This is a genomic window from Clostridium sp. OS1-26 (genome assembly GCF_030915445.1).
GTDB lineage: Bacteria > Bacillota > Clostridia > Clostridiales > Clostridiaceae > Clostridium_AM.
In genome coordinates, this window is record NZ_CP133264.1 from 3,459,589 (window position 1) to 3,517,259 (window position 57,671).

A 57,671-nucleotide genomic window follows, 5' to 3' on the forward strand; every position below is an offset into this window, starting at 1 on the left:
AACAGGAACTAAATGTATTAATGTTATCATGTAGATAAATCGGGATATTTAAATAAGGGAGGCAAAAAATGAATTATTTATATGATTATCATATTCACACTACCTATTCAACTGATGGCAATAATACTATTTTTGAAGTATGCAAAAGTGCAGTAGAAAAAGGATTAAAGGAAATTGCTATAACAGATCATTTTGAACCAACACGAGGAAATGAAAATTATTCCGAATACAAACCTTATGATTATATATTAGAAATTGAAAAAGCAAGGGAGATATTTAAGGGAAAACTTAAAATAAAAATTGGTATAGAACTTGGTCAACCACATCACTATATGAATAGTTCTAAGGCAATAGTTAACTCAATACCTTATGATTATGTTATTGGTTCTGCTCATAAGCTTTCAGATGATACAGATTTTAGTGAATTTGATTATAATAATGTACTTTTAGAAAATGCCTGCAGCACTTACATTAATGAGTTAAAACAGCTTGTGAGTCGGGCTGACTTTGATTGTGTAGGTCATATGGATTTAATAAAAAGATACAGTACAGACATTTATAAAAGAAGAGTTTCCCTGCTTACACAGCAAGAATTATTAGAAGAAGTTTTTGATACTCTTATTTCAATGGGAAAAGGAATTGAGATAAACACCTCAGGACTAAGACAGGCGCCAAAGGAAACAATGCCTGGAATAGATGTATTGAAGTTTTATCGTGAATTAGGTGGTGAGATACTGACTATAGGTTCGGATTCACATTATGCACAGGATGTAGCTAAAGGATTAGATGTAGCTATAGAAAACGCAAGAGAAGCAGGATTTAAGTACCTAACTACATTTTCTAATAGGGTTCCAGAATTTATTAAGATAAGCTATAAAAATGATTTTTATTACATGGATAACAGAAAAATTATATAGAGTGCAAGGTCAGAAGTCTTGGGTAATATAGATATCTAGTTTGGATGTATATCTATATGTATTTAAGACTTTTTTATTAATAAGTACTATTTGATTTTACACAATGTAGATTATGTGTAATAATATGGTTGAAAATTTAACATGCTTATTTTATACTAAAGTAGATACATAATAAAGAGTTTAATTCTATATTTGAAGTTTGAAAGGAGTTTTACTATGACAAGAAAAGCTTTTAGTGCTGAAGGTGCTGTTGCCGTTGGACCTTATTCACATGCTGTTGAATCTGGTGATCATGTGTATTTTTCTGGACAAACCCCTATAGATACTGAAACTGGAAAGCTTGTAGAAGGAGATATTTCTGCACAAACTGAGCAGTGTTTTAAAAATTTATTCAATGTTTTAAAAGCTGCAGGTTTAACTTCAGATGAAGTTGTAAAAGTTAACGTATTTCTAACTGACATGAATAATTTTGCGGAGATGAATAAAGTATACTCTACAAAATTTTTTACGCCGTATCCTGCTAGAACTACAATCGGGGTAGCTTCACTACCTCTTGGAGCTCAAGTGGAGATTGAAATGGTTGCTCGAAGAAAAAAATAGATTAAAAGGCGGTCAATTAACTGGCCGCCTTTAGTACTATGAATTACATAACTCTTCGAGCGGTTAAGTAATCACTTCTGTTTAATGGTGAAACTTTGATGAAATCTCCTGTATGTGGTGCATGGATATATGCTCCGAAGCCTATGTACATACCTACATGATGAGGATCTTGCTTTGTACCAAAGAAAACTAAATCACCAGGCTTTAGCTTATCTAATGATACTTCAGTTCCATCTTTTATCTGATCATAAGTAGTCCTTCCGATATGAACTCCAAAATGTTCATATACATATTGAACGAAACCAGAGCAGTCAAAACCAGGGTCTGGAGAGGTTCCTCCCCATACATAACGAGTTCCTAAAAAACCAGAGGCATAGGCTATAATATTATCAGAAGTCAAAGTAGACTTCCCATTTGCAAAAGCGGCCACAGATGAATTATTTTTTATGTTTTCGATATATTTAAGCGCATCTGCTACTAGAGCTGGATCATCGGAGTATCCGGCAGTTTCAAATAAAAGTTTCTTTTGATCCTCTTTATCTTTATTTAACTGAGCTAACTCTTTTTCGTTATCTGATTTTAATGAAGCTAATATTTTATCTTTAGCGATTAAAGTTTCTTTTTGCTGCTCATTAAGTTTTTCTTATCTTTATACCTATTAATAATACTTGCATCTAAATCTACTATCCTTTTAACTGCATCTGAGTTCGAAATTAAATCTTTAACATCTTTAGATTTAAGTAATGTATGTAAATAGCTGTCAAAACCATTTATATACATTGCTCTTATTCTATTATTGAATAAGTTTTTTTCTTTGTTTAGATCACTTTCTACATCTTTAAGTTCCTCTTCTGTAACTTTAATATCATTTTCAGTATCTGAAATCTGTTTATTATTATCATCAATTTTTTTCATTACAGCTTCTATATTAGTATCTAACTTTTCAATATTTATTTGTATATTTTCAATATTTTTCACTGGTTCAGCATAGACAGTTCCAGTAAATAATAGCGATATCGTTAAAGTTAAAATAGACTGCTTTAAGAAAGTATTCAATTGTATCACTCCCAGAAGATATATATTGTTAAGTTTTTACAGAATATATTATACCACCAAGTTTAGGTAAGGAAATGAATATATTGTAAATAAAAAGTTAATAATTCAATGAAGTAGCTGACATGGAGATAAATAATAAGGGAAAAATTGGCGAAATTTGCTTTACAGAAATGTTAATGTATTGTAGTATTTAGTCAAAAGAAGAAAGATATTTATCTGAAGTAAGTTTAACTTTATGGAGGGTTTGATGAAAAAGATATTAAATATAATAGCGCAAAGACCAGATAGAACAGGAAGCGGAGTATATCTGCAGGCTCTTGTTAAAGAAGGTGATGAAAAACAATATAGACAGGCTGTAATTGCAGGGACATCAGATAACGATAGTAAAATTTGTTTTAATACAAAAATAGATGTCAAATTTTATCCAGTAGTATTTGATACGAAAGAATTACCCTTTCATATTGTAGGAATGAGCGATGTAATGCCTTATGAAAGCACTAGATATAGAGATTTATCTTTTGATATGTTTGAACGATGGAAAAATGCTTTTTCAAAGGTTATAAAGAGGGCTGTTGATGAGTTTGAACCGGATATAATAATATGTCACCACTTATGGCTTTTAACTTCACTGGTTACAGAAATGTATCCAGATAAAAATATACTAGCTTTTTGCCATGGTACAGATTTAAGACAGCTAGAATGCTTTAAACATATAAATAGTGAGTTTTCTAGAGGAGTAATTAAATATATTACAGAGAGCTGTAGGAATTTAAAGAAGATAGTTACATCTCATAATAGTGAAAAAGAGATGGTAAAAAAGCAATACGGCATAAGTGAAAATAATATAAAAGTTGCGGGGACAGGCTTTAACCCGGATATTTTTTATATTAATGAAAATAAGCCTCGCTCTGATAAGATAAAAATAGTTTATGCAGGAAAGCTGAGCTATTCAAAAGGAGTGCCAGCTTTAATTCATTCTATGAAATTATTAGAGGAGCATTATGGCAATATTGAGCTCTACCTTGTAGGTTCTGGAGCAGGAATTGAGGCATCAGATATAATAAATATGTGTAAAAATTATTCCGGCGGTGCTAACATACACGTACTAGGGGCGATAACACAAAAAGAATTAGGGGGGCTATTTAGACAATGTGATATATTAGTTCTTCCTTCTTTCTATGAGGGTTTACCATTGGTATTAATAGAGGCTATGGCCTGTGGGCTAAAAGTAGTTTCAACAGATTTGTCTGGAGCAAGAGAATGGATGGGAAGCATTATAAATAATAGTGAAATTATTAAATATGTACAACTTCCAAGACTAAAGGATATAGATGTTCCTTTCGATGAAGATTTACCGCAATTTGAAAAGGATTTGAGTATATCAATAAAAAAGCAAATAGAAAATGAATTGATAATCAGTGAGGGGCTTAAAAAGTCTATAAAGAAAAAGTCATGGAAAAGTGCTTTTGAAGACATAGAAAAGCTTTTTTAAATAGGAGCCTCATTAGGCTCCTACAATGCTTAAATGGCTTTGTATATATCATAAGGTAAGTTATTAATGACCTTATTGTAAATATCTATATGTTTAAATCCATTATCCTGACGTATGGCAGGACATACATTTCCTTCTTTTATTGCATTTATAAGATCTATTTCATCTCTTATTCCATCGGGGAATACAGTAGCATATGTTCCTATCTTTTCAATAACATGTGCATCGCTAGAGCCTATACATGGAAGATTAAGCTCAGTGGCTAGGGAATAGGCATATAAGTTTTGATGTGGCTCTGTACTTCCGTTAAAGGCTTCAACTCCATATAAACCTAATTCTTTTGCTTCTCTTATATAATTACCAAAGCCTCTATTGTTGTTTCTATATGGATGGGCACTTATGGCAACTCCATTATGAGCATGAACTAATTTTAATAAATCTTTAGCATGCATCATTTCTTTAGGCCAGTCCTTTAAACCAAATACTAATACATCCCCCTCAAAGGTTAGTATTTCAGCTCCAACTAATATTAAAAAACCTGTAGATTTTGAGAGAGCATGTGCCTCTTCTATAATTTCGTTACTTTCATGGTCTGTTATGCATACACCATCTAGTCCTATTTCTTTTGCTCTTTTTATTATATCATTTAAAGATATTTCACTATCTAAAGAATATTTGCTTTCATGAATATGAGTATCAATTAACATAAAGACCTCCAAATAGTAAGATTATCACTATAGTATCATAGTATCATTTTATTAGTGTGATTGTTGAATTATTAAATAAATTTATAGAAGATAAGAAAACTATAAACAGAATTTATTTAGCAAAGTTAAAAATTAAAAGAATCACTAAATAAGTTAGCTAAGACTTTGTATGCGTTGACAATATAAAGTAAGTGTAATATTATAACAGTGAATAAAACTAACGTTCTTATTTCAAACCTTATACTAAGGAGGATTTTATGCAGTTAGATTTAATAAAAGAAGTTTTGACTGGTTCCATAACAGGATATATAACAAATGCAATAGCTATCAAAATGATATTTAGGGAATATGGAATTGGCAAGCTTAAATTAGGTGGAGTAATAATAAAAACTAAAGATGAATTTATAAATAATATAAGCTCATTAGTAGAAAGAGATATAATTAATAGTCAGACTTTAAGCAGTGAGTTATCAAAGGAATCCTTTAAAGAAAGTATAAAAGACTTTGTAGATGACTTACTAAGTATACATATGTACAAAAATGCATCCAACATCACGTTAGGAGAATTAAATGGTTTTGATTCAACGATAAATAATGCTAAAGAATTTGTGCAGAGTTCAGCTAATAAACACTTAAACAGTGTTTTTGATAAGATGCTAGAGAGTATAAGTTTTAAAGATATATTAAGTGAAAAACAAATTCAACATATAAGTGGACAATTATATAGTTGTGTTTTAGAGGTATTAGATAGTAATGATTTTATAGATAAGGCTGTAAAGGAGTTTTATGAAGAAAATAAATCAGTAAGTTTTGGTGAGTTCTTCGAACAAAAATTATTAGAAATTATAGGCAACAATGTTGAAGATAATATTAAAAATTTTCATATAGACTTAAAAAACAATTTTGATAAAGATATAGATAAGGCTTTTGAAAATACTCTTGAAACATTAGAGGTTCATAAAATTCTAAGTTCATTAGAAGAAAAATTATTAGAAAAAAGAATAATAGATTTTATTAATAATAAAGACAATATTAATTTATCTAAAAGTTTAATACATAAAATTAAGGGATTTATAGAATCTAATGAAGGAAAAAGATTAATAAATAACTTTAGCAAAGAATTGCATAATCTTCTGAAAAATATTGATAAGCCTGTATTAGAGTTACTTTCTGATGATTTAAAAGATACCTTTGAGGAGTTCTTCAAGGATAAGCTACAATATGCAGTAAAAGAAATAATATTATGGATAGAAAAAAACAAAGGCGATATAGAGGGACTAATAGAAAAATCTATAGATGATACTATAGAATCTATAGATGATGGAATGAAAAAGAATATTTTAAATCTAGTTAGAGATAAGTTCTTAAATGATGTGGCAAATAAATTTGATATAGTATCAAAAATTACTGAGTATTTAGAGAATAATGCAGATATAGATTCTATAAGTAGAGATGTTACATCAATAATAATTACTTATCTTAAGGAAGAAAAGGTATCAGATATAATATTAAAGTTAGAAAAAAATAAGATATTTACAGAAGAAAGCTTTGCAAACTTTATAAATTATAATCTTGCTAACTACATTGATTATATACCAGAAGATTATTTCTGTGGATTCTTAAACATAAAAATAAAAGATATTTTCAGTTTAGATTTAGTTAATATCTTTGAAAAACATGTTAAAGAATCGATGACTAGTACTTTAAAATATAAATATCTATACACAGAAAAGGTTACTAAAACTATAAGTGAAGAGGTTACTAAAAGATTAAAAGATATTAACGATATGAAGTTTGATAAACTTATAGGCGAAGAAGCTTTATCTTCTAACTATCCTAAAATTAAAAAAATAGTTATAGAAAAAATGCAGGATAATAAAGATACCATAGTAGATTTATTTTCTGATAAACTAAAAAAATCTATTTATTCTCTTAATTTGCATAGTGGATTAAATGATGAGATTAAAAATAGCTTATTAGATGAATTGGTAAGAGAAGTATCTAATAAAGCGGAAAAAAATTTAGAGAATTGTGGAGAGATAAATCTAAAAATATTATGTGACAAAATAAATGATATAGAAGACGTTAATGACAATTTAGTAAATTCTATAGTTTTAATGTTGAAAAATAATCTACAGTATATATTAAATGGTAATATTAAAAAGGCTGTATCCACTAACTTAAATGATTTGAAAGATGAAGAACTTCAATTGATGATTGAAGAATTTATGGGTAAGGAAATGAAGCCAATTACTGTAATTGGTGCAATGCTTGGAGCTGTAATTGGTATAGGTATGTATTTCTTTGACACCTCAGTTACACAGTATAATTATTTAACAGCTACACTTATAAGTATAGTGGTCTATGGATTTGTAGGTTGGCTTACTAACGTTCAGGCACTAGCAATGCTTTTCAAACCTTATAATGAAAAAAGACTATTTGGAATTAAAATTCCATTTACACCGGGAGTTATAGTAAGTAGAAAGCCTAAGTTTGCAAAATCTATGAGTACTTTCGTAGACGAAGAGCTTTTGAAAAAAAGCAGCATGGAAGAGCTATTTAATAAAAATAAGGATGCTATCCATAATTCACTGAAAGAAGTAATTTCAAAGGATAACTATAAGATAATAGTAGATTTTTTAGATAGCCATTCAGATGCTATTAGTGATAAAGCTTTTGAATATCTAAAAGATCTAATTGAAAAAAATAAAAGTAGTATATCTGATTCTCTGACTAATAAGGCGAGCAATTTAGATATTACGAACATAGATTTTTCTGAAATTGAGAATCAATTAAAGGAAAAGATATTATCTAAAATAGGAAATTCTAATATGGAGATATATGATGCGTTAGAGGGTATTTTTGGATATGATAAAGAGATTTCAAGAATAATTCCAGAGCAGTTTAGAAAGTCTTTTGAGCAACAGCTGACTAACAAAGTTGAAGAAGAAATAGATAAGTTATTATCATATGCGAGCAGAGACGATAAAAGAAATGAGTTATTGATGATGCTCTCATACAAGTACGAAAATGTAATTAATAATTCAGTTAATGAAATGATCAGTCCAGAAAATGTTATCAAGTGGAAAAGTTATTTTGGAAAATTAATAAGTGATAAAGTTAGTTCAAAAGAAACAGGAACTAAAATTTTAAATTGTATAGAAAAAATCACATCAAGAGAACTCAATCCTAATAGGAAAATAGGGGAGTTATTTGGTGGAACTCTTACAAATATAATAGAAAGTAATTTTAGCTATATAATGGATAACATAGTAAAAGCTATTGTAAGTGGATTAAGCAATAACAGGCAGGTCATTTCAGAGGTTGCTATTACTACAACAAAGGAAAGTTTAAACTTTTTTGAACTAATGGGATACAACATGCTTGGTGGAGATAAAATAGTAGCTTCTGTTGTTGATGATCTTGTAAATGATAAATTCCCTGCTTTTATTGAATCTAAAAAAGGGGAACTTAATGAACTATTAGGTAGTTTTATTGACAATAAGATTTGCAACGGTACTGTTGGAAGCTTAAGTATAGGACTTCAACATAAAGAAGTTTTAGAAGTTATTAATAATTTTATTGATGAAAATGAATTTAGGTTAAATGATAAGATTATTAAAATTACAGACAGTATGTTTAATTGGGTAACAGATATTAAATTAAGAGAATACTTAAGCATTTTATCTATTAATAAAATTGAAGATATAATAGAAATTTTTGAGGAAGAATTGAACTTTATTTCCGGGGAATTAAAAGATAATGTTGTTGAAAAAAAGCAAAAGCTAACAGATGAATATACAAAGCTTATCTATAATATTTTAGAAGAGTTAGTATTATCAATAAAAGTTAATGCACTTGTAAAAGGAATAGATAAGGAATATGTTGAAGATTTATCCTATAAGATATGCACAACAATTTCAAATAGCAATTCTATAAGAAATAGCATTGCACAGTTTATACAGAAATTATCTGATGTGTTAAGACAAAAGAAAGGTGAAGAGTTATTAGACCTAAGGGAATTTAATGTATGTTCATTGAATGTCTTAGAAGATATACTGCAGAATAAGGAATTAGATGCAGGAATAAGAAATGAAGCACAGAACATAATAAATGATATTATAGGGAATGATTTAAATATTATTGATGCTTCTACAAAGGATAATCTATCTCAAATAGTAATTAACTCAATTTTAGACAGCGCATCACAGAATTTTTCTAAAGTTATAAGTACGATTGACTTTAGAGGAATTACAGAGCAGCAAATTAATTATATGGAACCTAGAGAAATTGAAGATTTATTTAACTCCTTTGCTAAAAAATATTTTAATAAGCTAAAGTTATATGGACTATGGGGAGCAGTCTTTGGCATTCATTGGATTGTAGGACTTGTTACTTGTGTTCTATATGCAACTAGTGCAGCAAAAGAAAAGATAAAGAGTTAGAATATATATAGGGGTTCAAGGAAGAAAATTGAGCCCTATATTAACTATAGTTATTGTGCTACTTTACGAAAACCCTCTGATAGCAAGGCATTCAGTGTAACAAGTAATGAGTGATAAATTAATAAGTATAATTACAAAAGGTATTTAATAACTTATATTGTGATATTAAAATTTGTTAAATATAATATATAATACTTGACAACAATGTTTTGACTATGTTATTATTGTCTTAGAAAAAATTACATAGTTATTTATGGGAGGTTAAGTTATGATAATTACAACAACACCGCAAGTTGAGGGAAAAAGAATAATAGAGTATAAGGGAGTAGTTTTTGGAGAGGTTATTTCAGGAGTAAACTTTATCAAAGACTTTATGGCTGGCATAAGAGATCTAGTAGGTGGAAGGTCTCAAACTTATGAAGATGAGTTAATTTATGCTAGGGATAATGCCATAGAGGAAATGAAAAGAAGAGCACAGTCCATGGGAGCTAATGCTGTAGTTGGAGTAGATGTTGACTATGAAGTTCTTGGTCAAGGTGGCGGAATGCTCATGGTAACAGTATCTGGAACAGCTGTAGTAATCGAATATTAATATTTAATTATTACATAGGCTTTGTTTTAAAGACAAATTGTATATAACTACTGAGAGAAATAGAAGTATTATAAAGCAAACACTATCAGCTTATCTAGATTGAATAAGCTGATAGTGTTTATTTTAATTTTTGTATGCATCTAAAGTTTAAATTTACCTATAGGAATTATAGATAAGAATTTTGATTATTATTTAGTTAGCATAAGAGAAAACCTTACTTGTAGACATATATTAAAATACAAAAATGCAAGTTTACACAATATTGATAAATAAAGCTAAGAATTTTATTTATATTTTTGATTAAAAAGATTATATATACTATAATGTATGTAATATGATTATTTATATATATTTATACTAAAGTCATGTTAAAAAACTTGAAAATGGAGGAACCGTTATGAAAGATCCAAGAATAATAACACTTGCAAAGAATTTAATTAATTACTCTTGTAGTATTCAAAAGGGTGAAAAGGTTTTAATAGAAACTATAGGAACACCAAATCCTTTGACTCTTGAGTTAATAAAGCAAACTTATTTAGCTGGAGGAATTCCTTTTGTAACCAATAAGTTACCTGAAATTGATAGAGAATTATATATGAGCTGTACAGAAGAACAATTGGAGATGATGGCAAAATATGAGGCAGCTAGAATGTCTGATATGGATGCATATATAGGACTAAGAGCTCCGAGCAACCTAACAGAAACCTCTGATGTACCTGGTGAAAATATGTCTCTAGTTATGAAAAAGTTTTGGCAACCAGTTCATGGTGATATAAGAGTTCCTAAAACTAAGTGGGTAGTTTTGAGATATCCAACACCAGCTATGGCTCAATCATCAGGAAGTAGTACAGAGGCTTTTGAAGACTTCTATTTCAATGTATGCAATTTAGATTATGGTAAAATGTCAAAGGCTATGGATGCATTAGTGGATTTAATGAACAAAACTGATAAAGTTCATATAAAAGGAGAGGGAACAGATTTAAGATTCTCTATAAAAGGATTAAATGCTATAAAGTGTGATGGAAAGTTAAATATTCCAGATGGGGAAGTTTATTCAGCTCCAGTAAAAGACTCTGTTAATGGATATATTACATACAATACTCCAGCAGTATATAATGGATTTACTTATGAAAATATAAGACTTGAATTTAAAGATGGCAAAATAGTAAAAGCTACAGCAAATGATACAGAAAGAATAAATAAAGTATTTGATACAGATGAAGGCGCAAGATATGTAGGCGAATTTGCAATAGGAGTTAACCCATATATATTAAAACCTATGAAAGAAACTTTATTTGATGAAAAGATAGCGGGATCAATCCATTTTACACCAGGAGCATCTTATGACGATTGCTTTAATGGAAATAAATCTTCAGTACACTGGGATTTAGTATATATACAAAGACCTGAGTATGGCGGTGGAGAAATTTATTTTGACGACGTATTGATAAGAAAAGACGGTCTATTTGTAGTTGATGAATTAAAAGGTCTAAATCCAGATAACTTAAAATAATTAGTATTTAATGCTAAAGGGCTGCCTAAAAGATAGGCAGCCTTATTCTAATTTGCCTTTAATCCAGCCCCACATAAAGGTAAGATTATTTTTCCACTGAATTTATCAACATTATTTTTATAGTAATCGAAGAAACCAGCAAAGGTTGCAGCAGTAGTTGGCTCTACATAGAATCCTCTTTCTGCTAGATAGTTTTGTGTTCCAATTATTTTGTCTTCAGCAGCAAGGATAATTTCTCCCTTAGTATCTCTTATAGCCTCTATTACTTGGTTACCTCTCATTGGAGCAGCAATAGCAATTCCCTCAGCTAAAGTACCTCTATTAATTGTTTCTTCAACGAAATTTTTATTTTCTTTAAAGGCAGTATATATAGGAGCACAACCTTGGGATTGAACAGCAATAATTTTTGGCATTTTTTCAATTAGTTTTGATTCCAATAATTCTTTAAAACCGTAATAACAACCTAAAACTAGTGTACCATTTCCGACGGGAATCACTAGAACCTCTGGAACTTCACCCTTTAACTGTTCGTAGATTTCGTATGCATAAGTTTTTGTACCTTGGTAAAAGAAAGGGTTATAAACATGGCTGGCATAGAAGCCCTCTCCTCTTTCTACGGCCATTAAAGCTGCCTTTGCAGTAGCTTCTCTAGTACCAGAAATCACATGAACCTTTGCGCCATGAGAAGAAATCATTTTAATTTTTTTAGATGAGGTGCCTTCAGGAACATATATGTCGCATTCAATTCCTGCTCTACTTGCATAGGCAGCTACGGAATTGCCAGCATTACCGCTGCTGTCTTGGATAACTTTTTTCACTCCCAGCTCCTTTGCTTTAGCAATTAGAACAGCAGCGCCTCTGTCCTTAAAGGATAGTGTAGGCATCATATAATCCATCTTTACTAATAAATTTCGATTATCTTTATCAAGCGAAACAAGAGATGTTAAACCTTCACCCATAGTGATGTCCTTCCATAAAGTAAAGTTTTCATCAAAAGGAAGGGCCTTTAAATATCTAAATAAGCTCCATTCATTATCCAATATATCTTCTTTAGTAAATTTAAAATCAAACTTTTCAAGGTCTAGCATTCCTCCGCAGTCACATCTGAAAATAAGTGTTTTTGGATCATGTTTTTTTCCACATTTATTACAAACATAATTAATTGACATATGATCATCTCCCATCCTCAATCTTTTTTATTTCATCTAAATAACTATATACAGTTACTTTAGATATATTTAATTTCTCAGCTACTTTTTCAATTGCCCCTTTAATAAGGAATATTCCTTTTTTGTCCATAAACTTAATTAAATCAATTTTATCCTTTCTTTTCAGAGTATCAACATCATTAGTATTGATAATTTTATCTGTTAAATCATCTACTATTTCTATTACGTTATCAAAGGGCTCCACATCCTCTTCAGTCTTTTCTTGTTTAACGCTCATAAAGTCTTCTAGAAAGCCTTGAAAATTTCTCATTATTTCCAAGTCATAATTTATACATAGAGCACCGATTACTTTTCCTTTGGAATCTCTAATAAGAGCAGTAGAGGATTTTATTTCTCTACCATCTCCAGTAATGAATTTGTAGTTTGCGGTATAATCTTCATGAAATTCCTTTGATAATAGAACATCTTTAACTAAGTGATCAAAGGATTGGCCAACTTCTCTTCCGGTTACATGGTTATTAACTGCATAAACCACTGAATTTTGAGGTGTTGATAAATCATGAATTACTACTTCACAGTTTTTGCCAAAGGTTTTAGCTATCAGGTTAGCCGTTGGAATAAATTTTTCTAGATCTTTATTCAATTTAACCAATATAATCAACTCCATATATAAAATTATATTTAAAATTATTTTTATATAAAAAATTATATAAGTTTTGTAATGTTATTAGTATTTACCTTAAATTATATAATTTTTTATATAAAAATCAATACTAAGTATAAAAAATATATAAAAACTTATATTATTGATTTACTTGAGAGTTTAATATATACATTAATGCTTAAATATTAGAAAACTTTATTAATTGCAAGGAAAACAAAGGAAGCATATAATACATTGTTATTACAGTAAAAAGTGGTATAAAAAAGAAATGTTTTAGAGAAACAGGAGCTTGATTAACAAATATTATGATGGTAAAATATCGTTATTACAAATTTAAAAAGTGATATTTGATACCGCATGGAGGTGTTTGCAATGGATGATAACATTAAATTTCAAATTAAAGAGCAGGATGGCGTTCAGATAGTAGAAAATCTTGATGAAGTAGAGAGGCTTCCAAAAGAGAAAAGCAAGAAGGGTAAGTTAGCAGGATTAGGAGTTGCTGGGGCACTATTAGCTAAATTTTTGGTTAAGCTTAAATTTCTATTTGTTTTCCTTAAGTTAGGAAAAATATTGTCAACTTTTGGATCCATGATTCTTATGATTTGGGTATATGCTACAATTCATGGATGGATGTTTGCAGTAGGGTTTGTACTATTATTATTTATGCATGAAATGGGACATTATTTTGCAGCTAAAAAAGCTAAATTACCAGTGTCTACACCAATATTTATACCTTTTGTAGGAGCGTTTATTTCTATGAAAGAGATGCCGACAGATGCATCTACTGAAGCATTTGTGGCTATAGGAGGTCCTGTTCTTGGAAGTATCGGAGCATTAATATGTCTATTAATTTATTATATAACCGGAAAAAGCATATTTATAGCACTAGCATACAGTGGTTTTATACTCAACTTATTTAATCTTATACCTGTTCATCCATTAGATGGTGGACGTGTTGTTACAGCTATATCACCAGCACTTTGGATCATAGGTATACCTCTGATGTTAGTTGCTGCAGTAAAGTTTTTAAATCCTATAATAATAATGTTTCTAATTCTAGGAGCTATTGAATTATACAAATATTATAAAAATCCAGATAAAAAATACTATGAAGTTAAAAAATCTACCAGAGTAATATATGCCTTAACTTATTTTGGACTAATAGCAGTATTAGGTCTATGTAGTGGATATATTTATCATGTTATACCTAATGTAGCAAGGTAATGAATATTCAATTCAAAAACTTAACTCTACATTAATTCTTCACAATATAAATGGTTTTTAAAAACTTATAAAATTAAAATAAACAATTGAAAAGTAGTTATAAAAATGATATATTATTTAATATATCATTTTTATAATTTCAGGGAGGGATATCTTTTGTTTTTTAATAAAGATAAGATCAAGTATTTTGATCTAATAGTTGCTGTAATCATATCGTTTATAGGTATTGAACTAATTTTAAATTATAAAAATATATTATCAATAATAGGTACTGCAGCAAAAATTTTATCGCCATTTATTTTAGCTTTTATAATAGCGTATATGTTAAATCCAATAATGGTCTTTTTAGAGAAAAAGTTAAACTTAAAAAGAGGACAAAGCATACTAGTTACATATGCATTTATAGTTGGAGTGATAGTGGTTTTTTCCATGGTGCTGCTTCCTAAAATATTCAGCAGTGTAATGGAGATTATTCAAAATATACCTGCCTTTACATCAGAGGCGTATAAATGGATGTATAACCATAATACTAGCACGATGATTAATTCTAGTGAATTCATAAAGAATAATGCAGGTACATTGGTGCAAAAGTTTAGTTCTTTTACTTCTAATTGGTTAAATATAGTTTTATCAAAGACTATATCATTTACCAGCTCTTTGGTAAATATACTATTTGGATTAATAATATCCATATATATATTATCTGATAAAGAGAAGTTTAAAAGTATAGCAAAAAATATGACATGCATAACTTTTAAAGAAAAATATTCAAGCTATATAATAGATTTTTTTAAGAATGTAAATAATATGATAAGTTTATATATAGGTACAAAAGCTATAGATTCATTAATAATAGGTGTTATATGTTTTATTGGACTAATTTTATTCAAGTCTCCATATGCACTGCTTATATCTATAATAGTAACTATAACAAACATGATACCTTATTTTGGACCATTTATAGGTATGATTCCACCTTTTATAATAAATCTTTTTTATGATCCCAAAAGAGCAGTATGGATTTTAATATTTTTAGTATTGCTTCAACAATTTGATGCATGGTTCTTAGAGCCTAAGCTTGTAGGAGATAAAGTTGGATTAAGTCCTTTTTTAATTATATTTGGTATAACAGTTGGCGGAAGTTTGTTTGGTGTATGGGGAATGATACTAGCATCTCCCATTATGGCAGTTTTAAAAATATACATTGGAACCTGGTTTGAAAATAAGGTTAGAAAATTTAAGGAAAAAGAAAAATCAATTAAGGTATAGAGAGGAGAGAAGATTTTGGAAATACATGTGTTCTTAAAGAACCAAAAAGAACCAGTTGTGTATAGTGGAGATAGAATTGATGTGCTAGATTTTGAAATGGCTGGCGTTAAATATAAGCAGATAAGGTACTTTAAAAAAGGTTTTAGCAAAAGTGAGCTTATAGAAGAGAATATTGTAAATAAAATAGTTGAAAAGTAGTTGGTTACTTTCAACTATTTTTTAATCTTTGTATTATTAGTTATGTAATAATGTTGAATTGTCCTGAAATTTCCTATAAAATTAAATTATACTAAATGTTTACTGAAATTAGGATTAAAGTAGATAGTTTGAAAGGTGGAAGCTTATGAACATAGTTGTTGTTGGGGCCGGACACGGGGGCTGTAGCATTATTCAATCTTTAAGTAATATTAGTGATATAAAAATTAAAACCGTTGTTGATAGAGACATGGATGCATCAGGAATTAAGTTAGCCAAGCAGTTAGGTATTACTTGCTTAAAATCAATAGATGATATAAGTTGTGATAATATTGATATAATTCTTGAGGTTACAGGGAGCGAGAATGTTTCAAGAATTCTGTTTGAAAAATTTAGTGACAAGACTACTATACTTAATTCTAAGGCTGCATTATTAATAACAACTTTAGTGAAAAAAGATATAGAAACATTGGAAAAGCTTAATAAGAGTATGGAAGTAATTAATGATACTTCATCTGTAATACAAAAGGAGCTTAAAGATATATCAACCAGTGTTAAAGATATTCATAATGTGAGCGATACTTTAGTGATTTCTACTAAAAATTCAAATGAATATATTACTAAAACAGATGAAATAATAAAGTATGTAGAAAAAATGACTAAATATACGAAAATATTAGGACTTAATGCTGCAATTCAAGCAGCAAGAGCTGGAGAGCAAGGAAAGGGATTTTCGGTAGTTGCAACTGAAATTCAAAAGCTTGCAGAAAGTACAAGAGGTTTTAGTGAAGAAATAAGTAAAATTTTGAATCAGTTATCCGGTGAAATAAAGAATATCAAAGAAGAGTCAAATAAATTAAATTCTTTATCAGAACTTCAGGTTACTGCTTCAAATAAAGTCAACAATGCGGTAGATAAATTAGTTAATGAAACAAGTTAACTTGGATACTACATTTATATAAACAGAATTAAAATCTAGCATAGTTTTAAATATAAAAAGAATCTCCTGTAATTAGGTTTTCGGCAAAACCAATTAAATTACATGGAGATTCTTATTTTAGGAAATCAATTCATTCATTTCAACAGCAATATTTTTTAAGCTTTCAGCACTGCTGGTCAATTCTTCACTTATAGCTAAATTTTGACTTATGGATTTGTTAACTAAATTGAAATTGTTTATAGTTTCTTTTGTAGTTTCACAGATATTGCTATTAAATACAACAACACTTTGAGTTTCTGATAATAGAGTATTAGTCAGCGTACTTATTTCTTGTATATTTATTCCAGAATCCTTTAATCCAGTTAGCATAACTCTTATATTTTCAACAGCATTAGTTATAATAGCGTCTCCAGTGCTTATTTTTTCAGTGTTCTCGGTCATAAGATTCTCTACCTCAGTAACTCTTTCCTTAAACTCATTAGTAATCAATGATACATCGTTTAGCGATTCTCTTGTATTTTCAGCGAGAGTTCTGATTTCATCTGCAACAACTGCAAAACCTCGTCCAAGCTCACCAGCTCTTGCTGCTTCAATAGATGCATTTAATGCAAGAAGATTGGTTTGGTCAGATATCTGTCTTATTATAAGGAGTATTTCATCAATTTGTTGAGATTTTTCCTCTAATATCTTTGTAGCATCAAATGTATTTTCTACACTATTTTTTATACTACTTATAATATTCAGAGTTTCACTTAACGCTTCTTCATTTTGATTAGACAAATGAATGAGATTTGTAGAATTGCTTTCAGTATCTTTAGCTTTAGTTGAGATAGATTCATTTGCATTCAAAAGTTCATTAAGTATTCTAGTATTTTCAGAAGAATTGTTTAACAGCTTATCTGCATCTTCAGAAATTGTTTGAGTAGTATTTGATATTTCCTCCATAGCTTTACTTTCTTCTGTAGATATAGCAGCTAATGTTTCACTTGAACTTAACAAACATTTGGCAAATTCAGCGGTTTTATTAAATAAATTACTTATATTTTCATTATTCTTTTTAAGTTCTTCTTCACTCTTTTCGATAGATTTTAGCAGCTTAGATGAAAAGGAGGTAAAAGCTATAATAGCAAATGAAACTAGGAATATAGCAACTATTCTAAGTATCAATTCTCTTAAAAAAAACTGATTTGGTAATGTATAAGGATTCATAGTAAACACTATAATTTCTGAGACAATACTTAATATAATGGAAATTATATTCATTTTGTTATCCAAAAATAGGGAACCAAGTAAAATAAAATAAAATACTGTTACCCAAAGCTCTTTGGATGGAATTATTAAACCCATATATATGCAGTTTGTATAAGAAACTACAAGTATAACTATTTTTAGATTTTTGAAGACTTTATCGTTTAGCTTTTTATCTGCAACTGCTAGCTTATACATAACATTGAGAATAACTATTTCAAAAACACTTAGTAAAGATAGTGCAATTAAATAAGACCAACTAACTTCATTATACAAGCCCGATAGTTTCATTATAGAAAACAATGATCCTGCTAGTAACGCGCTTATAGAATAGATGACTATAACGAATTTTAATGTTTGCTCTTGATATTTAACTATAGTGTTTGAATTGGTTTGCATATAACTACTCAACTCCTTAAAATTATTACCATTTATATAGTAAGGTTCCTACACTGTATCCAGAGGCTACAGAGCAGAATACAACTATATCATCTCTATTAAATTTTTTATATTTTAATCTGTCATCTAAAGCCATAATAGGACTTGTACACCCAGTATACCCATATTTATTTCCAACAAAGGTTGCCTTGCTTATATCGGCGCCTAGTTTATCTAAGGTTAACTCAAGATCTACTCGTGAAAATTGTGACATAAAATAATGGTTAACGTCCTCAGGTACGTATCCACAGTCCTGTAAAAGTTTTGTGATTGTTTCACTCCATTTTTCTGAAAGAAAACTAAAATCGAAGGGTTTCCAAAGCATTTTTTTATCTTCTGAATCAATATTATTATCAGGAACACTTGACATTCCGCATCCTGGCATGGTTACAGACCAGTAGTAGGAATCATCTGTAAACATTCTAGAACCTAAAATGCCTCTTTCTTCCTCTTCATCTCTTTTTTCAAGAATTACTGCGGCTGCACCATCAGCAGAACATCCAAAAGCCACCATATCATCTTGCCTAGCTAGTGCACTGATTAGCAGTGATCCAACAACTAATACTCTTTTATATTTTGCATCAGTTTTAAGATACCTAGCTGCTATATCCATACCTGTTATCATACCGATACAATTACAGTTAACATCAAAAACTGATGAAACATTCTCTGCTTTAAGTTGATTTTTAATTAAAAGAGCACAGCAAGGTGATAAATATTCAGGTGTATCTGATACCGAGATAATCATATCAACATCAGATGCAGATAACCCTGCACTGGCTAAAGCTTGATTAGAGGCTTGAACTGCCATGGTAACACTAGTTTCACCCTTGTCAGCAAGAGTTCTTATTTCTCTGCCTAACTTGTCCATAAGTGCTGCAGCGTGATCTTCAAGTTGATATTTTTTAAAATGTTCAACGAAATAGTGGTTGTCTAATTGTCTGTTGGGATGATATGTTCCAACTCCAATTATATGTACATTTTTATTCATAGTAACTCCCCCTAATAATTTGCTGCAAAAACAAAAAAATAGCAATGCTAAGCAATGCTATTTTTAAACAGCGTTAACCTAGCAACCTGACAATCATGGGAAAATGTCCTTTAGACTCATGGCTTTGCGTCCTTACCTTTAGATAAGTTTGCCTTTATTAAGTTTGACTATTATTTTGTTTAAGCTACTATTTAATATCAGTTTTAATTATATCATAATTTTCATAAAACTCAACATATCTGTCGAACGATGTGTATAATATAGTTACGAATGTCATTATAATGTGAAAATAACAGGAGGATATAAATATCATGTTTATAGATGTTCACACTCATATAGATCAATATAATAAAGAGGATTTAAAAAGGGCCATAAAGGAAATAAATGAAAATAAAATATTGAGTATAGCTAATTCAATGGATATGGAATCTTATATAAAAAGCAAGAAAATATCTAAAATGAGTTCTTATATAGTACCTACCTTTGGGATACACCCATGGAAAGCAAAAGGTTGTGAAAGAGACTTATGTACGCTTATTCCATATATAGAAGAAACTCCAATTGTTGGAGAGATAGGCCTTGATTTTTTTTGGGTGGAAGATAAAACAAGTTTTGAATCGCAAATAAAAGTATTTGAATTTTTCTTACGTGAGGCTAAGCGGCTAAATAAGGTTATAAATATCCATACTAAAGGTGCTGAAGAAGAGGTTTTAAAGCTTTTAGATAAGTACTCTATGAGTAGGGTGATAGTCCACTGGTATTCTGGTCCTAAGAATGTGTTAAATAAAATGATAGATAGAGGGTACTATTTTACAATAAGTACGGAGCTTTTTATTCGGATATTATAAGAGAAATAGCAGCCTTTATACCTGTAGATAAAATGTTTGTAGAAACTGATGGGCCAGGAGCAGAAGAATGGTTAAGTGGTAATATAGGAATGCCCAAATTAGTTTTAAAGATTATGAAAGCATTAGGCGAGATGAAAAAACTGACCTTTGAAGAAATGGAAAAACAGATGGAAGATAATTTTAATGCCTTAGTTGGAAAGGATATATAGAGTTTAAGATCTTAAGTTAGCTTTGACATAATTATCTATAAAATGATATAATAACAGTTAGCAAAGGTTATTAAGTTTGACCCTTTTCCAAGCTGGGAGAAGGGTTTTGTGTATTTTTAGACAGGCAACTGATAATACTTTAGGTATTGTTATTAAAGCAATGTTTTTGTAAAAATATATATCTAATTGTTTAGGATGTGTAATTAGTGAAAAATTATAGTAAGTCAATTAATGGAACTATATCCGTTGTTTTTCAGTTAATATTAATTTTTTTATGGCAATTAGTTGTGGATAAAGGAGGAATACCTAAATATATTCTTCCATCCCCTAAGGACATAATAAATACTCTTTTTAGAATTATGCCAGATTTAAAGCCTCACATTTATGCTACCTTATATGAAGCTCTTTTAGGTTTTTTGCTTTCAGTAATTTTTGCAATAATATTATCTATAATTATGGACAGTGTAAAAATAGTAAAGAGCTGTATTTATCCTATACTTGTAATTTCTCAGACAATACCAACAATAGCTTTAGCGCCAATATTTATAATATGGTTTGGTTTTGGAATGCTTCCAAAGGTTATTGTTGTTGTAATGGTGTGTTTTTTTCCAATTGTCATAAGTTTAATTGATGGATTAGAAGCGGCTGATAACGATATGTTGAGCCTCATGGATATAATGGGAGCTTCTAGGATACAGAAATTCATTTTTGTTAAGTTTCCAGGTTCTTTAGGTTCTTTTTTCTCAGGACTTAGAATAGCGGCAACATACAGCATAATGGGGGCGGTAATTGGTGAGTGGCTTGGAGGAGACAAAGGGCTTGGTATATTTATGGTAAGAGCTAAAAATGCTTATGCTCTTGATAAAATATTTGCAGCTATAATTATAATAATAATATTAAGCATGGCTTTATTTGGATTCATGTATATGCTTCAATATATTTTTATGCCATGGCAAAGAAAAGTTAAAGAAAGAGGATAGTAACACCGCTGTAATTATAAGTTTAAGAACAGAAAAGTCAGTTTTCTAGTTCAAGTACTTATAACTATGGCAGTGTTATTTCTTGTTTATTATACTTTTTTCTATATTTTTAAGAATAATCTTTTCAGAGTTTCTTGATATTTGATCCGGTGTTTGTTCTAGGTTTAAATAATTGATTATGCTGGTATAAATATTTGTTAATCGATTCAATTTATAAGTAGAGCTATATGCTGCATTTGCTGTAAAGTATGTATAAAATAATATAGCTGAAATACCAAAAGTAATGACAAATTTTCGTTTGTTAAATATTGCCATAAAACACGCACCTTTCTTTGATAATTATAAAAGATAAATCATTTTACAATTCTAATATATAGTTATCTTACATTAGGTGAAAAAATATACTAAAAAAGAGCAAAGAGAGCTCAATAAACTTCCAACAAATGTATCAAATAGATAGTGTGCTCTAAGTAAATCTTATATATGGATAGAATAAATAACTACAATTTAATTTTACATGTATACTTTTAAGTAAGATTTAAGTCAACGTTAAATTAGTATTAAAGGTTTTTATATATAAATATAAAAATCATACTTAAAGAACTTACAAATCTAAAGTTGTTATTATGTAGACGGTTTGACATATTTATGCACGAAGTGATATACTTTATATGCTAGATATTTCAATAAAATAAATTAGGGGAGGCAATACTATTGTCTGAGAGGAAGTTTTAAGCTTCGACCCTTATAACCTGAATTGGGTAATGCCAACGTAGGGAAAATAGTTTAATTTTAATTTGTTGCTATTTTAGCCCTTTTCGCATTCATGAAAAGGGTTTTTTATTATTTCGAAGGGAGGTTGCCGGGTATTTACCGGGCAGTGTATTTATGAAAGGAAAAAAACTTTTAACCATTTTAACTTCAGTTATAGTAGCAACTGCTATTTTTGCAGGATGCGGATCAACAAATAAGGCGCCTCAAAGTAATACAACAGAAAAGAAAGAATTAACAAAGGTTAAGGTGATACTAGATTGGACACCTAATACTAATCACACGGGCTTATATGTAGCTAAGGATAAAGGTTACTATAAAGAAGAAGGTTTAGATGTGGAAATAATTCAACCTTCAGAAGGAGCAGTAGGAAACCTAATAGCTGCTGGCAAAGGTGATTTTGGTGTAAGTTACCAGGAAGATTTAACCTATGCTAGAACTTCAGAAAATCCACTTCCTATTAAGGCTATAGCTGCTATAATTCAACATAATACTTCAGGCTTTGCAGCTCCAAAGAGCAAAAACATAAAAACTGTAAAAGATTTTGAAGGAAAGACTTACGGAGGATGGGGCTCACCTTCTGAGAAAGCTGTATTACAGGCAATAATGCAAAAGGAAGGTGCTGATTTTAATAAACTTAAGATAGTTGACATGGGAAGTCAAGATTTCTTTTCAGCAACTAAAAGTAATATAGATTTTGCATGGATATATGAAGGTTGGACTGGTATAGAAGCAAAACTTAAAAACATACCTTTAGATTACATAGAGGTAAGAAAATTAAATCCTGATTTAGACTACTATACGCCTATACTTATAGCAAATGAAAGTACTTTAAAGAATAAACCAGAATTAGTTAAGAAGTTTATGAAAGCAACTACTAAGGGATATGAATTTGCTATGGATAAACCAGAAGAAGCTGCGGATATTTTGGTTAAAAATGCTCCAGAGATAGATAAAAACCTTGCTGTAGAAAGTCAAAAATATCTTAAAAATAAATACAAGGAAGATGCTCCAAGATGGGGAGAAATGAAGGCATCTGTTTGGAACAACTACACAAAATTCCTTCTTGATAAGAAACTTATAACTAAAGATATGAAGGCAGAGGATGCATTTACAAATGAGTTCCTTCCATCTAAGTAATTTCAAAGGAGATAGGCTGTTTTGAATAGTAGGAAAGATGATAAAAAGCTTGTATTAAAAAATGTATCAAGATCTTTTGATACAGATAAAATACTTAATAATATAAGCTTAGAGGTAAGAGAAGGTGAATTTGTAAGTCTTCTCGGACCAAGTGGAAGTGGCAAGAGCACAATATTAAATATAATATCAGGAGTACTGAAGCCAGATAAAGGAGAAGTAAAGGTTGAAGGAGAAATTAGCTATATGCACCAGAAGGATTTGCTTCTTCCTTGGAAAAAAGTAATAGATAATGTAGCCTTGCCTCTTTATATAAAGGGAAAAAGTAAAGCTGAAGGAAGAAAACAGGTTATAGATTACTTTGAGCCCTATGGATTAAAAGGGTATGAGTTTAAATATCCTTTCCAATTATCTGGAGGAATGAAACAAAGGGCAGCATTTTTAAGAACTTATATGACTTCTAATAACATAATGCTTTTAGATGAGCCTTTTGGTGCATTAGATGCTATAACAAGAGGGAAAATGCAAAATTGGCTTTTGAATGTAATAAAGGACTTAAGAAGTACTATACTATTTATAACTCACGATATAGAAGAAGCTATATATCTTTCAAATAGAATTTATATATTATCTGATAAACCTGCCTGTATAAAAGGTGAGATAGAAGTAGATCTGCCTAAAAATAGAACTAAAGATATGATAACTTCAGAAAAATTTGTAGCAATAAAAAAACAGGTGCTAGATCTTATGTAGTAAGTCGCTATGCCTTGTCATGCTATGCATTCGAATATCAAAAGTTAAATGCGTGATATAGAGAAAGTGAGAGAATAAATCTCACTTTCTTTTTATTTGTGAAGAACTCGTTGAATTTGAAAATTTATATAATATTAACATTTCAGGTGATATTGATATATTGCAAGTATTTATTCATTTTTTATAGATTAATTTAAGTATTAAAGATACTTGCTATTAAGTCAAAATAGTACTATAATCAATAACGTTGCCTTTAAGGGTAATTTAAGTAAATTTTTATACATAAGAGAAAGAAGTGTGAAAAAGTGTTAGTTCCAAAATTATTTACTTGCATCAAAGATTATACTAAAGAACAATTCGCAAAGGATTTTATTGCTGGAATTATTGTAGCAGTAATAGCACTCCCTTTGTCTATAGCTCTTGCAATAGCATCAGGAGTATCTCCTGAAAAAGGGCTATATACTGCAATTATAGGAGGATTTATAGTATCCTTTCTTGGAGGAAGCAGAGTTCAAATCGGTGGACCTACAGGTGCCTTCATAATAATAGTTTACGGAATAATAGAGAAGTACGGCATAACAGGACTAACTGTTGCTACAATAATGGCAGGAGCAGTTTTAATCATTATGGGATTATGCAGATTTGGTAAGGCGCTAAAGTTTATTCCGTATCCTATAACTACAGGATTTACATGTGGTATTGCAATATCTATATTTTCAACTCAAATAAAGGATTTCCTTGGATTAAAAATAACATCTGTGCCATCGGAATTTATAGCAAAATGGGAATCATATATAAATCACTTAAATACAGTGAACTATGAAGCTTTATTTATAGGTGCTTTAGCCCTTATAATAATAGTTTTATGGCCTAAAATAAATAAAAAAATTCCAGGAACACTAATTGCTCTAATTATAACTACTATAATAACTATAGCTTTTAAATTAAATGTAGAAACTATAGGAAGTCGTTTTGGGGATATACCAGCTGTGCTTCCTAAAATAGCTGTGCACGATATTAATATGAATATGATAAAAGAATTAATACCGCCATCTATGACAATTGCAGTTTTAGCAGCAATTGAGTCTCTTTTATCTGCAGTAGTAGCGGATGGAATGATTGGTGGTAATCACCGCTCAAATATGGAATTAGTTGCACAGGGTTTTGCTAATGTTTTTTCAGGACTTTTTGGGGGAATACCGGTTACTGGTGCTATAGCAAGAACTGCAGCTAATATAAAAAATGGAGGAAGAACCCCGATAACAGGAATTGTACATGCAGTATCACTGCTGCTTATTATGATGCTATTTATGCCTTATGTTAAACTTCTTCCTATGACTTCTTTGGCTGCTATATTGATTGTGGTATCTTATAATATGGGAGATTGGAAAGTATTTAAAAATCTTAGCAAAGCACCTAAAAGTGATGCTATAATATTTTTAACAACATTTTTACTTACAATATTATTAGATTTAGTGGTAGCTATAGGAATTGGTGTGGTATTGGCTTCTTTCCTTTTCATGAAGAGAATGGCAGATTACGGAGAAGTAAAGTGTTTGTCAGATAAAGATAAGGACTGTTCAAGGCTAATGAATACAACAGCTTTTCCGGATAAAATATCCTTTTATGAAATCCAGGGACCTTTCTTCTTTGCAGCAGCAGACAAATTTGTCAAGGTTGCTAAAAACATAGAAGAAAATCATGAGGTGCTAATAATAAAAATGAGCAAGGTACCAACTATGGATGCAACAGGATATCATGAATTTGAAACTTTGTATGATATATGCCAAAATCAGCAAAAGGATCTTGTTATATTAGAAGCTAAAGAGCAGCCATTTCATGTGCTTCAGAGGTATGGTTTTGTAGATAAATTGGGAAGAGAAAACTTCTGTAATAATATTGAAGAGGCTATTGAGAGAACAAATTATTTACTAGATTGTAAATCTAGAAGCAATGTTGCATAAACTAAATGAAAAAAGTATATACTTTTAGATTAACATATATTATTTATACAAGGAAGGTATAATTTTTATACTTTCCTTTTTGTATGAATTTAAGTAAACGTATTCATTAAATATCACTAATAGTATTGTTTGTGATATTTAATATAAAATTATTGTTAATTATTTAACTTATAAATATGAAAAATAATGAAAAAATAAACGCATAAATATGAAAAACAATGAAAATATACATGTATAAATATGAAAAATGGTGAAAATTTAGTAATTTTTTCAAAAATGGTTGAAAAATGTAAGATAAATTTGTATAATTTAATACAATGACTACTAAGGAGTGATAAAAAGTGAACAAAAAGAAAAGAAGTTTTCCAACTGCGTTTACTGTGTTATTTATAGTTTTAATTTTTGCAGCTGCTCTTACTTATATAGTTCCAGCAGGTTCCTATGCGAAATTAAAGTATGAATCTGATAAAAAGGTTTTCACAGTAACCAAGCCAGACGGATCTGTAGAAGAGGCAAAACCTACACAAGAAACACTTAATAAGCTTGGGGTCAAGGTTGATATACAAAGATTCGTTGATGGAAGTATTAGTAAACCGGTAGCAATTCCAGGTACATATGAGAAAGTAAAACAAAATCCTCAAGGTCCTCTTGATGTGATACAAGCTCCAGTAAAAGGTATACAGGAGACTATTGATATTATTGCGTTCTTACTTATAATTGGAGGATGTATTGGGGTACTAAATAATAGTGGTGCTTTTGATGCTGGTATTGATAGTCTTTCACGTGCTACTAAAGGAAAAGAATTTTTATTAATTGTTATTATTACAGTGCTAATTTCATTAGGTGGAACGACTTTCGGATTAGCAGAGGAAACAATTGCTTTGTATCCAATACTTGTTCCCGTATTCATGGCAGCTGGATATGATGCACTTGTCTGTATAGCTGCACTTTATATGGGATCATCAATTGGTACAATGTTTTCAACGGTAAACCCATTCTCCTCAGTAATTGCTTCTAATGCTGCTGGAACAACATTTACTGCAGGATTAGGCATGAGGACAGCGGGTTTAATCATTGCGACAATATTTACTATTATTTATATAGTTAAGTATGGTAAAAAAATCAAGAAAGATCCAACTAAATCATTTATATATGATCAAAAAGAAGAAATTGAAGAAAAGTTTCTAAAGAGCCATAAGCAGAAGGTTATTCCAGAGTTTACTTTCAGACGTAAATTAATGCTTTTAGTATTTGGATCGGCCTTTGCTGTAATGATTTGGGGAGTTTCTACTAAAGAATGGTGGTTTACTGAAATGACTACATTATTTCTTGTTGTAGGAATAGCATTAGGTGTCATTTCAGGAATGGGTGAAAAAGAGTTTGTTAATAAGTTTGTTGCTGGTGCTGCTGATTTAATTAGTGTTGCATTGGTTGTTGGAGTAGCAAGAGCTATTAATTTAGTTATGGAAAATGGGCTAATATCTGATTCCATACTGCATTTTTCATCAAATGCAGTTCAAGGAATGAATCCATATATATTCATACTTGTAATGCTTTTATTATTTATAATTCTTGGCTTCTTTATTCCATCATCATCAGGGCTTGCAGTACTATCAATGCCAATTATGGCTCCATTAGCAGATGCTGTTGGATTACCAAGAGATGTAATAGTAAGCGCATATCAATATGGACAAGGCTTAATAGCATTTATAACTCCAACAGGACTTATACTAGCTACCTTAGCACTTGTTGATGTAACTTATGACAAATGGTTAAAATTCATTATGCCATTAATGGGATATACTGCAGCATTTGCGGGGATAATGCTATTAATTCAAGTAGCATTTAAATAAGAATTTAGAGGGCTGTATCAGAATGATTTAAAAAATTATTTTGATGCAGCTTCTTATTTATTATAAGAATAATACTATATTTGGTAAGTCCTTGGTATAATATAATGGAAGTCTGTATTTTATTATATTGAAGGAGGAAACGTTTAGTGGATATAAGAGAAGCAGCAATAAAAAGGAAATCAATGCGAACTTATAAAGAAGAGCCAATTTCGCAAGAACTGAGACAAAAGCTAATAAATTATATAGAGAATGTAAAAGCACCGTTCAATACTAAAGTAAGATTAAAAATAATTGATATGGACAATACAAGTCCAGATGTGAAACTAGGAACTTATGGAGTTATTAAAGGAGCAAAAACTTTTATATTCTCAGCAGTAGAGAAGGGAAACAGATATGAAGAAAATCTAGGATATGTTTTTGAAAAAATAATATTATATGCAACAACATTAGGTTTAGGAACTTGCTGGCTTGGAGGAACCTTTAAAAGAGGAGAATTTGGAAAGGCAATGGAACTAAAAGAAAAAGAATTTATTCCTGTAATAACTCCTATAGGGTATGCTAAAGAAAATAGAAGCTTACTGGACTCTTTAATGGTAGTTGTTGCTGGTTCTAAAAATAGAAAAGATTGGAATGAACTGTTTTTCGATAAAAGTTTTGATAAAGTTGCTAAAAGAGAGGACATTGGAAAATTTGAAGAGGCCTTTGAGATGGTTAGAATAGCGCCTTCAGCCTCAAACAAGCAGCCTTGGAGAATAGTTAAGAACGGAAATAGCTTTCATTTCTTCATAGCTAGAAATAATGGATATGGAAAGGCATTAAATTTTGATATACAAAGATTAGACATAGGCATAGCAATGTGTCACTTTGAATCTACATTAAATGAACTTGGGTTTTTAGGAAAATGGAATGATGACAATCCAAATTTGACTACTGCTGAGAATACAGAATATATAATCACTTACACTGTTAGTTAAATAAAAATAAATTTTATATATTTTTATAGGATTACTTAACTTTCGATTTCTAAGTCCTATATTAAAAAATTTGGGGGAATAAATGAATATTAAAGACATTTTTAAAATTTATAAAGGATTACCTTTTAGTATATATGTACTTTTTGTAGTTAAAATTATAAATTCATTAGGTGCTTTTGTAGCACCTTTTCTTACTATGTTTCTTTCGGACAAGATAGGATTAAGCAAAGATGTAATTGGAATATTCATAATGACAAATGCAATTTGCACAGTTCCTGGTTCACTTATTGGCGGTAAAATTTCAGATACTTTTGGAAGAAGAAATGTATTAGTCACTTTTCAGGGATTAGCTGCATTATGTTATATACCTTGTGCATTTCTTGAAAAATCTATTATTGTACCATATTTATTAATTATCTCATCCTTTTTTAATTCCATAGCACAACCTTCTTATGGAGCTATGATTGCAGATTTAACAAATACTAAAAACAGAAGCAGTGCATACTCTCTTCTATATCTTGGGAATAACTTAGGATTTTCTATAGGTCCTATGATAGCAGGTTTTTTATTCAGCCATTATCTTAAGATGCTCTTTATTGGGAATAGTATAGCGGTTTTTACATCAATAATCATAGTATATACCTTTGTAAAAGAGACAAAACCTGATAGGGAAGCAGAAAAGCAAATCATAAATGAAAACGAAAAGGTAGAGGAAAGTAATCTTATAAGGGCATTGTTTAAAAGACCACTACTTTTATCTTTTGCTGCGTTATCTATGATATATAGTTTTGTTTATGCTCAATATCCCTTCTGCATACCACTTCAGGTAGAAGAAATATTTAAGAGCAATAGTTCAGTTTTATATGGAAAGATTATGGCTACAAATGGACTAACTGTAATACTTTTTACCACAGTTATAACTAGGTTAACTAGAAAATTTTCAGCAATACAGAATGTAGCTGGAGCAGGAATATTTTATGGTTTGGGCTTTGGAATGATGTATTTTATTGAGAGTTACCCTATGTTTATATTGTCAACAGTAATATGGACCTTAGGTGAAATAATTCATACTACCAATTCTGGAGTATATATTGCAAATCATACACCTATGTCGCATAGAGGAAGATTTAATGCAGTTATACCTCTTATAACTGGTGCAGGCTTTGCAGTCGGACCAGCTATTATGGGAATGTATATAAAAAATAGAAGAGTCATAGATGCATGGCCTGTAGCATTTACTTTAGCTATTTCAGCATCCGTGTTATTCTATGTGCTTTATATAGTTGAAAATAGAAAAAAAGAATATCAGAAATTGCATAAATACAGTAGAGAATAAATAGTACAATTTTTAAATATCCAACCAGAATGTTTGACTTATCAGCGGCATTCAGAGGTACACCTATGAATACCTATGATTAAATCAATTATCAAAGTTAGATATTTATAATTCATAATCTGAAAGAAAAATGTTAATATGAACATAAAAGATAAAATTAAAAAATACCATGACAGAAAAGTTTAATTATTCATCTAATAAATAATTGGAATCATGCTCATAACTAAATATTTTTAATATTACGGATAATTAATTTTGTGTTGACAGGTAAAATTTGTGATGCTAGAATGATAAAAATGAAAATTCAGAAAAACAAATAACAATTTAAAAAAATAAAAAAAGTATATTGACAAGTTGTTAAAAACATAGTAAATTTATAAACAATATATCAAAAGCGATGACAGGATTAAGTAAATATGTTTAATGCTTCAAAGAGAATGGGGAATGGTGGAAACCCTAAGTATACATATTGAAACTCCCCCTGTAGCTGCAGGCTGAACTAATAGTAAGCTGAGCCGGTGTAAGCCGTTATTTAAATGAAGTAAGAAATTTGGGTGGTAACGCGGCAGATCTTCGCCCCATGATAGGCATGGGCAAGGTCTGTCTTTTATATACTCAAATTTAAAAAAATTGCTGATTTAATTTAGAATATCATGTAATAAAAATATAAAATCTATGAATAAAATGCTGATTTAATAATATATTTAAATCTATACAAGTAAATATAAAAAAAGCAATGACAGGAATAAGTAGATATGTTAAGTATTTTAAAGAGAGTGGGGACTGGTGAAAACCCATAAGTACACATATTGAAACTCATCCTGTAGCTGCAGGCTGAACTAATAGTAAGCTGAGCCGGTATAAACCGTTAATCGAATGAAGTAAAAAATCTGGGTGGTACCGCGGACAGACTTTCGCCCCATTATATGGGAAGAGTCTGTCTTTTTATTTACCCTATAATAAATTTATTCAGACAAACACATTGAAGTTTAATAGTTTTTCATCTGGCCAGTGGAAACTTTAAATATATTTTATACACATGTTATGTAAAATAATTAAAGTTATGTAATTAAAAGGGGGCAAACACAATGTCAATGTTTACAAGTAAAAAATATTCAAAGGACCTTAAACAATTTAATGAACCGCATAATACTTCAAAGGATAGTATGTCACCAGAAGCAGCTTCACAAATTTATGAAGCAGGTAAGGCGTATTATGAATATTTAAGAAGTTCAAAATCACAAGGTGATGATGCTGAATGTGATTACTGTACAGCCTTTATGATGTTTTAATTTAAGGCAATTATATAAAAAAACTAAAGAAATTAGAATTTTAGGGGGAAACAAAATGGCAAATATGTATTACGACAAGGATGCAAATTTAAATCTACTAGAAGGAAAAAAGGTAGCTATTATAGGCTATGGAAGTCAGGGGCACGCACATGCGTTAAATTTAAAAGAAAGTGGAGTAGATGTTTGCGTAGGTCTTTACAATGGCAGTAAGTCTTGGGAAATTGCTGAAGGAGCAGCAGGACTAAAGGTTTTAGAAGCTGAGGAAGCAGCAAAAGAAGCAGATTTTATCATGATACTTATACCAGATGAAAAACAAACTAAGCTCTACAAAGAAAATATTGAACCAAATTTGACAGAAGGAAAGGCTTTGATATTTGCTCATGGGTTTAACATTCACTACGGCCAAATTATTCCTCCTGAAAATGTAGATGTATTTATGGTAGCTCCAAAAGGACCAGGACATACTGTAAGAAGTCAGTATGTTGAAGGAAAAGGAGTACCTTGTCTAATAGCTATTCATCAAGATTATAGTGGAATGGCCAAAGAGCATGCACTAGCTTATGCTAAGGGAATTGGTGGTGCTAGAGCAGGAGTACTTGAAACTACTTTTAAAGAAGAAACAGAAACAGATCTTTTTGGGGAGCAAGCAGTATTATGCGGGGGAGTTACTGAACTAATAAAAGCAGGATTTAAAACCTTAGTGGATGCAGGTTACCAACCAGAAAGTGCATATTTCGAATGTTTACACGAACTAAAGCTAATAGTTGATCTTATAAACGAAGGCGGACTTAGCTACATGAGATATTCAATTAGTGATACTGCAGAATACGGTGACTACGTTAGCGGAAAGAGAGTTATAACAGATGAAAGTCACGAAGGGATGAAAAATATTTTAGCTGAAATACAAGATGGAACTTTTGCTAGAAACTGGCTGCTTGAGAATCAGGTAAACCGTCCATACTTTAATGCAGTTAGAAAGCAGGAGAAAGAAGAACAAATAGAGGTTGTTGGTAAAGAACTCCGAAAAATGATGCCTTGGGTTAAAAGAAAAGAGTAGAAATAGGACATTAAGAGATGCTTAGTTATTGCATCTCTTAATGCTAAAACAAAAATATGAGCAGGGGAAGTGGATTTAATGACAAGAAAAATATATATTTTTGATACTACATTAAGAGATGGAGAACAAACTCCAGGAGTGAGTTTAAATATACATGAAAAATTAGAAATTGCAAGGCAGCTCCAAATACTTGGAGTAGATATAATTGAAGCAGGATTTCCATTTGCATCTAAAGGAGATTTTGAAGCTGTTAAAGCTATTGCAAAAAACATAAAAGGTTCTACTATTACAGGACTTGCTAGGACCTCTAAACAAGATATAGATAATGCATGGGAGGCTCTAAAATATGCAGAGAACCCTAGAATCCACACATTTATTGCAACATCAGATATTCATATGCAGCATAAGTTGAATATGAAACCGGAAGAAGTTTTGGAAAGAGCGCGTAGTATGGTAAAATATGCTAAAAGATTTTGTCCAAATGTTGAGTTTTCACCAGAAGATGGAACGAGGACCCGTCCGGAATTTTTATATAAGGTATTGGAAGCGGTAGTTGATGCTGGTGCAGATGTAGTAAATATACCTGACACCGTTGGATATACAACACCAGGAGAGTTTGGAGCATTTATTAGAGGAATTAGAGAGAATGTTCCTAATATCCATAAGGCCGTCATAAGTGTTCATTGTCATAACGATTTGGGATTAGCAGTTGCAAACTCACTTGCGGCTATCAAGAATGGAGCTCAGCAGGTAGAGTGTGCAGTAAATGGACTTGGTGAGAGGGCTGGCAATGCTGCTTTAGAAGAAATAGTAATGTCCATTAAAACCAGATCCAATTATTTTAAGTGCCATACAGGTATAGTGACTGAGCATTTAACAAAAACCAGTAATCTAGTAAGTCACTTAACAGGAGTGCAGATCCAAAATAACAAGGCTATTGTTGGTGCAAACGCCTTTGCTCATGAATCCGGTATTCATCAGCATGGAGTTCTAAATTGCAGAGAAACTTATGAAATAATGACTCCTGAGTCTGTTGGCTTAAAGAAAAACCTTATAGTACTTGGAAAGCATTCTGGAAGACATGCTTTTGAACAACGATTAAAGGAAATAGGCTATGATAACTTGGATTCCAATAAGGTTAATGAGGCATTCTTAAAGTTTAAGGATTTAGCGGACAAAAAGAAATCTATTTCAGATGAGGATATAGAAGCACTAATAAAACAAGAGGTATTTCAGGTTCCTGAAAATTATAAACTTGAACATTTTCAAGTCTCAAGTGGAAACAATATGGTTGCTACTTCTACTGTAAAAATACGTTATGATGGCAATTCAATTGATGAGGCTTCCTGTGGTGATGGTCCAGTGGATGCAACCTTCAAAGCAATTGAAAAAGCTGTAGGAATAAATGTTAAGCTAAAAGATTATTTCCTAAAGGCAATAGGCAGTGGAAAAGATGCATTAGGAGAAGTTACTGTAAAAATTGAGAAAGACAATAAAATATTTTCAGCCAGTGGAGTAAGTACAGATGTAGTAGAGGCTAGTGCCAAAGCTTTTATAAATGCTATTAATAAAATGTACTACTACTTATTTCAAGAAGAGAATTCTGCTTCGCATATTGATAAAACAATCGTCGAAGCTTAATAATAGAATAGATTTTCAATCAAGTATTAAAAAGAAATGAAAATAACGGATAACTACGACTGTGAATAGGTTAATAAATACAATTAAATATAATTTAAAATATTGCTTGATTTGAAAATCAAATGTGTAAAGTACTAGAAAAGAACATTAAAGCTTTGTTTATTTAAATAAACTAAATAACTAATTTATATATTTAATTTCTAGACATATAAAAAGTATTGGAGGAATGAATATGGGGATGACAATGACACAAAAGATTTTAGCTGCTCATGCAGGTTTAGAAAGTGTAAAGGATGGACAGCTAATTAAAGTAAAATTGGATTTAGTACTTGGAAATGACATAACGACTCCTGTAGCCATTAAGGAATTTAATAAAATTGGAGTTAATGAGGTTTTCCATAAAGAAAAAATAGCTATTGTACCTGATCACTTTACTCCAAATAAAGATATAAAATCTGCAGAGCAGTGTAAATGTGTGAGGGAATTTGCTTACGATAAGGGAATCAAAAATTATTTTGAAATCGGACAAATGGGAATTGAACATGCATTAATACCAGAAAAAGGCCTAGCTGTTTGCGGCGATGTAATAATTGGAGCAGATTCACATACCTGTACCTATGGAGCTCTAGGAGCTTTTTCAACAGGTGTGGGAAGTACAGATATGGGAGCTGGTATGGCTACAGGGGAAGCTTGGTTTAAAGTTCCGGAAGCTATAAAATTTGTACTTAAAGGAAGTTTGTCGCCTTGGGTAAGTGGAAAGGACGTAATACTGAACATTATTGGTATGATTGGTGTAGATGGGGCACTTTATCAATCAATGGAATATACAGGAGATGGGGTTAAAAGCTTATCTATGGATGATCGTTTTGCTATGACAAACATGGCTATTGAGGCAGGAGCTAAAAATGGAATTTTTGAAGTAGATGAAAGAACTATAGAATATGTGAAAGAGCACTCTGATAGAAATTATGTGATTTATAGGGCAGACGATGATGCTGAATATACAAGAGTTATAGAAATAGACTTGTCTGCTATTCGCCCAACAGTGGCTTTTCCGCATCTTCCTGAGAATACTAGAACTATCGATGAGGTGGGAGAGGTAACTATAGATCAAGTTGTCATAGGTTCTTGTACTAACGGGAGAATAGAGGATTTAAGAGCAGCTGCAAAAGTTTTAAGAGATAAAAAAGTAAATCAAAAGGTAAGAACTATTGTATTTCCAGCTACTCAAAAAATTTATCTTCAAGCCTTAAGAGAAGGTCTAATTGAAACATTCATAGAAGCAGGTGCAGTGGTAAGCACGCCAACTTGTGGACCTTGTCTTGGAGGACATATGGGAATACTAGCAAAAGGAGAAAGATGCATAGCAACTACAAATAGAAATTTTGTAGGAAGAATGGGACATCCAGAAAGCGAAGTTTACTTAGCAAGTCCTGCAGTAGCAGCGGCATCAGCAATTACAGGTAAAATTTCATCACCAGAGGAGGTAGCAAAATGGTAAAGGGAAAAGTAATAAAATATGGTGATAATGTAGACACAGATGTTATTATTCCAGCTAGATATTTAAACACCAGTGATGCTTTAGAGTTAGCATCTCACTGTATGGAAGATTTGGATAAGGGTTTTTCAACTAAAGCAAAATGTTCAAACATTATAATAGGTGGAAAAAACTTTGGATGTGGTTCTTCAAGAGAACATGCTCCTATTGCTATAAAGGCTGCTGGAATTAAATGTGTTATAGCTGAGACTTTTGCAAGAATATTTTATAGGAATTCAATAAACATAGGACTACCTATAGTTGAATGTGCTGAAGCGGCCAAAGATATTGAAGAAGGCGATGAAGTAAATATAGACTTTAAAACTGGAATTATTACCAATGTTACTAAAAATAAAGCCTATAAGGCAGCAGCTTTCCCAGAGTTTATGGAGAAGATTATAAAGTCAGAGGGACTTATAAATTATATTAAAGTAGAAAGTAATAACTAACTAGATAGAGGTGAATGTGATATGAAAATAACGATTATACCAGGAGATGGAATAGGAAAAGAGGTAATAAATCAAGCTGTTAAAGTATTAAAGAAGATTGAAAGTAAATATAAATGTAATTTTGAGTTTAATGAAGCATTACTTGGTGGTGCCGCTATAGATGCAACAGGAAATCCAATACCGGAAGAAACTATACATAAGTGTAAGAATAGTGAGGCAGTTCTTTTAGGAGCAGTAGGTGGACCTAAGTGGGATGATTATCCTGGAAACTTAAGACCAGAAAAAGGACTGTTATCATTAAGAAAAGAGCTAGGAGTGTTTGCGAACTTAAGACCAGCTATTTTATTTCCACAATTGAAATCAGCATCTACTTTAAAGGACGAAGTTCTAGGTGATGGATTGGATATTATGATAGTTAGAGAGCTAATTGGTGGAGCTTATTTTGGGGAAAAGAAGAGAATAGATATTGATGGTGGACAAAGAGCTTATGACACAATTGACTATTGTACTAGAGATATAGAGAGAATTGCAAAAAAAGCCTTTGAGGTTGCCAGAAAAAGAGATAAAAAACTTACTTTAATAGATAAGGCGAATGTGTTAGAAACCTCAAGACTTTGGAGAGAAGTAGTGACAAAGATAAGTGAAGATTATAAGGATATAGAATTAAATTACATGTATGTTGATAACGCTGCTATGCAGCTGATTAAAAACCCTAAGCAATTTGATGTAATACTTACAGAAAATATGTTTGGAGATATTTTAAGTGATGAGGCTTCTATGCTAACTGGATCACTAGGGATGCTTCCTTCAGCTAGTGTAGGAGAAGGCAGTATAGGTCTTTATGAGCCAATTCATGGATCTGCACCAGATATTGCAGGACAGGATAAAGCAAATCCTATTGGAACAATAATGAGCACAGCTATGATGCTTCGATACAGTTTTAATATGGAAAGTGCAGCTAACGATGTAGAAGCTGCTGTATCAAGAATTATGGATAAAGGATACCGTACTGGCGATATTATGGAGCAGGGGATGAAAATAGTGGGAACAGAACAAATGGGAGATCTTATTGCAGAGGAAGTATTAAAACTATATTGTGTAAGATAAGGGGGAAGTAACATGAAAGTTGCTGAGGCAATTATACAGTGTTTGCATGAAGAAAACGTAGATACGGTATTCGGATATCCTGGAGCTACAGTTGTTCCCATATATGAAGCTTTAAGAAAGTCAGACATTAAACACATATTAGTTAGACAGGAACAAGCAGCCGGTCATAGTGCAAGTGGCTTTGCGAGAGCTAAAAAAACGGTAGGGGTTTGTATTGTTACATCAGGTCCTGGGGCGACAAATTTGATTACGGCGATAGCTACTGCATATATGGATTCTATTCCTTTGGTAATCATAACAGGTCAGGTTAAATCAAATCTCATTGGTAAGGATGTTTTTCAAGAAGCTGATATTACAGGAGCAACGGAGTCTTTTACAAAACATAACTACTTAGTCAAATCTGCTGAAGATGTTCCTAGAATTATGAAAGAAGCCTTTTATATAGCTTCTACAGGAAGGCAAGGACCAGTATTAATAGATATACCAGTTGATATTCAGTGTGAAGATATAGAATTTTTTTACCCAAAGGGAGTAAATATTCGAGGATATAAACCTAAATTTGAAGGACATAAAGGACAGATAAAAAGAGCAGCAGAAAAGATTATGGAAAGCAAAAAGCCTCTTATATGTGTAGGAGGAGGTATTATTTCCAGTGGAGCAGAGAAGGAATTAAAGGAGTTTGCTCATAAGTCAAAAATACCAGTTGTTCATACATTGATGGGAAAAGGTAGTATTAATGAAGATAATCTATATTATGTAGGGTTAATAGGATCTCATGGGTTTTCCTATGCTAATAGATCTATATCAGAGGCGGACCTTCTAATACTTATAGGAACTAGGGCTGCAGATAGAGCTATTGCAGGTTCAGACTTTGCAAGAGATGCTTATGTTATTCATATTGATATTGACCCAGCGGAAATAGGAAAAATTTTAGGACCCAATATTCCAGTAGTAGGAGATTCTAAGCAGGTTTTAGAAGAATTGGTAAAGGAAGTTGATGAAGTTGACGCAAAAGAGTGGCTTGATCAAATTGCAGCATGGAAGAAGGAAGTAGAAGAGCCTATTAAGCTGAATTCGAAGGTAAGTCCTAAGTATGTACTGAACACATTGTCTCAAATGTTAGAAAAAAATGCAATTATTACTGCAGATGTTGGACAAAATCAGATCTGGAGTGCAAGAAATTTTCAAATAAAGAATTCAAGAAGTTTCTTTACTTCAGGAGGACTTGGTACTATGGGATATTCTCTGCCTGCTGCAGTGGGAGCTAAAATAGCAAATCCTAGTAAGACAGTTATTGCTGTTGTCGGAGATGGTGGTTTTCAAATGAGTATGGCTGAACTTGGTACAATAGTTGATAATAATGTAAACATAATAATACTCTTATTTAATAATTCAGTGCTAGGAATGGTTAGAGAAATTCAAAAAAATATCTATGGCGTTGGAAGGTATAGTGGTGTAAATTTTAAGTGTCAAACAGACTTTATTAAAATAGCAGAAGCTTATGGATTAAAAGGTAAAAGAATTATTAGAAATGGAGAATTCAAGGAAGCCTTTAGGGAAGCTGTAAATTCCAATAACACATTTATAATAGAATGTATTGTTGATTCTAGCGAAAGTACCTTTTAAGAGTATTAAACATTTTTAATTTGTTGTTTTTCAAATGCTGTATTTAAGATAATTTATTGAATAAAAGAGGGGGTGAAGGTTATTAATAAATATGTTTTATCTGTATTAGTGGAGAATCACTCAGGAGTATTAAGTAAAATATCCGGATTATTTAGTAGGAGAGGTTATAATATTCACAGTCTAACTGTAGGTGTTACAGAGGATCCTAATGTATCTCGAATGACTATTGTAGTCGCTGGTTGTGAACATATGCTGGAACAAATAAGTAAACAATTAAACAAGCTTATAGATGTTATAAAAATAATAAGCTTAGATTCTGTAGGCGCTGTTTATAGGGAATTAGCACTTGTGAAGGTTGCTATGAATCAAGCTAACCAATCAATAATCACGGAAACTGTTAATATTTTTAGAGGCAATATTGTAGATATAGATATTAAAAGTATGACTATTGAAATTACTGGTGATGAAGAAAAAATATCTGCGTTTATTGATATGATGAAACCCCATGGAATAAAAGAAATAGTTAGAACAGGCCTTACTGCATTAGAAAGAGGATAAGTGAAATTTGTTAACTAGTTTGATTGATAATATGCAGTGCAAAATTATGCAACATATAAGAATGACGGTAGTTTTGCAAAATAATGAATAAAAAATATTTTTAATTCATTATTTTGTGAAAATTAATATAAGAGTTGATATTAAGGGAATTTGCATAAAAAACGTGCATAATTTTATTGATTGACATAAATAATAAAGTTGTTATAATAGGTTTAAATGAAAAATTAGTTTGCATATTCAAATATTGGTTATGAATTTTTATTATATATTATTGATTAAATATTGATTTGGAGGATAACATTATGGAAAATATCATTAGAAAGGGAATAAGCCAAAAATTTTATTTTTACTTTTTTAGCTGGAGCTTTTATTATTTTAGCGCTGGCTATTTTTGGTTCAAAAAAATATATATTCCTATTTCTAATGAGTTTAATAAATACAGGTATATTTCTAATAGCGCACTGCGATGTACTTAATTTAGATATATTTGATTTAGTTTATAGATAAGGCTCATTATGAGCCTTATTTTTTTATACTTTTTTACAAATAAAAAAATTTTTAGGGGGCATTTATCATGATAATAATTATGAAACCACACACACCAAAGGAAGAGATTTTAATACAAAAGCAAAAATTAGAAAGAGAGGGATTTGAAGTGAACTTATCACAAGGAGAGAATTACTGTATTCTTGGATTAATTGGGGACACTACAAAAATTGATGAAAGCAAAATAGGTGCAAATGAATATGTAGAAAAGATTCTTAAGGTTCAACAGCCTTACAAATTAGCAAATAGATTATTTCACCCTGATAATACAGTAATTGATGTTAAGGGTGAAAAAATTGGTGGAAATAAAATTGCCATTATGGCAGGTCCTTGTTCTGTAGAAAGTGAGGAACAGATAGTAGAAATAGCAAGGCTAGTAAAGAAAAGCGGGGCAGGATTCTTACGTGGAGGCGCTTTTAAACCAAGAACTTCACCATACAGTTTCCAAGGACTTAAAACTCACGGGTTGGAGCTTTTAAAATTAGCAAGAAAAGAAACAGGACTTCCAATAGTAACTGAGATAATGACTGCAGATATGATAGATAAATTTGTTGAAGATGTGGATGTAATACAAGTTGGAGCAAGAAATATGCAAAACTTTGAGCTTTTAAAAGAGCTTGGAAAAACTAGAAAACCAATACTTTTAAAAAGAGGTCTTTCAGCGACCATAGAAGAGCTTTTAATGTCGGCAGAATATATAATGTCAGAGGGAAATGAAAATGTAATACTTTGTGAAAGAGGCATAAGAACCTTTGAGAATTACACAAGAAACACGTTGGATTTAAGTGCTATACCAGCTATAAAGAAGTTAAGTCACCTTCCAGTAATAGTGGATCCGAGCCATGCTGCAGGTTTATGGTGGATGGTAGAACCTTTATCTAAAGCAGCAATTGCAGTAGGTGCAGACGGGCTTATCATTGAAGTTCATAATGATCCTGCTAACGCAAAGTGTGATGGACAACAATCTATAAAACCGGATAAATTTCACAGACTTATGGAAGATATAGATGCATTAGCGCAGTTAGGGTCGAGAGAGATTTATGAAACAATAAATTTTTAGGCTTTAATTATTAGAGCTTTAGTTGTCAAAAAGAATACTTTAGAGTTCTTAATATAGTTTGCAAAAAACTTTTCAAATAAAAGGGGAAGATATAATGGATGAATCTGGCTTTAAACTTAATATAGCAATTGTAGGCTTAGGTCTTATAGGAGCATCTTATGCTATGGCACTTAAAGACTTGGCGCCCGAATGTATATATGGAGTAGATAAAAATGAAGAAACTTTGAAAAAAGCTTTAGATATGAGGATTATAGATAAGGCCTACAAAAATGGAGATATCTTTTTAAAGAATGTAGATTTAATTATTATAGCTCTTTATCCTCAGGATACAGTAGAGTTCATAAAGGATAATTTGCATAACTTTAAAGAAGGAGTTTTAATAACAGACACTTCTGGAGTAAAAGAAAGCATAGTTGATAAAATAAATTCCATTTTACCAGATAATATGGAGTTCATTGGTGGACACCCAATGGCAGGAAAAGAGTCTGGAGGTATTAAGTTAGCTTCTAAAGAGATTTTTAAGGGAGCTAACTATATCATAACTCCAACGGGAAAAAATAATAAGTGTAATATTGACATTATAGAAAAGATGGCTAAAAGTATAGGTTTTAAAAATGTAATATATATAAATCCTGAGGAACATGATAGAATAATATCTTTCACTAGCCAGCTTCCGCATGTCATAGCAGTTTCGCTTATTGATGCATGTATAGAGGAAAATGATATTGGGTTATATACCGGTGGGAGTTTTAGAGATGCTACTAGAGTTGCTGTTATAAATCCTATGTTATGGTCAGAGTTATTTACCATGAACTCAGAGAAGCTAATATCTGAGATAGAACGTTTTGAGGAAAGTATAAGCAAATTGAAGGACGCAATAAAGTGTAGAGATGTTGATAAACTAGATCATATTTTTAAGCAAGTATCCTTGAAAAGAAAAGAATTGATATAAAAGATAATAAAATATATGGAAGTGATTGAATGAGTATAATAGACATTGAGCTTAAGCACAAAAAATATAAAATACACATAGAAAAAGGAATATTAAATACTATTGGTGAACATATAGCAGAACTTTATACGGGTAAAAATATAGTACTTATAACAGACTGGAATGTAGAAAAGTTTTATTTAGAAAGAGTTTGCATATCCCTTGAAAAAAGTGGATTTAACATAAAATATATATCCATTAAACCGGGAGAACAGAGTAAAACCCTTAGTATGCTGCAGGAAGTATATGAAAAGTTCTGTGATTATGGATTAAAAAGAGGAGATTTAATAATATCACTAGGAGGAGGAGTAGTTGGAGATTTGGCAGGCTTTGCAGCAGCTACTTACTTAAGAGGAATAAAATATGTTCAAATTCCAACATCCCTTTTAGCTCAAGTGGACAGCAGTATAGGTGGAAAGGTAGCAGTAGATTTACCCTATGGGAAAAATTTAGTAGGAAGTTTCTATCATCCTGAGGCAGTTTTTATAGATTCTGAGGTATTACAGACCTTAGATAAAAAATTTTTTAACGATGGCATGTCAGAAATTATAAAATATGGGTTAATAAGGGATAGGAGCATTTCAGATACGGTTTTAAAGTATGATAATAAAGAAGAAATTCTAAAAAATATAGAAGAGATAATATATAAATGCTGCTCCATAAAGAAAAACATAGTTGAAAATGATGAAAGAGATAGGGGAGAGAGAATGCTGCTAAATTTCGGCCATACATTAGGTCATTGTATAGAAAAGTACTTTAATTATGAGATTTATACCCATGGAGAAGCAGTAGCAATTGGAATGGCTCATATAACTAAGAAAAGTGAAGAATTAGGAATTACAGAGAAAGGTGCTTATGATTATATAAAAGGTGTTTTACAAAAATATGAGCTGCCATTTGAAATGCCAGATGTAGGCTATAGTGAATTATTTGAAGCAATTAACTATGATAAAAAGGCAGAGGATAATGCTATTAATTTAGTACTATTAGCTAAGGTAGGGGAAGGTAAAATTATTAATATAAATATGGATGATATTGAAAAATATATAGTTTAATAATCTGATTATAAAAGTGCTTAAAATGACATTGTAAAAAATTAAAGAGATAGGGGGCTATTTAATGAAAAATATACAATATAAAACTATAAATCCGATAAAGTTATCAGGAAATATAACAGTTCCACCATCTAAAAGTGATTGTCACAGAGCAGTAATTTGCGCTGGATTATCAGAAGGAGGTAGTGAAATAGAAAATGTTACTTTCTCAGAAGATATAGAAGCTACCTGCCAAGCTATGAAACACTTGGGTATAAATATAGTAAAATTTAAAGATGGTTTAATTGTAAAAGGTGAAAATAAGCTCAGTGTTAAAGAATCTAATATACATTGTAGACAGTCGGGATCTACATTAAGGTTTTTAATTCCACTAGCAGCAACCTTAGGTGAGGAAGTTACTTTTGAAGGTGAAGGAAAGCTTATAGAAAGGCCACTTAAGCCATATTACGATATTTTTAACAGCCAAAAACTGCAATATAAAAATCAAGATGGAAAGCTTCCTTTAACAGTAAATGGTGTGTTGAAGTTCGGGGAATATAAAGTTAAAGGAAACATAAGTTCACAATTTATAAGTGGATTGCTATTCGCACTTCCACTTTTAGAGGGAGACTCCAAAATAGTAATTACTACAGAATTAGAATCAAAATCATATATAGATATGACGCTAGATATGCTGGGTAAATTTTTAATAAAGATAGAAAATAATAACTATAAGGAATTCATAATAAAGGGAAATCAAAAATACAAATCATGTAACCATAGAGTTGAAGGAGATTTTTCACAGGCTGCATTTCTACTTACCATAGGAATTTTAGGTGAAGGCATAAAATGCAGAGGACTTAATATTAAATCGCTTCAAGGAGACAAGGCTATACTGGATATTCTTAGACGTATGGGAGCACAAATTATTGAAGATGAAGGAGAAATAGAGGCTTTACCTTCAAAAACGCATGGCACAGTGATAGATGCCTCTCAATGTCCGGACTTGGTTCCTGTACTTGCGGCTTTAGCATCTGTAAGTGAAGGCACTACAAAAATAGTTAATGCAGCAAGGCTTAGAATAAAAGAAAGTGATAGATTGGCAGCTATAAGCTCTGAACTCAATAAAATCGGAGCAGATGTAGAAGAAAAAGAGGATGGATTAATAGTAAGAGGAAAAGATAAGCTAAGAGGTGGGGAGACATATAGCTGGAATGACCATCGTATAGCAATGGCGCTGGCATCTATTTCTTCAAAATGTACAGAACCGCTTATAATAAAGGATTCAAACTGTGTTAAAAAATCCTACCCAGAATTTTGGCAGCATTTTAAAAAGCTAGGAGGTAATATAGATGAGTGGAGTGTGGGGGAACAATATTAAGCTATCAATATTTGGAGAGTCACATGGCAAGGCTATAGGAATTACAATAGATGGACTTAAACCAGGGATAGAAATAAACCTAGATTATATAAAAAATCAAATGCAAAGAAGGGCTCCAGGATCTAGCACACTTTCTACCCCAAGAAAAGAAGGAGATAATTTTGAAGTACTAAGTGGATTGTTTAATGGTAAAACCACAGGAACTCCACTTTGTGCAGTAATTTATAATCAAAATACTATATCCAAAGATTATGAAATTACAAAAAATCTAATGAGACCTGGCCATGCTGATTACGCAGGACATGTGAAATACAATGGCCTCAATGATTATAGAGGAGGCGGGCATTTTTCAGGAAGACTTACAGCACCTATAGTTTTTGCAGGAGCTGTTTGCAGACAGATATTAGAAAACAAAAATATAATTATAGGAAGTCATATAAAGAGCATAGGAGAAATTAAGGAAAAGAATTTTGATTTAAAAGATCTAGAAGTGGAGAAGCTAATTGAGTTGTCAAAAGCTGAGTTCCCAGTGCTAGACCATAAAAGCAGAGAAAATATGATGGAGAGTATTTTAAAAGTAAAGGAAGAAGGGGACTCCATAGGAGGAGTTATTGAAACAGCAGTATTAAACCTTCCACCAGGAATTGGTAATCCGTTTTTTAATTCTATAGAGAGTACTATTTCAGGGTTATTATTCTCAATTCCAGCAGTAAAAGGAGTTGAGTTTGGTGCAGGCTTTGACATAACAAGTATGAAAGGTTCAGAGGCTAATGACGAGTATTTTATAGATGAGAATAAAAAAATAAAAGCCAGAAGTAATAATAATGGAGGAGTTACAGGGGGAATTACAAATGGTATGCCTCTTATATTTAGAGCTGCTATTAAACCAACTCCTTCAATATCAAAAACTCAAAATACCGTGGATATAGAAAAAAAGGAAAAGGCTGTTTTAAAGATAAGAGGTAGACATGATCCTTGTATTGTGCCGAGAGCAGTGCCAGTAATAGAAGCGGTGGCAGCAATAGCAATATTAGACTTAATATATAGTTGAAAATAACGAAGATTTTTTCTAAGAAAAATTTATTGCAATAGTTAAGTCTATAAAGCTATTAATATAATGGGGGTGCTATTTTGGAAAAACTAAGCTGCTTAAGAGAAAAGATTGATATAATAGATGAAGAGATAGTTAAACTTTTTGAAGAAAGAATGGACATAGTGTGTAAGGTGGCTGAATATAAGAAGCAAAATTCTATGGAAGTTCTAAATGCTAAACGAGAAAATCAAGTTATAGAAATGCAGCTAAATAATTTAAAAAACAAATCCATAGAAAAAGAAACGGAAGAGCTATTAAAACATATTATGTACATAAGCAGAAGCTTACAGAGCAAGTTATTAAAGGATGATGATATAAATTCTGAAAAGTATAAGAATAACTTTAAAATAGGGAGTGAAAAAGCACCTTTAGTAGGTTTTCAAGGAGTTCCTGCTTCATTTAGTCATGAAGCTTTAATTAAGTATTTTGGAGAAGATACTAAGGTTTTGAATTTCAAAAATTTCAAAGATGTATTTGAGGCTTTAAAGAATGGCGATATACAATATGGAATTTTACCTATTGAAAATTCATCAACCGGAGGAATTACTGAAGTTGATGATTTACTGAGAAAATACAATTTCTATATAGTAGGTGAAAAGTGTCTTAAAGTAGACCATAATCTTCTAGTAACTAAGGATGCTGAGGCTTCAGATATAAAAGAGGTATATTCTCATGCCCAAGCATTTCTTCAAAGCAGTAAGTTTTTTGAAGAACATGATAATTGGATGCTAATACCTTACTTGAATACAGCACAAAGTGCTAAATATGTAAGTGAAGAAAATAATAAGTCTAAAGCCTGCGTTGCAAGTAAAAAAGCAGCGGAATTATATGGACTTAAAATCATAGAAGAAAATATAAATTATAATAACAATAATTATACAAGATTCATTATAATAGCTCCAGAAATTGAAGTTAATAAGAAATGCGATAAAGTTAGTATAGTTATTGCACTGCCTCATAAAGTAGGCACACTTTATAATATAACAAGGCATTTCTATAATAATAATTTAAACATGACAAAAATAGAGTCTAGACCAGTGGTAAATAAATCCTGGGAATACTTTTTCTATATAGATTTTAGCGGGAATATGCAGGATGAAAGTACTGTTAATGCTCTAAAGGAAATGGAAAAGGAAAGTATATACTTTAAGCTTTTAGGAAACTATAAATCAGATTGTAATGTAAAATGAAAAACGTTTTTACAATTTTAAGTAGCTATTTTTAATTAATTATCATGAAAAAGCTTAACATTTCAGAGAATGACGCTTATATAGTTATAAAGAGAAAAAGAGGTTGTTATTTAACCTCTTTTTCAAAATACTCCAGTACCAATTTAGAAGCTTTACTTAAATCCTTATTTTTAAGTACTATAGCGCCACCTGTAAGCTCAAAGCTTGGAAACTCAGGAATAATTGCAAATTTACCATCAAAAATTTCTTTTGTTATATTTCCACAAGGAACCAGTGATATACCCATCTTATTTTCAACCATATTTTTTATGGTCTCAACATTAGTAAATTCCATATTTTTTTTTATTTTAATGTTAAATTTCTTGAGAATTTTTTCTGCTATAAGTGCATATTCACAGTTTCTTCCGAAAGAAAAGAAGGTAATATCAGAATAATTACTTTTTTTAATTTTGTCCCAATAGGACTTTTCCGAAATAAATACTAAACTTTCTTTATAAAGTGGTATAAAATCTAATTGTTCTAAACAAGGATCGGTTGGAATGATACCAAAATCAATCCTTCTCTTAAGAACAGAATCTATTACATCTTTTGCTGGAATTGTATCTACACTGAAACTTAGTTCAGGGTAAATATATGAGATTTTTCTGATAACCTCAGAAAGTTTGGTAGGAGCAAAGGTTTCTGAAGTAGCCATTTTTACTGTTCCTTGTGGTTGATGAAAATTAATCATGGAATCCAATAACTCTTTTTCAAAATCAATATATCTGTATGCATACTTAGCAAATTCTCTTCCCGCCTCTGTAACCATAACTCCTCTTGGCAATCTGATAAACAGCTTTTCACCAAAGGTTTCTTCTAAAGTATTAATATGCGTAGATATAGTAGATTGAACATATCCAAGACGCTCTGCTGCTTTAGTTATATTTTCTTCCTCGAATACGGCAATAAAAGTATGGAAAAGTTTTCCTTCTAAATTTAAAATCATGTATAACATCCTCTCAAATTTGCAGTACAAATAAATTTTACATATAACGTTTCTATACAATAATTTAAAAACCCATAAATTGGTTAATGATTTTGTTTTGCGATGAGTTCAATCGAGATTATTCGTTTTAAGTTATTTTTAAATGATGCTATTATTTATGTTGTAAGTAACAAATTTAATTATATCAATATTATAACAAACAAACTTATAATAAATAAATTTTTAGGAGGAATTTAAATGAAGGTTATTGCTTTTAATGGAAGTCCAAGAAAAAATGGAAATACAGCTGAAAGCTTGAAATTAGTTCTTGAAGAGCTTGAAAAGGAAGGTATTGAAACAGAATTAGTTCAACTAGGTGGACTAAAACTATTTGGATGTTTAGCATGCGGGATGTGCTTTAAAAATAAGGACAAACGCTGTGCACGTAAAGACGATGAAATGAACAAGTTTATAGAAAAAGCGGCAGAAGCGGATGGAATTCTTATTGGATCACCAACATATTTTGGCAATGTATCTACTGAAGTAAAGGCATTTATTGATAGATGCGGTTCTGTTAATATAGCTAATGATCGTAACTTACTAAGGAATAAAGTTGGAGCAGCTGTAGTATCTGTAAGAAGAGTAGGAAGTAGTTTTGTATATTCTGCTATAAACTTTTTCTTTGGCAGCAATGAAATAACAATACCTAGCTCAACTTCTTGGAATATGACACTATCACGTGATATAGGAGATTTGCAAAAAGATGAGGAAGGTATTCAAACCTTTAAAACCCTTGGGAAAAATATGGCAAATCTTTTGAAGAAGTAAATTACAACCTCTGTACTATTAAAAGGTATGGAGGTTATTTTAATCTTACCTAGTTTCATGCTTACTTATTTGAAATTACTTGCATAAACAAGCAATAAGGAGTAATATGTAATTATTGTAATATATGTGAAAGAGAGGTATTTTTTTGAATAATGACAATAATGTAGATATACAAGCTCTTGATCAGGCATTAGGTATGACATTTAGGCTTGTATCAAATCGCATTAATTCAAAGTTTAAGACTGCAGGTTATGTAGTTACTCCAGAGCAATATATGATACTTAGTTGCTTGTACAAGTATGGAGAATTGCAGCAAAATCAAATATCGAAACTAGTAACTAAAGATGAGCCAAGTATTTCCCGGACAGTTAATAACATGATTAAAAATGGCATTGTAAAACGAGTTCAGCACCCAAATGATAAAAGAACTAATTTAATTTGTTTAACAGAAAAAGCAAAAGAAATTGAAGAGGATTTACATAATGAATGTTTAGTAGCATTAAAGGAAGCTATTAAAGATATTTCTAGCTCAGATATGAAGATATTTGAAAATGTGATATATAAAATTATAAATAATTTAAAGTAATATAATTTATAATTCTAAGCTATATAGAGAAACATGCCTAAAAATTGGCTTGATTCTTTATAATAAAAATATTGGAGGGAAGAATGATGGGCATTGATAAAATGTTTTATAAAACACTTTTAAAAGGTCTATTCTGTGATCCTTTTAAAGTTGAATTTTGGGATGGAGAAGTAGAAAATTATGGACAAGGAGAAAGTAAATTTAAAATAATCTTTAATGAACACATTCCCAAAGGGGATATAGTAAAAGACCCTTTTATAGCTTTTGGAGAAGGTTACATGGCGAAAAAAATAGAGATAGAGGGAGATATTCAAGAAGTTACAGAGTCTTTATATAATAATAAAGAAAGTTTTTTAAGTAACAGTAGTAGATATGCAGATTTAATTAAAAGAATGTCTAATAATATTGCTAACAGTAGAGAAAATATAGGACATCACTATGATATAGGAAATGATTTTTATAAGTTATGGCTAGATGATACAATGACTTATTCCTGTGGATATTTTAAGTCCTCTAATGACTCATTAACAACAGCTCAAAGAAACAAAGTTGAGCATATTTTAAAAAAACTTGCATTGACAAAGGGGCAAACATTGCTTGATATAGGCTGTGGTTGGGGAGAATTAATTATCACAGCAGCTAAAGAGTATAAGGTAAAAGCTTTAGGAATAACTTTAAGTTCGGAACAATTTGCCAAGGTTAGCGAAAGAATAGAAAATGAGGATCTGAAAGATTTAGTTCAGGTTAAACTTGTGGATTATAGAGAATTAGAGAATATAAAATTTGATAGAATAGTCAGCGTAGGCATGTTGGAACATGTAGGGAAAAAACATCTTGATGAATACTTTGAATCTATAAATAATCTGCTGAATGAAAAGGGTGTTTCTTTGCTTCATTGCATTACAAGTACAGATGAAGGTGGTACAAATACTTGGATAGATAAGTACATTTTCCCTGGTGGCTATATACCATCAATTAAAGAATTAATTTGCAATATATCAAAATATAAATTTTATTTAACTGATCTAGAGAGCCTTAGAAGGCATTATGGAAAAACATTAGAATGTTGGGCGAAGAACTTTGAGAATGCATTATCAGAAATAAGCAAGACAAAAGATGAAACTTTTATAAGAATGTGGAGGTTGTACTTAAACGCTTGTGCGGCATCTTTTAACTGTGGCAATATTGATCTTCATCAATTTTTATTTGTAAAAGGTGTAAACAATGAATTACCATGGACTAGAGAATATATATATAAATCTTAATATATTAATATTTTATCGTAATATATTAATAATATTAATAACCTAATAAAAAGATATGATTTTAGTAAGTTATTAATATTATAAAAAAATATAATTAAATAGTAACATGTTTCATATAAGCAGGCATCCAAAATCTTAAGTAGATATCCCAAATCTTAAGTAGGCATCCAAAATCTATGATTTTGAGATGATCACTTACACAGAGTGCTGATTTTGAGATGATCGGTTAAGCAGCGAACCCAAATCTCTGATTTGGAGTAAGTCGCTTACTCAGCTAGTACTCATTCGACGGTAGGAGAAGGAGTTTCATATGAATAACTATTAGGGGAAAAGTATGAGAAGCGACATAGTAAAAGGCGGATCAAAAGAAGTACCCACAATATCTTTTAAAATAGCTCTTCCATGAAATATTATATATATTAAAAGCCATTGCTGTATTTAGACTGCAACTAAAAACAGCAATGGCTTTTTATTGGCGATTTAAGTTTATTATTATATAATATAGTTAAAATTCTTCTGTTAAGTCATAGGATTGGTGATAATAAATATGATAGACGATCTATATTATAGCAATAAACATGATATTCAAAAATTCGATTGGGGTGAAGTTATTTGGCTTCATGTTCCTTCTAATTTATTGACTCAAAGGCTGAGTGCTGGTTTAGTGAAATTTTTTCCAAGAAAAAAGCAGCCAAGACATGTTCATTTTGGAGAAGAACAGATACTGTATGTGATTCAAGGGAGGGGAATGCATACAGTAAATGGAGAAGAGCAAAAGGTAAAAGAAGGGATGGTTATCCATTGTCCGCCTTATTCGGAACATGAAGTAGTAAATACAGGTAACGATGAATTGATTTTCTTGGCAACATATACTCCTTCTAAGTTATTAGAAGTTCATCAAAGCATAACGACATCTAATAATAAACATATATTAGATATTATAGATAGGGAAGTATTAGAAAATATTCAGGAGGAAATATCAGGGCTTTTAAAACTTTCAGTAGGTATAGCTGATAACAATAATAATTACGTTACAGATCCTATAAGAATACATAAGTTTTGTGATTTATGCAAAAATAAGAGCATCTGTAAAGAAAAAGATAACAAATATAAAAGTGCTCTTAAAGGATTAGATAATGTATTTATATGTTGTAACAATATAATAATTATTATAATTCCTATATTAATAGGAGAAGAGATTTTAGGCTATGTAAAATGTGGTCACTTTCTTATAAACAAACCTGTAGATATTAAAAAATATATTTTAGATAGTTATAAATGTGAAATTACAAATATTGAAGAATTAGTAGCTGCTTATAATGATATACCTGTTATTCCTAAAAGTAGATTTTATGCTCTTCAAGAATCTTTAAGTATAGTTTCTAAACTTATTTCTAATATTATAGAAAATAATTTAGTAGAAAAGGAATTAAAAGAAAAAAATAATGAAATACTTAAAAATGCAAAAGAAAAATTATACTTAGAAGATGCACTAAAACAGGCCAATATAAAACTTCTAAGATCTCAGGTATCCTCAGGTTTTGAAAATCATAGATTTAAACCTAAAAGTTTTTTCAGTAGAGAAAGTATTGAGTATCCTCTTAAAGTAGAAAATAAACTAAGAGCTGCAATTAAAAAATTTGATGAAGCCTTGTGTGAAGAGATTATTTATGAAACTGTCAATGTGTATATAGAAAAAGAATTTTCTGTTCAAGAAGTAAAAGAAACTTTTGAAGAACTTGTGGTAATTTTAAGCAGATTAGTATACGAAGAAACTAATGACGATGAATTATTTCTAAGCATTAGACAGAAATATAAAGAAAAAATAAAGAAGTGTAATAGCTACAATGTTTTGCAAGAAATTTTAGTGGAATTTTCTAAAGAAAATATAGGTATATTAAGAAACATAATGTTAAATGGAAAATATGATCTTATACAGAAAATTAATTTATATATAGAAAATAATTTTCATCAAGACATTACCTTAGGCTTTCTTGCAGATATGTTTTTTATAACTCCTAATTATTTAAGTACTATTTTTAATGAGAAGAATGGTATGTCCTTAAAGGATTATATAAACAAACTGAGAATAGAAAATGCTAAAAAGTATTTAATAGAAACTGATATGAAAATATCAGATATAAGCAAAATAGTAGGATATAATCAACTAAGTTACTTTGGAAGTATATTTAAGAAGCTTGAAGGATATACACCTAATGAGTATAGGATAAAATTAAGAAATAAATAAAAGGGCAGAGTTTTTACGACTCTACCCCTAATTTTTAAAGGACTATTAACAACAAGTTGTAGTTAAATCTTAAAGTTTTTGCTCCTTAGATTAGAAATTTTTTCTCCATTTATTATATTGATTGACATACTTATATTGTATTATATTAAAGAATTTGTCTAAAACACCTAGCCTTTTTAGCCCTTTCAACATTGACATCGGGTATTTTTGGATAATTTCAAAGTTTTTTCTAGGATCTATTATCTTTATAGATTCATCAGCTTGTACAAATATATGGCCTAAACGTATATCTATTCTTGTAAATCCTAATGATTCAAAATCATTAAATATCTCAACTAATTGAAAGCATAAATTCTCATTTAAATCATGAGTCTTTAAATATTCTTTTAGGGTCATTCCATTTATAAAATCCATAACAATAGAATAATTATCATGATGGTATACTTTAGGGAAAAATTTACTTTTGCGTCCACACTGTAGAAGATAGAGCTGACTTTTACAGGAATTTGCCTTGTTAAAAACCTTTATTACTTTATCCGGTGGCAGAAAATAAACTTTACCTTGATGACCTTGTCCAATAAATTTTAAGTTACTTATGTCTATACCACAATAATAATTTTCACTACTATGCTGATATAGATTCATAATAACAACTCCTCATTTAGTTATTCATAAATTTAATCTTTAGATTGTAATGTTTTTAATGTATTATATTACAAAATATATAAAAGGTTACTATAGAGAAATAACTAGAAGATTTTATGAATATATATCAGAAAACTCAACGCTTATTCTTTCAACCTTTTTATGTAACTCATCTTCATTATTTATAATATCTAGAGGTTTATAATATATTTCATTATTATCTACTGTTTTGTTAGGAAGAAAAATTACAAATTCACTTCCTACACCGCAGGTGCTGTATGCACTTATGGTACCTTCATGAGCTTCTACTAATGCTTTAACTAAAGACAAGCCTATTCCACTTCCTTCTGCTCTTCTAGTAAGCACTTCATCAACTTGCCTGAAACGCTCAAATATTACATCTAGTTTATCTGAAGGTATTCCACACCCAGTATCTTTAACAATTATCATAATACCGCTGTCCATATCTTTAACATTTACATTAATAGTTCCGCCTAATTTAGTGTATTTAATAGCATTAGACAAGAGATTTAACATAATTCTTTCAATTTTATCATCATCATAAGCTATTATCTTTTCCTCTGTATCCGTATCAAATATTAAATTAATTCCTTTACTTTCAACATAATCTGCAACGGATAAAGTAATGTTTTCTACCGTTTCAATAATATTATTATTAGCAAAATGCATATGAAAAAATCCAGAATCAAGTCTTGTAAGATCTATTATATTATTAATAAGCTTTAAAAGTCTGTAAGAGTTTTGCTTCATAATACCAATATATTTTTCAAAGGCACAGGTAAAGTTATTATAATTATCTTTGGAGTCATTATACATAGAGTTAAGAAGCTGAATACTACTTAATATAATATTTAATGGTGTTCTAAGTTCGTGAGATATATTACTAAAAAATTCAGTTTTTAGTCTATCATACTCTATTGTCTGCTCTAAAAGCTTTTTATTCTCTTCAATCATCTTTTTTGTTCTGTAATGTCCTTAATATAACTTAGAACTTGAGTATTACTTTCATCAGATAATGGAGTAGAGTATGCATCGCCAATAATCTGTGTGCCATCGATTCTGATCATATTCATCTCTTTTGGTTCAACTTCAATTCCCTGTTCTAAACTGCTTATTCTTTGAGATGCTAATTCTTTGCAGGAGGCATCTACAAAATTTAGTATGGGTTTTCCTACTACTTCATTTATATGTTTTGCTCCAAAAAGCCTTAATCCAGGTTCGTTTACATAAGAGATAATTCCTTTGTTATAGGTGTAAACACCAAGCGGTGATAACTCAATTATTTTTTTGTTTCTTTCAGTAATTTTTCTTAACTCTTTTTCCGCTTTTAATCTGTCACTTATATCTCTTATAACACATAGTTTTACAAATTTATCATTAAGCTTAAATGCATGTGTATTTACTTCAACAGATAATGTTGAGTTATCTTTTTTTAGAAGGTTAGCTTCAAAAGTATAGCAATGTTCTTTTGTATAGTCATTTATATGTACTAAGGTGTCTTTAAAAAACTTTTTATATTCTGCTGGAAACTCTTCTTCAGCATAGATATCATCAGGAGTCATATTTAGGAGCTCCTCTTTACTGTAACCAAGAAGCTTTGTAGCTACACTATTTACTTCTATAAACTTTCCAGAAGTTCCATCAGAATTTAAAGGAGACAAGAAAATTATATCGTTTACGTTATTGAATATTGTCGTATGCTTTTGTTTGCTTTCCTCAATATGCTTGAATAATGTTATATCCGCATGATATCCTGCTAAATATATGTTTTTGCCATTCTCATCTTTTAAAGCTTTGCCATTACTTTTTATCCACTTATACCCCTGATACTTGGATTTTATACGATATTCAGCCCTAAAGTAATCATCTTTGCCGTCAATAACTTTCTTAAAAGCATTTGACAACTCACCAATATCGTCAGGATGAATAAGTGTAAACCAAAAATCTATATGTTCTATAATTTCATACTTAGAATAACCTAAAAAATTCACTAAGGCACTAATTATAGCAGTTTCACCGGTTATCAAGTCATACTCCCAGGTCCATTCAGATAGGCTATCGGCAATAAGGCTATCTCGTATCGATTTATCTACATTAAGCAATACTATGTCCCTCCAAATAAAGAATTTACTGTTATAAATTACTTTTATTTTAGCACATTTTGCTGAATTTACACAAATACTCTCATAGTTTTATATAAAAATATAGGATAAGAATTACTTTTTCTAATATAGATTCTTTTCATATAATACAAGTTTTGATATATTATAAAGTGAAACTTAAATTGACTTTATCTAGTTCTCAGTTGAAGGGAGATTTTATGAAATTCATTGGATACAGAACATTAAAAACAGGAATAGGTGCATCAATTGCGATGATTATAGCAAAGCAGATAGGTTTAGAATATGCTGTATCTGCTGGAATTATTACTATACTAAGCATTCAAAATACAAAAAGACAATCAGTAAATATAGCCATTCAACGTATGACTTCATGCATGGTAGCACTATTAATTTCATCTGTTGCATTTATGCTTTTAGGATACAATGCAATAGCCTTCGGTATCTTTCTATTAATATTTATTCCTATAACAGTAAGATTTAAATTAGAGCAGGGGATAGTTGTAAGTTCTGTACTTGTTACTCATTTATTAGTCCAGAAATCCTCAAGTATATTTTGGATTGAAAATGAGTTAGGACTTATGATTATAGGTGTTGGAGTTGCACTACTATTAAATCTATATATGCCAAGCATAGAGAGAGAAATTAAGAAGGATCAGATATACATTGAAGAAAAAATGAAAGAAATTTTGTTTCAAATGGTAAAGGCACTTAAAAATAATAATATCTCTATAAAAGAAGAAAAACTATTTAATAAACTTGAAAAAAGACTCCATATGGCTAGAATACGTGCATACAATAATTTAAATAATTACTTTCTTTCAGATGCTAGTTACTATGTGCAATATATGGAGATGAGAACACAGCAGTTTGAGACGTTAAAAAGGATGCAAGAGCATTTTCAAAGGTTTTTTATGACCTATGAACAAAGTATTATAATGGCATATTTTACAGAAAGTGTTGCAAATTCTCTACATGAGGAAAATACAGCTGAAAAGCAATTAAAGGCTGTAGGGATACTAAGGGAGGATTTTAAAAAAATGGAACTTCCTAGAGCAAGGGAAGAATTTGAAAATAGAGCAATGCTTTTTCAATTTTTAAATGACTTAGAACAATTTCTAATAATAAAAAATGAATTCAAAAAAAATTTTATCAAATGATTTTAAGGCTCAGTTGGAGTTTGCTTATGAGGAATCCATATCTCCATTTGAGCCTTAGACTACTGTCAAAGATATTTTGTAAGCAGTTTTTTATTTCACATTAAAATGGTTCAAAACCTTGATCTGCCCACCATTCTTCAAGTAAGTCGTCATACTCCTTAGCAAAGGTTTCTACATGCAATTCTTCCCACTTTGATAACACTTCATATAACTTTTTTGCCTTATCTATATTAGTGCTAGCAGCAGCATTTTTATAGAATTCAACAGCGGCTTTTTCATTTTGTATAGCTATACCAAAAACGGACACTACAAGTGCAGCACTTTTTCTGTCAAGCTTATCCCAGCTAAAAAGTTTTGGTGATTGTGGAGCTTCTATTATAGCTAAATTAAAATCATCCTCTTTATCGTTTTTTATTTTATCGAAAAGATTTTTTAACCAGTCTATATGTTTTATCTCCTCATTATGTAAATCAATAAAGGCTTCTTTTACTTCCTTAGATATTCCATTCTTCTCGGAAGCAAGTTTATAAAATTCTGAGCCCTCAATTTCATTAATTATAGCTTGTTTTAATAATTGAAGTTCTTTTTTATCCATTATAATACCCTCCTATGATTTAGTTATTATTATTTGATAATTATTATTAAATTAATTATAACATTTATAAAATAAATTACCAGTATTTTTTTGAATTAATTATAATTTTTTATCATAAAAAATATAGCAATAAATATATAAGATTTAACAGAGGTATAAGCCTCTACTGGTATTTACAGTGTTATATAAAGCAATGCTCAAATATATTAAAACAAATTCGAAAAAATGAAAAAAATTATAAGTTTAATTAAAAGAAATGTAATTTACTGTTTTTTTAGTACTATGGAAGTACTATAAAATTCACTTCTAAATGTAAAAATATGTTTGATAAAAATGCTTTAAAATATCTAATAATGTAGTTAAAATTGTATTAAGGGTAGTATTCTGAATAT

51 protein-coding genes, 2 riboswitches and 1 other annotated feature are annotated in these 57,671 nt (G+C 30.6%); of the genes, 38 read left to right on the forward strand and 13 right to left on the reverse strand.

The window, feature by feature from the left end; all coding sequences use genetic code 11:
* The first annotated feature begins 68 nt into the window (after positions 1-68).
* Both RCG18_RS16955 and RCG18_RS16960 read left to right on the forward strand, forming a co-directional pair.
* Complete coding sequence (locus RCG18_RS16955; RefSeq protein ID WP_308037209.1) at positions 69-917, forward strand: histidinol-phosphatase HisJ family protein; 849 nt, start codon at positions 69-71, stop codon at positions 915-917.
* A gap of 216 nt (positions 918-1,133) precedes the next feature.
* The gene (locus tag RCG18_RS16960) at positions 1,134-1,517 is read left to right on the forward strand and encodes a Rid family detoxifying hydrolase (protein ID WP_308037210.1); all 384 of its coding nucleotides are present in this window, start codon (positions 1,134-1,136) and stop codon (positions 1,515-1,517) included.
* A gap of 43 nt (positions 1,518-1,560) precedes the next feature.
* Here RCG18_RS16960 and RCG18_RS16965 read toward each other — a convergent pair whose 3' ends face one another.
* Positions 1,561-1,917 carry a C40 family peptidase gene (locus tag RCG18_RS16965; protein ID WP_308037211.1) on the reverse strand — a complete coding sequence of 119 codons (357 nt, stop codon included), beginning with the start codon at positions 1,915-1,917 and terminating at the stop codon, positions 1,561-1,563.
* Between the two features lie 209 nt (positions 1,918-2,126).
* A complete protein-coding gene (locus RCG18_RS16970) occupies positions 2,127-2,573 on the reverse strand; it encodes a hypothetical protein (RefSeq protein WP_308037212.1) in 447 nt (148 codons plus the stop codon).
* Between the two features lie 247 nt (positions 2,574-2,820).
* On the opposite strand from RCG18_RS16970, the gene RCG18_RS16975 reads away from it, so the two are divergent.
* Positions 2,821-4,065 (forward strand): glycosyltransferase family 4 protein, encoded by a 1,245-nt coding sequence (locus RCG18_RS16975; protein WP_308037213.1) that lies wholly within the window; start codon positions 2,821-2,823, stop codon positions 4,063-4,065.
* 29 nt (positions 4,066-4,094) lie between these two features.
* Here RCG18_RS16975 and RCG18_RS16980 read toward each other — a convergent pair whose 3' ends face one another.
* Positions 4,095-4,772, reverse strand: coding sequence for a PHP domain-containing protein (locus tag RCG18_RS16980; RefSeq protein WP_308037214.1), 678 nt, complete (start codon positions 4,770-4,772; stop codon positions 4,095-4,097).
* Positions 4,773-5,029: 257 nt separating this feature from the next.
* Between RCG18_RS16980 and RCG18_RS16985 the strand changes: the two genes are divergently transcribed.
* The 3 genes from RCG18_RS16985 to RCG18_RS16995 all read left to right on the forward strand — a co-directional run bounded on the left by RCG18_RS16985 (position 5,030) and on the right by RCG18_RS16995 (position 11,322).
* Positions 5,030-9,217, forward strand: a complete 4,188-nt coding sequence (locus RCG18_RS16985) for a DUF445 family protein (protein WP_308037215.1) — start codon at positions 5,030-5,032, stop codon at positions 9,215-9,217.
* A gap of 268 nt (positions 9,218-9,485) precedes the next feature.
* Complete coding sequence (locus tag RCG18_RS16990) at positions 9,486-9,809, forward strand: putative heavy metal-binding protein (RefSeq protein ID WP_308037216.1); 324 nt, start codon at positions 9,486-9,488, stop codon at positions 9,807-9,809.
* A gap of 397 nt (positions 9,810-10,206) precedes the next feature.
* A complete protein-coding gene (locus tag RCG18_RS16995) occupies positions 10,207-11,322 on the forward strand; it encodes an aminopeptidase (protein WP_308037217.1) in 1,116 nt (371 codons plus the stop codon).
* A gap of 47 nt (positions 11,323-11,369) precedes the next feature.
* On the opposite strand, the gene RCG18_RS17000 is transcribed toward RCG18_RS16995, so the two are convergent.
* Together RCG18_RS17000 and RCG18_RS17005 are read right to left on the reverse strand one after the other, a co-directional pair.
* On the reverse strand, positions 11,370-12,491 hold the full coding sequence (locus tag RCG18_RS17000) for a threonine synthase (protein WP_308037218.1): 1,122 nt from the start codon (positions 12,489-12,491) through the stop codon (positions 11,370-11,372).
* Between the two features lie 4 nt (positions 12,492-12,495).
* The gene (locus RCG18_RS17005) at positions 12,496-13,143 is read right to left on the reverse strand and encodes a PAS domain-containing protein (RefSeq protein ID WP_308037219.1); all 648 of its coding nucleotides are present in this window, start codon (positions 13,141-13,143) and stop codon (positions 12,496-12,498) included.
* Between the two features lie 384 nt (positions 13,144-13,527).
* On the opposite strand from RCG18_RS17005, the gene RCG18_RS17010 reads away from it, so the two are divergent.
* The 4 genes from RCG18_RS17010 to RCG18_RS17025 all read left to right on the forward strand — a co-directional run bounded on the left by RCG18_RS17010 (position 13,528) and on the right by RCG18_RS17025 (position 16,783).
* Positions 13,528-14,379 carry a site-2 protease family protein gene (locus tag RCG18_RS17010; RefSeq protein ID WP_308037220.1) on the forward strand — a complete coding sequence of 284 codons (852 nt, stop codon included), beginning with the start codon at positions 13,528-13,530 and terminating at the stop codon, positions 14,377-14,379.
* A 105-nt stretch (positions 14,380-14,484) separates the two neighbouring features.
* The gene (locus tag RCG18_RS17015) at positions 14,485-15,648 is read left to right on the forward strand and encodes an AI-2E family transporter (RefSeq protein ID WP_374118916.1); all 1,164 of its coding nucleotides are present in this window, start codon (positions 14,485-14,487) and stop codon (positions 15,646-15,648) included.
* A gap of 15 nt (positions 15,649-15,663) precedes the next feature.
* Positions 15,664-15,846, forward strand: a complete 183-nt coding sequence (locus RCG18_RS17020; protein WP_308037222.1) for a hypothetical protein — start codon at positions 15,664-15,666, stop codon at positions 15,844-15,846.
* Between the two features lie 145 nt (positions 15,847-15,991).
* A complete protein-coding gene (locus RCG18_RS17025; protein ID WP_308037223.1) occupies positions 15,992-16,783 on the forward strand; it encodes a methyl-accepting chemotaxis protein in 792 nt (263 codons plus the stop codon).
* Between the two features lie 117 nt (positions 16,784-16,900).
* Here the strand turns inward: RCG18_RS17025 and RCG18_RS17030 are convergent, their stop codons facing one another.
* Together RCG18_RS17030 and RCG18_RS17035 are read right to left on the reverse strand one after the other, a co-directional pair.
* Positions 16,901-18,430, reverse strand: a complete 1,530-nt coding sequence (locus RCG18_RS17030) for a methyl-accepting chemotaxis protein (protein WP_308037224.1) — start codon at positions 18,428-18,430, stop codon at positions 16,901-16,903.
* Positions 18,431-18,455: 25 nt separating this feature from the next.
* Positions 18,456-19,460: a ketoacyl-ACP synthase III gene (locus tag RCG18_RS17035; protein ID WP_308037225.1), complete on the reverse strand. Its 1,005-nt coding sequence runs from the start codon at positions 19,458-19,460 to the stop codon at positions 18,456-18,458.
* A 77-nt stretch (positions 19,461-19,537) separates the two neighbouring features.
* Positions 19,538-19,623: riboswitch (cyclic di-GMP riboswitch) on the reverse strand.
* 148 nt (positions 19,624-19,771) lie between these two features.
* On the opposite strand from RCG18_RS17035, the gene RCG18_RS17040 reads away from it, so the two are divergent.
* The 3 genes from RCG18_RS17040 to RCG18_RS17050 all read left to right on the forward strand — a co-directional run bounded on the left by RCG18_RS17040 (position 19,772) and on the right by RCG18_RS17050 (position 21,497).
* Entirely contained in the window at positions 19,772-20,308 is a 537-nt protein-coding gene (locus RCG18_RS17040) for a TatD family hydrolase (protein ID WP_308037226.1), read from the forward strand.
* A 32-nt stretch (positions 20,309-20,340) separates the two neighbouring features.
* Complete coding sequence (locus tag RCG18_RS17045) at positions 20,341-20,517, forward strand: hypothetical protein (protein ID WP_308037227.1); 177 nt, start codon at positions 20,341-20,343, stop codon at positions 20,515-20,517.
* A 206-nt stretch (positions 20,518-20,723) separates the two neighbouring features.
* Complete coding sequence (locus RCG18_RS17050; protein ID WP_308037228.1) at positions 20,724-21,497, forward strand: ABC transporter permease; 774 nt, start codon at positions 20,724-20,726, stop codon at positions 21,495-21,497.
* A gap of 75 nt (positions 21,498-21,572) precedes the next feature.
* Here the strand turns inward: RCG18_RS17050 and RCG18_RS17055 are convergent, their stop codons facing one another.
* Positions 21,573-21,812, reverse strand: coding sequence for a hypothetical protein (locus RCG18_RS17055; RefSeq protein ID WP_308037229.1), 240 nt, complete (start codon positions 21,810-21,812; stop codon positions 21,573-21,575).
* A 373-nt stretch (positions 21,813-22,185) separates the two neighbouring features.
* A riboswitch (TPP riboswitch) is annotated at positions 22,186-22,293 on the forward strand.
* A gap of 92 nt (positions 22,294-22,385) precedes the next feature.
* Between RCG18_RS17055 and RCG18_RS17060 the strand changes: the two genes are divergently transcribed.
* From RCG18_RS17060 to RCG18_RS17155, 20 genes are all read left to right on the forward strand, one after another.
* The gene (locus tag RCG18_RS17060; protein ID WP_308037230.1) at positions 22,386-23,408 is read left to right on the forward strand and encodes an ABC transporter substrate-binding protein; all 1,023 of its coding nucleotides are present in this window, start codon (positions 22,386-22,388) and stop codon (positions 23,406-23,408) included.
* Between the two features lie 21 nt (positions 23,409-23,429).
* Complete coding sequence (locus RCG18_RS17065) at positions 23,430-24,158, forward strand: ABC transporter ATP-binding protein (protein WP_308037231.1); 729 nt, start codon at positions 23,430-23,432, stop codon at positions 24,156-24,158.
* Positions 24,159-24,463: 305 nt separating this feature from the next.
* The gene (locus RCG18_RS17070) at positions 24,464-26,122 is read left to right on the forward strand and encodes a sulfate permease (RefSeq protein WP_308037232.1); all 1,659 of its coding nucleotides are present in this window, start codon (positions 24,464-24,466) and stop codon (positions 26,120-26,122) included.
* A gap of 341 nt (positions 26,123-26,463) precedes the next feature.
* Complete coding sequence (locus tag RCG18_RS17075) at positions 26,464-27,975, forward strand: YfcC family protein (RefSeq protein ID WP_308037233.1); 1,512 nt, start codon at positions 26,464-26,466, stop codon at positions 27,973-27,975.
* Between the two features lie 146 nt (positions 27,976-28,121).
* Positions 28,122-28,949, forward strand: a complete 828-nt coding sequence (locus tag RCG18_RS17080) for a nitroreductase family protein (RefSeq protein ID WP_308037234.1) — start codon at positions 28,122-28,124, stop codon at positions 28,947-28,949.
* Between the two features lie 82 nt (positions 28,950-29,031).
* Positions 29,032-30,285, forward strand: coding sequence for an MFS transporter (locus RCG18_RS17085; RefSeq protein ID WP_308037235.1), 1,254 nt, complete (start codon positions 29,032-29,034; stop codon positions 30,283-30,285).
* Positions 30,286-31,012: 727 nt separating this feature from the next.
* Positions 31,013-31,210: a binding site (T-box leader), on the forward strand.
* Positions 31,211-31,373: 163 nt separating this feature from the next.
* Complete coding sequence (locus tag RCG18_RS17090; RefSeq protein WP_308037236.1) at positions 31,374-31,577, forward strand: hypothetical protein; 204 nt, start codon at positions 31,374-31,376, stop codon at positions 31,575-31,577.
* A 55-nt stretch (positions 31,578-31,632) separates the two neighbouring features.
* A complete protein-coding gene (gene ilvC / locus RCG18_RS17095) occupies positions 31,633-32,634 on the forward strand; it encodes a ketol-acid reductoisomerase (protein WP_308037237.1) in 1,002 nt (333 codons plus the stop codon).
* Between the two features lie 78 nt (positions 32,635-32,712).
* Positions 32,713-34,275, forward strand: a complete 1,563-nt coding sequence (locus RCG18_RS17100; protein ID WP_308037238.1) for a 2-isopropylmalate synthase — start codon at positions 32,713-32,715, stop codon at positions 34,273-34,275.
* Positions 34,276-34,507: 232 nt separating this feature from the next.
* Entirely contained in the window at positions 34,508-35,776 is a 1,269-nt protein-coding gene (leuC, locus tag RCG18_RS17105; RefSeq protein WP_308037239.1) for a 3-isopropylmalate dehydratase large subunit, read from the forward strand.
* Positions 35,770-36,261 (forward strand): 3-isopropylmalate dehydratase small subunit, encoded by a 492-nt coding sequence (gene leuD / locus RCG18_RS17110; RefSeq protein WP_308037240.1) that lies wholly within the window; start codon positions 35,770-35,772, stop codon positions 36,259-36,261. Before leuC ends, leuD begins: the two co-directional genes overlap by 7 nt.
* Positions 36,262-36,282: 21 nt before the next feature.
* Positions 36,283-37,368 carry a 3-isopropylmalate dehydrogenase gene (gene leuB / locus RCG18_RS17115; protein ID WP_308037241.1) on the forward strand — a complete coding sequence of 362 codons (1,086 nt, stop codon included), beginning with the start codon at positions 36,283-36,285 and terminating at the stop codon, positions 37,366-37,368.
* Positions 37,369-37,380: 12 nt separating this feature from the next.
* Entirely contained in the window at positions 37,381-38,994 is a 1,614-nt protein-coding gene (gene ilvB, locus RCG18_RS17120) for a biosynthetic-type acetolactate synthase large subunit (RefSeq protein WP_308037242.1), read from the forward strand.
* Between the two features lie 81 nt (positions 38,995-39,075).
* Complete coding sequence (gene ilvN, locus RCG18_RS17125; protein WP_308042053.1) at positions 39,076-39,552, forward strand: acetolactate synthase small subunit; 477 nt, start codon at positions 39,076-39,078, stop codon at positions 39,550-39,552.
* A gap of 574 nt (positions 39,553-40,126) precedes the next feature.
* A complete protein-coding gene (aroF, locus tag RCG18_RS17130; protein WP_178907873.1) occupies positions 40,127-41,158 on the forward strand; it encodes a 3-deoxy-7-phosphoheptulonate synthase in 1,032 nt (343 codons plus the stop codon).
* 94 nt (positions 41,159-41,252) lie between these two features.
* Positions 41,253-42,110 (forward strand): prephenate dehydrogenase, encoded by an 858-nt coding sequence (locus RCG18_RS17135; RefSeq protein WP_308037243.1) that lies wholly within the window; start codon positions 41,253-41,255, stop codon positions 42,108-42,110.
* A gap of 29 nt (positions 42,111-42,139) precedes the next feature.
* A complete protein-coding gene (gene aroB / locus RCG18_RS17140) occupies positions 42,140-43,204 on the forward strand; it encodes a 3-dehydroquinate synthase (protein WP_308037244.1) in 1,065 nt (354 codons plus the stop codon).
* Between the two features lie 73 nt (positions 43,205-43,277).
* A complete protein-coding gene (aroA, locus tag RCG18_RS17145; protein ID WP_308042054.1) occupies positions 43,278-44,564 on the forward strand; it encodes a 3-phosphoshikimate 1-carboxyvinyltransferase in 1,287 nt (428 codons plus the stop codon).
* Positions 44,536-45,615 carry a chorismate synthase gene (aroC, locus tag RCG18_RS17150; protein ID WP_308037245.1) on the forward strand — a complete coding sequence of 360 codons (1,080 nt, stop codon included), beginning with the start codon at positions 44,536-44,538 and terminating at the stop codon, positions 45,613-45,615. Before aroA ends, aroC begins: the two co-directional genes overlap by 29 nt.
* An 80-nt stretch (positions 45,616-45,695) precedes the next feature.
* The gene (locus tag RCG18_RS17155; RefSeq protein ID WP_308037246.1) at positions 45,696-46,847 is read left to right on the forward strand and encodes a chorismate mutase; all 1,152 of its coding nucleotides are present in this window, start codon (positions 45,696-45,698) and stop codon (positions 46,845-46,847) included.
* Positions 46,848-46,953: 106 nt separating this feature from the next.
* Here RCG18_RS17155 and RCG18_RS17160 read toward each other — a convergent pair whose 3' ends face one another.
* On the reverse strand, positions 46,954-47,832 hold the full coding sequence (locus tag RCG18_RS17160; protein WP_308037247.1) for a LysR family transcriptional regulator: 879 nt from the start codon (positions 47,830-47,832) through the stop codon (positions 46,954-46,956).
* Between the two features lie 237 nt (positions 47,833-48,069).
* On the opposite strand from RCG18_RS17160, the gene RCG18_RS17165 reads away from it, so the two are divergent.
* From RCG18_RS17165 to RCG18_RS17180, 4 genes are all read left to right on the forward strand, one after another.
* Positions 48,070-48,639: a flavodoxin family protein gene (locus RCG18_RS17165; RefSeq protein WP_308037248.1), complete on the forward strand. Its 570-nt coding sequence runs from the start codon at positions 48,070-48,072 to the stop codon at positions 48,637-48,639.
* A 145-nt stretch (positions 48,640-48,784) separates the two neighbouring features.
* Entirely contained in the window at positions 48,785-49,225 is a 441-nt protein-coding gene (locus tag RCG18_RS17170; RefSeq protein WP_308037249.1) for a MarR family transcriptional regulator, read from the forward strand.
* 86 nt (positions 49,226-49,311) lie between these two features.
* Positions 49,312-50,490, forward strand: a complete 1,179-nt coding sequence (locus RCG18_RS17175; protein WP_308042055.1) for a cyclopropane-fatty-acyl-phospholipid synthase family protein — start codon at positions 49,312-49,314, stop codon at positions 50,488-50,490.
* A gap of 547 nt (positions 50,491-51,037) precedes the next feature.
* On the forward strand, positions 51,038-52,738 hold the full coding sequence (locus tag RCG18_RS17180; protein ID WP_308037250.1) for a PocR ligand-binding domain-containing protein: 1,701 nt from the start codon (positions 51,038-51,040) through the stop codon (positions 52,736-52,738).
* A gap of 90 nt (positions 52,739-52,828) precedes the next feature.
* Here RCG18_RS17180 and RCG18_RS17185 read toward each other — a convergent pair whose 3' ends face one another.
* From RCG18_RS17185 to RCG18_RS17195, 3 genes are all read right to left on the reverse strand, one after another.
* The gene (locus RCG18_RS17185; RefSeq protein ID WP_308037251.1) at positions 52,829-53,383 is read right to left on the reverse strand and encodes a serine/threonine protein kinase; all 555 of its coding nucleotides are present in this window, start codon (positions 53,381-53,383) and stop codon (positions 52,829-52,831) included.
* A 114-nt stretch (positions 53,384-53,497) separates the two neighbouring features.
* Complete coding sequence (locus RCG18_RS17190; RefSeq protein ID WP_308037252.1) at positions 53,498-54,358, reverse strand: HAMP domain-containing sensor histidine kinase; 861 nt, start codon at positions 54,356-54,358, stop codon at positions 53,498-53,500.
* Positions 54,355-55,506, reverse strand: a complete 1,152-nt coding sequence (locus RCG18_RS17195) for a PAS domain S-box protein (RefSeq protein ID WP_308037253.1) — start codon at positions 55,504-55,506, stop codon at positions 54,355-54,357. Before RCG18_RS17195 ends, RCG18_RS17190 begins: the two co-directional genes overlap by 4 nt.
* 218 nt (positions 55,507-55,724) lie before the next feature.
* Here RCG18_RS17195 and RCG18_RS17200 point away from each other — a divergent pair, with 218 nt between their 5' ends.
* Positions 55,725-56,684 (forward strand): aromatic acid exporter family protein, encoded by a 960-nt coding sequence (locus RCG18_RS17200; RefSeq protein ID WP_308037254.1) that lies wholly within the window; start codon positions 55,725-55,727, stop codon positions 56,682-56,684.
* Positions 56,685-56,784: 100 nt separating this feature from the next.
* Here the strand turns inward: RCG18_RS17200 and RCG18_RS17205 are convergent, their stop codons facing one another.
* The gene (locus RCG18_RS17205; RefSeq protein ID WP_308037255.1) at positions 56,785-57,279 is read right to left on the reverse strand and encodes a ferritin family protein; all 495 of its coding nucleotides are present in this window, start codon (positions 57,277-57,279) and stop codon (positions 56,785-56,787) included.
* Positions 57,280-57,671 lie beyond the last annotated feature (392 nt).

Coding starts and splice junctions, on each gene's coding strand:
- RCG18_RS16955 (WP_308037209.1), top strand. CDS start 69: ATGAATTATTTATATGATTATCATATTCACACTACCTATTCAACTGAT.
- RCG18_RS16960 (WP_308037210.1), top strand. CDS start 1,134: ATGACAAGAAAAGCTTTTAGTGCTGAAGGTGCTGTTGCCGTTGGACCT.
- RCG18_RS16975 (WP_308037213.1), top strand. CDS start 2,821: ATGAAAAAGATATTAAATATAATAGCGCAAAGACCAGATAGAACAGGA.
- RCG18_RS16980 (WP_308037214.1), bottom strand. CDS start 4,772: ATGTTAATTGATACTCATATTCATGAAAGCAAATATTCTTTAGATAGT.
- RCG18_RS16985 (WP_308037215.1), top strand. CDS start 5,030: ATGCAGTTAGATTTAATAAAAGAAGTTTTGACTGGTTCCATAACAGGA.
- RCG18_RS16990 (WP_308037216.1), top strand. CDS start 9,486: ATGATAATTACAACAACACCGCAAGTTGAGGGAAAAAGAATAATAGAG.
- RCG18_RS16995 (WP_308037217.1), top strand. CDS start 10,207: ATGAAAGATCCAAGAATAATAACACTTGCAAAGAATTTAATTAATTAC.
- RCG18_RS17000 (WP_308037218.1), bottom strand. CDS start 12,491: ATGTCAATTAATTATGTTTGTAATAAATGTGGAAAAAAACATGATCCA.
- RCG18_RS17010 (WP_308037220.1), top strand. CDS start 13,528: ATGGATGATAACATTAAATTTCAAATTAAAGAGCAGGATGGCGTTCAG.
- RCG18_RS17015 (WP_374118916.1), top strand. CDS start 14,485: ATGATATATTATTTAATATATCATTTTTATAATTTCAGGGAGGGATAT.
- RCG18_RS17025 (WP_308037223.1), top strand. CDS start 15,992: ATGAACATAGTTGTTGTTGGGGCCGGACACGGGGGCTGTAGCATTATT.
- RCG18_RS17030 (WP_308037224.1), bottom strand. CDS start 18,430: ATGCAAACCAATTCAAACACTATAGTTAAATATCAAGAGCAAACATTA.
- RCG18_RS17035 (WP_308037225.1), bottom strand. CDS start 19,460: ATGAATAAAAATGTACATATAATTGGAGTTGGAACATATCATCCCAAC.
- RCG18_RS17040 (WP_308037226.1), top strand. CDS start 19,772: ATGTTTATAGATGTTCACACTCATATAGATCAATATAATAAAGAGGAT.
- RCG18_RS17045 (WP_308037227.1), top strand. CDS start 20,341: ATGTTTGTAGAAACTGATGGGCCAGGAGCAGAAGAATGGTTAAGTGGT.
- RCG18_RS17055 (WP_308037229.1), bottom strand. CDS start 21,812: ATGGCAATATTTAACAAACGAAAATTTGTCATTACTTTTGGTATTTCA.
- RCG18_RS17060 (WP_308037230.1), top strand. CDS start 22,386: ATGAAAGGAAAAAAACTTTTAACCATTTTAACTTCAGTTATAGTAGCA.
- RCG18_RS17085 (WP_308037235.1), top strand. CDS start 29,032: ATGAATATTAAAGACATTTTTAAAATTTATAAAGGATTACCTTTTAGT.
- RCG18_RS17090 (WP_308037236.1), top strand. CDS start 31,374: ATGTCAATGTTTACAAGTAAAAAATATTCAAAGGACCTTAAACAATTT.
- ilvC (WP_308037237.1), top strand. CDS start 31,633: ATGGCAAATATGTATTACGACAAGGATGCAAATTTAAATCTACTAGAA.
- RCG18_RS17100 (WP_308037238.1), top strand. CDS start 32,713: ATGACAAGAAAAATATATATTTTTGATACTACATTAAGAGATGGAGAA.
- leuC (WP_308037239.1), top strand. CDS start 34,508: ATGGGGATGACAATGACACAAAAGATTTTAGCTGCTCATGCAGGTTTA.
- leuD (WP_308037240.1), top strand. CDS start 35,770: ATGGTAAAGGGAAAAGTAATAAAATATGGTGATAATGTAGACACAGAT.
- leuB (WP_308037241.1), top strand. CDS start 36,283: ATGAAAATAACGATTATACCAGGAGATGGAATAGGAAAAGAGGTAATA.
- ilvB (WP_308037242.1), top strand. CDS start 37,381: ATGAAAGTTGCTGAGGCAATTATACAGTGTTTGCATGAAGAAAACGTA.
- aroF (WP_178907873.1), top strand. CDS start 40,127: ATGATAATAATTATGAAACCACACACACCAAAGGAAGAGATTTTAATA.
- RCG18_RS17135 (WP_308037243.1), top strand. CDS start 41,253: ATGGATGAATCTGGCTTTAAACTTAATATAGCAATTGTAGGCTTAGGT.
- aroB (WP_308037244.1), top strand. CDS start 42,140: ATGAGTATAATAGACATTGAGCTTAAGCACAAAAAATATAAAATACAC.
- aroC (WP_308037245.1), top strand. CDS start 44,536: ATGAGTGGAGTGTGGGGGAACAATATTAAGCTATCAATATTTGGAGAG.
- RCG18_RS17160 (WP_308037247.1), bottom strand. CDS start 47,832: ATGATTTTAAATTTAGAAGGAAAACTTTTCCATACTTTTATTGCCGTA.
- RCG18_RS17165 (WP_308037248.1), top strand. CDS start 48,070: ATGAAGGTTATTGCTTTTAATGGAAGTCCAAGAAAAAATGGAAATACA.
- RCG18_RS17175 (WP_308042055.1), top strand. CDS start 49,312: ATGGGCATTGATAAAATGTTTTATAAAACACTTTTAAAAGGTCTATTC.
- RCG18_RS17180 (WP_308037250.1), top strand. CDS start 51,038: ATGATAGACGATCTATATTATAGCAATAAACATGATATTCAAAAATTC.
- RCG18_RS17185 (WP_308037251.1), bottom strand. CDS start 53,383: ATGAATCTATATCAGCATAGTAGTGAAAATTATTATTGTGGTATAGAC.
- RCG18_RS17190 (WP_308037252.1), bottom strand. CDS start 54,358: ATGATTGAAGAGAATAAAAAGCTTTTAGAGCAGACAATAGAGTATGAT.
- RCG18_RS17200 (WP_308037254.1), top strand. CDS start 55,725: ATGAAATTCATTGGATACAGAACATTAAAAACAGGAATAGGTGCATCA.
- RCG18_RS17205 (WP_308037255.1), bottom strand. CDS start 57,279: ATGGATAAAAAAGAACTTCAATTATTAAAACAAGCTATAATTAATGAA.